The 57,671-nt window shown below is 60.5% G+C and carries 40 protein-coding genes (2 of these 40 running past the window's edge); 32 read left to right on the top strand and 8 right to left on the bottom strand.

What is annotated here, in order from left to right:
- The 8 genes from B3C38_RS05200 to B3C38_RS05165 form a co-directional block, all read left to right on the top strand.
- Positions 1–1,010, top strand: partial view of an alpha/beta hydrolase family protein gene (locus B3C38_RS05200; protein WP_286726026.1) — the 3' end only. Its footprint begins 1,117 nt before the window's first position; 1,010 of the gene's 2,127 nt are visible here — the last part of the coding sequence; the start codon falls outside the window, past its left edge; the stop codon is at positions 1,008–1,010.
- A gap of 396 nt (positions 1,011–1,406) precedes the next feature.
- The gene (locus B3C38_RS05195) at positions 1,407–3,791 is read left to right on the top strand and encodes a PCMD domain-containing protein (protein ID WP_286726023.1); all 2,385 of its coding nucleotides are present in this window, start codon (positions 1,407–1,409) and stop codon (positions 3,789–3,791) included.
- Between the two features lie 454 nt (positions 3,792–4,245).
- Positions 4,246–5,046, top strand: a complete 801-nt coding sequence (locus B3C38_RS05190; RefSeq protein WP_286726020.1) for a DUF4493 domain-containing protein — start codon at positions 4,246–4,248, stop codon at positions 5,044–5,046.
- Positions 5,047–5,060: 14 nt separating this feature from the next.
- Positions 5,061–6,782 (top strand): DUF4493 domain-containing protein, encoded by a 1,722-nt coding sequence (locus B3C38_RS05185; RefSeq protein ID WP_130065071.1) that lies wholly within the window; start codon positions 5,061–5,063, stop codon positions 6,780–6,782.
- Positions 6,783–6,794: 12 nt separating this feature from the next.
- Positions 6,795–8,948, top strand: a complete 2,154-nt coding sequence (locus B3C38_RS05180) for a DUF4493 domain-containing protein (protein ID WP_286726017.1) — start codon at positions 6,795–6,797, stop codon at positions 8,946–8,948.
- A 23-nt stretch (positions 8,949–8,971) separates the two neighbouring features.
- The gene (locus B3C38_RS05175) at positions 8,972–9,811 is read left to right on the top strand and encodes a hypothetical protein (protein ID WP_022333353.1); all 840 of its coding nucleotides are present in this window, start codon (positions 8,972–8,974) and stop codon (positions 9,809–9,811) included.
- A 13-nt stretch (positions 9,812–9,824) separates the two neighbouring features.
- A complete protein-coding gene (locus B3C38_RS05170) occupies positions 9,825–10,874 on the top strand; it encodes a hypothetical protein (RefSeq protein WP_022333352.1) in 1,050 nt (349 codons plus the stop codon).
- Between the two features lie 3 nt (positions 10,875–10,877).
- Positions 10,878–12,566, top strand: coding sequence for a PCMD domain-containing protein (locus tag B3C38_RS05165; protein ID WP_022333351.1), 1,689 nt, complete (start codon positions 10,878–10,880; stop codon positions 12,564–12,566).
- 110 nt (positions 12,567–12,676) lie between these two features.
- Here B3C38_RS05165 and B3C38_RS05160 read toward each other — a convergent pair whose 3' ends face one another.
- From B3C38_RS05160 to B3C38_RS05150, 3 genes are read right to left on the bottom strand one after another with little or no spacing between them, the layout of a single operon-like run.
- Positions 12,677–13,375: a transglycosylase SLT domain-containing protein gene (locus B3C38_RS05160; protein ID WP_018695149.1), complete on the bottom strand. Its 699-nt coding sequence runs from the start codon at positions 13,373–13,375 to the stop codon at positions 12,677–12,679.
- Positions 13,376–13,419: 44 nt separating this feature from the next.
- Positions 13,420–15,570, bottom strand: a complete 2,151-nt coding sequence (locus tag B3C38_RS05155) for a putative porin (RefSeq protein WP_055202555.1) — start codon at positions 15,568–15,570, stop codon at positions 13,420–13,422.
- A gap of 48 nt (positions 15,571–15,618) precedes the next feature.
- Positions 15,619–16,353, bottom strand: a complete 735-nt coding sequence (locus B3C38_RS05150) for a CDP-alcohol phosphatidyltransferase family protein (RefSeq protein WP_286726005.1) — start codon at positions 16,351–16,353, stop codon at positions 15,619–15,621.
- A gap of 88 nt (positions 16,354–16,441) precedes the next feature.
- Here B3C38_RS05150 and B3C38_RS05145 point away from each other — a divergent pair, with 88 nt between their 5' ends.
- From B3C38_RS05145 to B3C38_RS05125, 5 genes are all read left to right on the top strand, one after another.
- Entirely contained in the window at positions 16,442–17,515 is a 1,074-nt protein-coding gene (locus tag B3C38_RS05145; protein WP_286726004.1) for a mannose-1-phosphate guanylyltransferase, read from the top strand.
- 5 nt (positions 17,516–17,520) lie between these two features.
- Positions 17,521–18,582 (top strand): glycoside hydrolase family 43 protein, encoded by a 1,062-nt coding sequence (locus B3C38_RS05140; RefSeq protein WP_286726001.1) that lies wholly within the window; start codon positions 17,521–17,523, stop codon positions 18,580–18,582.
- Position 18,583: 1 nt separating this feature from the next.
- The gene (locus B3C38_RS05135; protein ID WP_286726000.1) at positions 18,584–19,828 is read left to right on the top strand and encodes a UDP-N-acetylmuramoyl-tripeptide--D-alanyl-D-alanine ligase; all 1,245 of its coding nucleotides are present in this window, start codon (positions 18,584–18,586) and stop codon (positions 19,826–19,828) included.
- Positions 19,829–19,965: 137 nt separating this feature from the next.
- On the top strand, positions 19,966–20,895 hold the full coding sequence (locus B3C38_RS05130; protein ID WP_022333345.1) for an alpha/beta hydrolase: 930 nt from the start codon (positions 19,966–19,968) through the stop codon (positions 20,893–20,895).
- An 82-nt stretch (positions 20,896–20,977) separates the two neighbouring features.
- Positions 20,978–23,578 carry a 4-alpha-glucanotransferase gene (locus B3C38_RS05125; protein WP_286725995.1) on the top strand — a complete coding sequence of 867 codons (2,601 nt, stop codon included), beginning with the start codon at positions 20,978–20,980 and terminating at the stop codon, positions 23,576–23,578.
- 92 nt (positions 23,579–23,670) lie between these two features.
- On the opposite strand, the gene B3C38_RS05120 is transcribed toward B3C38_RS05125, so the two are convergent.
- Together B3C38_RS05120 and B3C38_RS05115 are read right to left on the bottom strand one after the other, a co-directional pair.
- Positions 23,671–24,423 (bottom strand): LytR/AlgR family response regulator transcription factor, encoded by a 753-nt coding sequence (locus tag B3C38_RS05120; RefSeq protein WP_149873600.1) that lies wholly within the window; start codon positions 24,421–24,423, stop codon positions 23,671–23,673.
- Between the two features lies 1 nt (position 24,424).
- Positions 24,425–25,807, bottom strand: a complete 1,383-nt coding sequence (locus B3C38_RS05115) for a sensor histidine kinase (RefSeq protein WP_117506451.1) — start codon at positions 25,805–25,807, stop codon at positions 24,425–24,427.
- Between the two features lie 222 nt (positions 25,808–26,029).
- Between B3C38_RS05115 and B3C38_RS05110 the strand changes: the two genes are divergently transcribed.
- From B3C38_RS05110 to gdhA, 15 genes are all read left to right on the top strand, one after another.
- Positions 26,030–27,337 (top strand): MFS transporter, encoded by a 1,308-nt coding sequence (locus B3C38_RS05110; RefSeq protein WP_032136030.1) that lies wholly within the window; start codon positions 26,030–26,032, stop codon positions 27,335–27,337.
- An 84-nt stretch (positions 27,338–27,421) separates the two neighbouring features.
- Positions 27,422–30,421 carry a SusC/RagA family TonB-linked outer membrane protein gene (locus B3C38_RS05105; protein WP_286725988.1) on the top strand — a complete coding sequence of 1,000 codons (3,000 nt, stop codon included), beginning with the start codon at positions 27,422–27,424 and terminating at the stop codon, positions 30,419–30,421.
- 13 nt (positions 30,422–30,434) lie between these two features.
- Entirely contained in the window at positions 30,435–32,093 is a 1,659-nt protein-coding gene (locus B3C38_RS05100) for a RagB/SusD family nutrient uptake outer membrane protein (RefSeq protein ID WP_286725986.1), read from the top strand.
- A gap of 23 nt (positions 32,094–32,116) precedes the next feature.
- Positions 32,117–33,931 (top strand): SusE domain-containing protein, encoded by a 1,815-nt coding sequence (locus tag B3C38_RS05095; protein WP_286725984.1) that lies wholly within the window; start codon positions 32,117–32,119, stop codon positions 33,929–33,931.
- A gap of 107 nt (positions 33,932–34,038) precedes the next feature.
- Positions 34,039–36,357, top strand: a complete 2,319-nt coding sequence (locus B3C38_RS05090; RefSeq protein ID WP_286725982.1) for an alpha-amylase family glycosyl hydrolase — start codon at positions 34,039–34,041, stop codon at positions 36,355–36,357.
- A 40-nt stretch (positions 36,358–36,397) separates the two neighbouring features.
- The gene (locus B3C38_RS05085) at positions 36,398–37,705 is read left to right on the top strand and encodes an alpha-amylase family glycosyl hydrolase (protein ID WP_349677385.1); all 1,308 of its coding nucleotides are present in this window, start codon (positions 36,398–36,400) and stop codon (positions 37,703–37,705) included.
- A gap of 182 nt (positions 37,706–37,887) precedes the next feature.
- Positions 37,888–39,780, top strand: a complete 1,893-nt coding sequence (locus tag B3C38_RS05080) for a glycoside hydrolase family 13 protein (protein ID WP_276791100.1) — start codon at positions 37,888–37,890, stop codon at positions 39,778–39,780.
- 12 nt (positions 39,781–39,792) lie between these two features.
- Positions 39,793–41,988 carry a glycoside hydrolase family 97 protein gene (locus tag B3C38_RS05075; protein ID WP_022332457.1) on the top strand — a complete coding sequence of 732 codons (2,196 nt, stop codon included), beginning with the start codon at positions 39,793–39,795 and terminating at the stop codon, positions 41,986–41,988.
- A 293-nt stretch (positions 41,989–42,281) separates the two neighbouring features.
- Positions 42,282–42,608 (top strand): nucleoside triphosphate pyrophosphohydrolase family protein, encoded by a 327-nt coding sequence (locus B3C38_RS05070; RefSeq protein ID WP_022332459.1) that lies wholly within the window; start codon positions 42,282–42,284, stop codon positions 42,606–42,608.
- A gap of 4 nt (positions 42,609–42,612) precedes the next feature.
- Positions 42,613–43,017, top strand: coding sequence for a hypothetical protein (locus B3C38_RS05065; protein ID WP_022332460.1), 405 nt, complete (start codon positions 42,613–42,615; stop codon positions 43,015–43,017).
- Positions 43,018–43,020: 3 nt separating this feature from the next.
- A complete protein-coding gene (locus tag B3C38_RS05060; protein ID WP_286725953.1) occupies positions 43,021–45,027 on the top strand; it encodes an OPT family oligopeptide transporter in 2,007 nt (668 codons plus the stop codon).
- A 19-nt stretch (positions 45,028–45,046) separates the two neighbouring features.
- The gene (pepT, locus tag B3C38_RS05055; RefSeq protein ID WP_022332462.1) at positions 45,047–46,264 is read left to right on the top strand and encodes a peptidase T; all 1,218 of its coding nucleotides are present in this window, start codon (positions 45,047–45,049) and stop codon (positions 46,262–46,264) included.
- Positions 46,265–46,276: 12 nt separating this feature from the next.
- Positions 46,277–48,202 carry an NAD(+) synthase gene (locus B3C38_RS05050; RefSeq protein WP_022332463.1) on the top strand — a complete coding sequence of 642 codons (1,926 nt, stop codon included), beginning with the start codon at positions 46,277–46,279 and terminating at the stop codon, positions 48,200–48,202.
- A 23-nt stretch (positions 48,203–48,225) separates the two neighbouring features.
- Positions 48,226–48,861 (top strand): DUF4923 family protein, encoded by a 636-nt coding sequence (locus B3C38_RS05045; RefSeq protein ID WP_153918974.1) that lies wholly within the window; start codon positions 48,226–48,228, stop codon positions 48,859–48,861.
- Between the two features lie 240 nt (positions 48,862–49,101).
- On the top strand, positions 49,102–50,457 hold the full coding sequence (gene gdhA / locus B3C38_RS05040) for an NADP-specific glutamate dehydrogenase (RefSeq protein WP_286725949.1): 1,356 nt from the start codon (positions 49,102–49,104) through the stop codon (positions 50,455–50,457).
- Between the two features lie 164 nt (positions 50,458–50,621).
- On the opposite strand, the gene B3C38_RS05035 is transcribed toward gdhA, so the two are convergent.
- The 3 genes from B3C38_RS05035 to asnS all read right to left on the bottom strand — a co-directional run bounded on the left by B3C38_RS05035 (position 50,622) and on the right by asnS (position 54,348).
- Positions 50,622–51,230, bottom strand: a complete 609-nt coding sequence (locus B3C38_RS05035) for a hypothetical protein (protein WP_286725947.1) — start codon at positions 51,228–51,230, stop codon at positions 50,622–50,624.
- A gap of 125 nt (positions 51,231–51,355) precedes the next feature.
- Complete coding sequence (gene rpoN, locus B3C38_RS05030; protein ID WP_087401013.1) at positions 51,356–52,777, bottom strand: RNA polymerase factor sigma-54; 1,422 nt, start codon at positions 52,775–52,777, stop codon at positions 51,356–51,358.
- 182 nt (positions 52,778–52,959) lie between these two features.
- Entirely contained in the window at positions 52,960–54,348 is a 1,389-nt protein-coding gene (asnS, locus tag B3C38_RS05025) for an asparagine--tRNA ligase (protein ID WP_022332467.1), read from the bottom strand.
- A gap of 116 nt (positions 54,349–54,464) precedes the next feature.
- On the opposite strand from asnS, the gene B3C38_RS05020 reads away from it, so the two are divergent.
- The 4 genes from B3C38_RS05020 to B3C38_RS05005 form a co-directional block, all read left to right on the top strand.
- Positions 54,465–55,826 carry a glycoside hydrolase family 2 TIM barrel-domain containing protein gene (locus B3C38_RS05020; protein ID WP_286725945.1) on the top strand — a complete coding sequence of 454 codons (1,362 nt, stop codon included), beginning with the start codon at positions 54,465–54,467 and terminating at the stop codon, positions 55,824–55,826.
- Between the two features lie 3 nt (positions 55,827–55,829).
- On the top strand, positions 55,830–56,303 hold the full coding sequence (gene rlmH / locus B3C38_RS05015) for a 23S rRNA (pseudouridine(1915)-N(3))-methyltransferase RlmH (protein ID WP_055211372.1): 474 nt from the start codon (positions 55,830–55,832) through the stop codon (positions 56,301–56,303).
- A 4-nt stretch (positions 56,304–56,307) separates the two neighbouring features.
- Complete coding sequence (locus tag B3C38_RS05010; RefSeq protein ID WP_286725942.1) at positions 56,308–56,895, top strand: helix-turn-helix transcriptional regulator; 588 nt, start codon at positions 56,308–56,310, stop codon at positions 56,893–56,895.
- 74 nt (positions 56,896–56,969) lie between these two features.
- Positions 56,970–57,671, top strand: partial view of a TonB-dependent receptor gene (locus tag B3C38_RS05005; RefSeq protein WP_414630901.1) — the 5' portion only. It continues 1,728 nt past the right edge of the window; 702 of the gene's 2,430 nt are visible here — the first part of the coding sequence; its start codon is at positions 56,970–56,972; the stop codon falls past the right edge of the window.

Raw genomic sequence — 57,671 nt, 5'->3', positions numbered from 1 at the left:
CGACGCACCAGCTCTGCCGCATCTCCCCCTCGGTAGGCGAGGTCGAGGTGGTAACCCGCGGCGACCACGACATCAACGCCTTCTCGATGGCCGGCGATAGGATCGTCGCCGAAATGTGCACGATCTCGATGGCCACCGAGTTCTTCGGCGTCGACCCCGCCGACGGCACGCTGACGCAGCTTTCGGCCATCAACAAACCGATTTACGACAACATCAGGATGGGCGAGGTGCAGAAACGCTGGGTCAAGACCACCGACGGCAAGCAGATGCTGACGTGGGTGATCCTGCCGCCCGATTTCAACCCGGACAAGAAGTACCCCATCCTGCTTTACTGCCAGGGCGGCCCGCAAAGCGTCGTGTCGCAGTTCTGGAGCTACCGCTGGAATTTCCAGCTGATGGCCGCGCAGGGCTACGTCGTCGTGGCGCCCAACCGCCGCGGCCTGCCCTCGTTCGGGCAGGAGTGGCTCGACCAGATATCGGGCGACTACGCGGGGCAGAACATCCGCGACTACCTCTCGGCCATCGACGACGTGGCCGGGGAGCCGTGGGCCGACGAAACCCGCATGGGCTGCGTCGGGGCATCGTACGGCGGTTACTCGGTATTCTTCCTGGCCGGCTGCCACGAAAAGCGTTTCAAGGCGTTCATCGCCCACTGCGGCATCTTCAACTTCGAGTCGATGTACGGTGAGACCGAAGAGCTGTTCTTCATCAACAACGACTACGGAGGCCCCTACTGGGATCAGTCGAACCAGGTCGCACAGCGCTCCTACGCCAATTCGCCGCACAAATTCGTCGGCAAATGGGACACGCCGATCCTGATCTTCACGGGCGAGTACGATTTCCGCATCCCCTACACGCAGTCGCTCGAAGCCTTCACGGCAGCCCGCGTGCGCGGCATCCCGGCGCGGTTGGTGGAATTCGAAAACGAGGCGCACCAGGTCTTCAGACCCCAGAACTCGCTCGTCTGGACCCGCGAATTCTTCGGCTGGCTCGACAAATACGTGAAATAACAGACAGGGGCACCCTCGTCACAAGGCCATCCGGATTTCCCGGATGGCCTTTTTTGTCCACCGTACATACTTTTACGTTTTTCATCTTATCATTTCAGTCCGGCCGCCATCCCTCAAATCGGCTGATTCATTGGAAAAATCCTCCGGTTCATTGAATTTATTTTCATTTACGGCTACGCGAATCTACTTTTGTTACGTAACTTTAAACTATTGCATATCATGGGAATTGAATTAGCCAAACAAGGGGGGGGGAAGTACTCTGTCCCTACCATCGAAGTAATCGAGATTACGACTGAAAAGGGGTTTGCCACATCAAATCCAAGCGGGCCTGTTAGTCCGATGTCCTATGACGACAGCTTCATGAGCGAATCCGACGAAGCCTAACACCGCAGCGCCATGAAAAAAATTCTTAAACCGCTCTTCTGTGCAGCCGCCCTCGTATCGCTGGCCGGCTGCAACAAGTTCGACGAGGCGAATGCCACTCCGGAAACCAGCAACGGTTCGCTTATTAAAGTCTATGCCAATGTCGCCGAAAACGACGGCACCCGCGCCAACATCAATGTCGGCGAAAGCGTCTTCACGGCCGAATGGGAAGCCGGCGACGCCCTGGGCATCCTGCCGGTCAAAACCGGCGGCACGGCACCCGCCACAGCCGCTAAGTTCGACTACAACACCGCCTCGGCCGCATTCGAAGGTTCGCTCAACGATTTCGTAGCGGGCGGCGGCAATTACTATGCGTTCTTCCCCCACGCGCAGGTCACAGGTACCACGGCCAACCTCCCGTTCGGGAACCTGCGTACGCAGACGGGCAACGATTTCAACAGCGCCTACGACGCGCTGGTCGCTACTCCCCAGGCATACGGCGCAGCCGACGAGGCGGGCAAAGTGGACGGCAACCCCGTCGCTTTCACGCTGCACCGCCTCACGTCGATCCTCGATTTCTCCATCGCCACGCAGGCCGACAAGGTGAAATACCTGCTGCTGACCGCCGGCGGGGAAACCCAAAAGCTTTCGGCCTCGAGCCTCGATTTCGCCCTCGAGAACGGAGGTGCCGAAACGGCTGCCACCCTCAGCACAACCGACCAGTCGAACGTCATCGCACTGCAATACACGCCCGATGGGGCGAGCGCCGACAAGGTCGAAGCCTTCTTCAACGTCCCGGCCGACCTCTACCCCACGCTGACGCTCGACGTAATCGGCTCCGACAACCAGATGGCTACGGTCACGGTCAACCGCACCGAAGCCTTCAAAGCCGGAACGCTCTATACGAAAGCGGTCTCCGACCTGCAGTTCGCCCCCATCGACGCCCCGTCGCTCGTATGGCCGGAGGAAGACGGGAAAACAATCGACCAAGTGCATTACATTACCACCGATGAAAGTGGAATGAGCCTCAATTATTCTGCGGCCGTAACAATCAATGTCCCGGGAGGAATTGCCGGCCTTTCGGTAAATATAACGTCCGATTATCTCAACAATGATATGGGCATCACGACCCTTGACCTTTTCAACGAAACGTCTATTTTAGGAGCAATCGAATTCAAAGATCTTGGGCTGGCCTGCACATCAGAGATTCAATACAAAAAATCTACAATTTTTAATATTACCAACCTTGTCCCACTGGTAAAATTAGGCGCTGCACCTGGCAGTACGCATATCTTTGAAGTCCAAGTTACAGATTTGGCCGGGCAGAAAACCGTACAAAAACTGACGTTCCAAATTCCGACACCTATTACATACAATAACGACGCTGACTTATGGACTAATACGGCGACGTTTACTGTGACCGATGTCCCGTCGGATGCGACCAACGTCAAAGTGCAGTACCGCATAAAAGGCACAACGGATTGGAAAGATGCTTCGGACAGTGGAAATGGCATTTGGACGATTGAACCTGTATGGTCTGAGGGAACAGCCAATGCATCGGGCAAGATGACCTATACGGTTGACAATACGACAGGTGTTTTTGCCGGAAACGACTATGAATACCAACTTATATACACGGATGCCCAAAATACCCAGCAGGTAATATCGGGAGAATTCCAAAAAAAGTCAGGAAACACAATACCGACCCTTGCAGATAACTCGCTTGCATGCTACACTTCGGAAAATACCAGTACGACATTCTGGGGAAGCGGCAATAATGAAATGACCAATGGAACTAAAACTCTCTGCTCTTTCGCTACTCCCTATACGGTAATGACGGCCTCGGGACTCAACCTCGGTTTCATAAAGGTTCTGGCTCCTGGCAACTTGTTTACAGGGACATTTACATTCACCAAATCTGGAGTTTTAGGCGCGAGTTCTTACGGGACAGTCGGGTTCGGGCAGCCATACACCTACACAGCCCGACCTACCGCACTCGAATTGACATACAAAACCTCTTTCGGTTCCGACTTTTATACAAAGTGGAGTCATGCCAATGAACTTACGTCAGGACATGACCAGGCAAGCATTATGGTATGCATTGTCAATTGGGATGCAAGGCACAATGTAACATCAGGAAACAATGCATCACCGAGCGGAGTATGGAACCCTGAAACACTGGACGGATTGAGTGAAACCGAAAAAACAGGGTTAATTGCATACGGCGTTGTCTATCTCGAAGAGGATAAGAGTGCGGATCAATTATTGAGCATTCCTCTTACTTACTATGACAAAAATGCCCCGGCACCGAATGGGAAATACACGATTATCATATCCTGTTCAACAAGCCGTTATGGCGACTATCTGAATGGAACCGTAAATACCCTTTCAGTCAAAGATTTCCAGTGGGTATACTAACCCGCCGGAATATCCGGAAGGCCAAAGGCCTTTATCCCCGACCTCCCTGCAATCGCAGGGAGGTTTTTTCTTGCGGGGAGGGACTGCCACGGCAGGCCGTCGCGCAACCGACGGACAAGCGACACAGCGGCCATCGGGTGCATCGGGTGTTGTGAAAGGCGAAAACGAGATACGGGCATGCTCGCCGGACAGGGTGTTCGTGATGAAAAACCGCACGTTCGTTGAATTTATTTCCAAGATACGCGCCGCATGGCTATTTTTGCACATTGCCAATAAAAAACTCGTACCCATGCGCATAAAATCCCGGACATCCGGCCTCATGCAACCGCCTCGGGAGATTTCACATACCGGTAATCCGACCGGCGGTGCTGGGGCACATTCCGCCGTCCTCCCGGCAGCGCACGAGACAACCGACAATCCCAACAACATCTTTTACCGAACGATCCGGACTGTTATGAAAAAACAACTTATATGTCTATTGGCATCGGCGGGCCTGCTGGCCGCCGGATGCTCCACGGAAAACGACACGGAAGCGACGGGATACGGCACCCTGTCCGTCAACTGCACGGCCGACACGTCGATCGACACGGCTTCGGCCGAGGCTTCAGGCACGCCCGAAGCGCCCGCAGCCGGGGCTTTCTCGCTCACGGTAACGGGCGAAACGGGCACGCAGAAATGGGATACACTCACCGAGTTCGAGCAGAGCCAAACCGTCTTCCGGATGGGCGCCTACACCGTCGCGATCGCCCACGGCGACCCCGATGCGGAAGGAGCCGGCAAACCTTACTATTATGCCGAACAAAAGATCGAAGTGCTTCCCCGGCGCACGGTAAATGCAGACCTGACCGCCACGGTGGCCAATTCGCAGGTGGTAATCCGCGCCACGGAGCAGTTCCTCGCCTATTTCCACGACGCCAGGTTCACCGTGACGACGGCCTCGGGCAATGAATTCGCCTTCACGCCCGGCAGCGACCCTGCCGACGAACCGGTGTTCGTCAAGGGCGGCACGCGGCTCACGGTGACCGGCACGGCACGCCGCCAGAGCCCGACGGGCACGGGGGAAGGCCCCGAAGTGACTTTCTCCGCCCAGACGCTCGACGCCACGACGCCGCGCACCTGCCACATCATCACCTACGATGCAAAAAACGCGGGCAGCGCCACGCTGACCATCACACTCGGCGACAGTTACACTGATACCCGGACGCTCGACTGCGAGGTCAACGAGGGAGCCATCGACGATACCGAAAAGAAATAAAAACAGGGAAAGATATGAAAACATTTACCAAATTTCTCACGATGTTAGCGGTTGCGGCACTCTTCGCAACCGGCTGTGTAAACGAAGAGCCCCCGTACAAGGAGGATCCGAACCCCGAGCCCGCCGGGATGACCGGCTATCTGTCGATCGGCAACCTCTCGATGACGGTCGTCTACGACGAAACCGAAATCCGTCCCGACGACACGTCGGATGAGACGCAGGCCGCACGCACCGCATCCGGGACGCGCGCCACGGCTCCCGACGTGGACAGCTTTATCGTGGAGATCCTCGACGCCGACAACGCGCAGGTACTCGAAATGACCTATGCCGAGCTCAAGGAGCAGCTCAAGACGCCGATGGAACTGAAGGTGGGCGTCTACCGCATGGAAGTCCGTTCGGAAGACACGATGCCCGGCGCGGACTGGGAACACCCCGTCTACGGTGCGACGAGCGACTTTACGATCACCAAGGCACAGACGACCTCGCCCGAAGAGGTGGTCTGCACCCTGCAGAACATCAAGGTCTCGGTGGAATATTCGCCCGAGCTGGCCGACATGCTTGCCGACACCAGCAAGGCCACCGTATCGCTGGGCGATACCAGCCTGGATTTCTCCAAAACCGAGACCCGGGCGGCCTATTTCAAACCGCTGGCCCTGGAAAACACCCTGAACTTCGCATTCGACGGCACCTTCGCCGACACCGGTGTCCCCGCTAAATTCAGCAAGCAGATCACCGGGGTCAAGGCCGGGCAGTGGCGCAAGGTTTCGGTCGTAATCGGCTACGCCGACAAGGGCAACATCCTCTTCTCGGTCAAAGTCGACAACAGCATCCTCCAGGACAACAAGTTCGTCGTCGACGGTACGGAAAACCTCGGGGAAGAGCTCCTCGAAGACCCCAACGCCCCGGCGCTCACCTGGCCCGGGCACGACATGACGCAGCCCTTCACGCTGACCGACGCCATGTTCGACGCGGAAGGGAACTGCATCGAACCGTTCGCATTCGACCTCTCCTCGCCCAACGGCATCGAATCGCTGCAAGTGACCGTCGGCTCCACCAACAGCCAGTTCCTGGCGTCGATGTCCGCCATCCAGTTGCCCCAAACATTCGACCTCTGCGCCCTCGACGCATCTTCGGCGGCAGGGATTATCCTCAAGGGCTTCGGCTACCCCGTAGGCAGCGAGCTCAAAGGACAGACGGCCAAGAGTTTCAACATCGCAGGGCAGATCAGGGCGCTCTATGAATTCGACGGTACGCACACCTTCGCCTTCACGATGACCGATGCAAAAGGCGTCTCGTCCGAAGCCGTACTGACGCTCGTAGTCGATAAAAGCTCGGGGCAGACGGGCCCCCGGATCACGTGGCGCGGCTACGACATCGACCAGCAATACGAAGTGCAGAAGGACATGGTGATCGACATCGACATCGAGGCCGACAAAGGCATCAAGTCGTTCTTCGTGACGATCGACTCCGAAACGCTGAGGCCGCTGCTGCCGGTGATCAACCTGCCGGAGAAATTCGACATCTGCGACATCCCCGACGAACTGGTCGAAGTCCTGCACGGCGAATTCGGGTTCCCGATCAACGAGCAGGTAAAGAACCGAACGTCGGTGACCTTCTCGATCACCAAATTCGTCGAGATACTGCTGGAAATCCCGGGCGAGCATAATTTCGTCCTCGACGTGACGGACAACGATAATGTACTGACACACAAGACTGTCAAACTCATCGTCCACTAAAGCCGACCGATAATGAAACGATATATCTCATATTTTGCCGTACTGCTCGCGGTGCTCCTCGGCGCGGCCTGCTCGAAAGACGACTCCGCCGCGGGCAGCGACAATCGCACGGGCGTCATGGCGATGACGGTCTCGACCCGGCAGACAGCCGACACCGGCGAATACGACCCGTTGCAGCACCAGACCGTCTACATCTACAACGACGAGGGCGGCCTGCTGCGCAAATACACCTCGAAAGAAGCGCTCCCTGAACGGTTGGAACTGTTGGCCGGCACCTACCACGTAGCGGTCGAAGCCGGAGAGGAAGCCCCCGCCGATTTCACGAAACGGTTATACAAGGGCGAGGAGACGTTCACCGTCAAACCCGGCGAAACCACAAACGTTGCGGTCGTCTGCCAAATCGTGAACACCGTCGTAGAGGTGAAATTCGACGATTCGATCCTCCAGAACCTCGCCCCCGGCTATTCCGTATGGATCGCCGGCGGGGAAAAGGTCGACGAGCAAGCCGCCGAAGCGGGCAGCGTCCCGGCGCTCAGGTTCACGGCCGAAGGGACGGGTTATTACACCCTGCCCGCAGGCATGACGTCGTTGGCCTGGCTCTTCCGCGGAACGCATGTCGAGGGTAAGAACGTGGAAATGGAAGATTACATCCCCAATGTCAAAGCCGGCGGCAAGTATACCCTCACGTTCAAATATTCGCCCGATCTGCCCGGTTATATCGACTGTGTGCTGATCAGCGTCGACCCCGGTACCGACGACAAGGACGACGAAATCATCTTCAGCCCCGATCCGGCCGTCATCAGCGAAGGGTTCGACATCGCCGAAATCCAGAAATACGTTTCCGGGGAGAAGAAATACCGGATCCTGGCCTTCTCGGAACTGACCCGGTTCACGGTTTCGGTAGGCGACAAGAGCTACGACGCGCTCAACGGCACGACCGAGGGCATCTCCCTCGAACCGGTCGACAAATACAACGTCCGGCTGACGCTCTCCGATGCGTTCTTCGCTTCGTGCCAGGCCGGCGACCAGAAAGTGACGCTCCGCATCGAGGACGCCAACGGCGGTTCCTCGGAGGTCGCTACGACCTACCGCCTGGAGGGGCTGGTTCCCGTAACGGCGGACGACTACGACCTGTGGGCCAATACGGTCACGCTGCGCGTGGTTTCTTTCACGCCCGGCACCACCGTGCAATTCGGCCTGCGCAGCAGCGGCGGCGAGTGGCAGCCGATGGCAGGGACATCGCAGGGCAACGATTTCATCACGGCGACCTATGCGCCCCAGTGGGAAGAGAAAACCACGGCGGACTGGAGCACTCCGGCCACGGTACTGCCCTATTCGCGTCTCAAAAAGGGCACCGGCATATCGGCAGGCAATACGTACGACTACAAAGCGACGGTCGGCTCGAAGGAACTCAGCGGCCGGTTCACGGCCGACGAGGGCGCTCCCATGACCGACGGAAGCCTGGAATCGTGGAGAAGCGCCCAGCAATTCCCGGGCTCCGGCACCAACTATACCTTCTGGGGCAGCGGCTACAACCCGTTCGCCAAGGAACTCTGTACCCGTGACGAGGCCATGCCGGGACGCGTCGGGACATACTGTGCCAAATTGTCCGCGACATATAATACGCTGGCCAAGGTTCCCGCACCGGGCAACCTATTCACGGGAGACTTCGCCATCCAGGTTCTCGGCGGGATGGGCGGCAACGTCTCTTTCGGCAAAAAGTTCGCTTACAACGCCCGCCCGAGAGCCGTCAGGTTCAAATACCACGCTACGATCGGGGAAGTCAACTACAATCTCCATGGCGGGAAAATTCCCGTCGGCGAAATGGACAAGGCCCGGATATTCGTCTGCATCGTGGACTGGACGGCCCAACAGAAAGTATTTGCCGGGACAAAAGCCCCGACGGGCACCTGGGATCCGGAGACACAAACCGAAGCGGCCAACGGCCCCATCATCGGGTATGCCTCCAAATTCATCGAAGAAACGACCCAGGGCGATGAAATGGTAGAAGTTATATTGCCGATAAACTATTACCAGGACACGGCCGCCGCTCCCGATGGGAAGTACAATATCGTCGTATCCTGTTCCACCAGTGCATACGGGGATTACATGGATGCCTGCACCACCAACGTGATGTACGTCGACGATTTCGAATGGGTATATTAACGATTAAACGCAAACGCACGACAATGCGCAAGATAACCACCAGTACGCTCCTGGCACTCCTGCTTCTGGCAGGCACGGCGCCGGAGAGCCGTGCACAACAGACGGACGCCGCGGCGTCCCTCGCCCCGCAGGCCGACAGCACGAGCTGTATGCTGCACGAGGAGCATCCTCAGACCGTCAACGAAATGCGGCGCCAGCGCGGCCTTACAGACAAACACAACCTCTTCGTCCCGCGCGGGCAATGGATCTTCGGAGGAACGGCCTCCTACTCGACCCACTCGAACGATACGTACAGGTTCCTGGTCGTCGAGGGCATCGAATCGAAGGGCTACACGTTCAAGGTCAGCCCGATGATCGCCTATGCCTTCCGCGACAACATGGCGCTCGGAGGCCGTTTCATCTATTCGCGCTCGCTGCTCAAGCTGGACAAGGCCGACCTCAACTTGGGCGGCGAGGATTCCGACCTGAACTTCGAGCTGAACGACTGCTATTCGCTGCAACAGAGCTATTCGGTGGCCATGATCTGGCGCCAGTACATCCCGCTGGGCCGCAACAAGCGTTTCGCGCTCTTCAACGAGATGCAGCTCTCGGGCGGCGGCACACAGGCACGCTTTGCCAAGGACTCCCCGGTGAAGGGCACCTACCAGACGGGCTATACCTTCTCGCTGGGTATCTCGCCGGGTATCATCGCCTTCGCCACGAACAACATGGCCGTCGAGGTCAACGTCGGCGTGATGGGCATCAGTTACAGCCACACCAAACAGGTACACAACCAGGTGACGGTCGGCAAGCGCGACGCCAGCATGATGAACTTCAAAGTCAATATCTTCTCGATAGGGCTCGGCATGGCATTCTATCTCTAAACACGGCACGCACATGAAACGAATCATACTTTCCATTTTATCGGTATTCATCACGCTCGGCGCCGCAGCGGAGACGGGACAAGCCCTCCCCGCGGTGCAGCGGGCCGCTACGGCCGCAGTCGAAGAAACCCCCTCCGGCAACGAGGACACCGTGCCCCCGGAAACTTCGGACACCCCCGGAACGGGCACCGAAGCCACGGCGGAAACAACTTCGGGACTCGCCGCAGAAACGGACACCGCAGCCGCAGCGGGTACCCTCGGTGCCCTGGCGGCCTCCCCGGCGACGATGCCCGCAGCCATGCCGGCCGAAAAGCACAAGCGCCCCCAGGTGGAGCGTTTCCTGCCCACGCGCCGCCGCATCGACCGCGAGATCAACAAACTCAAATTCGCCTACAAGGGAGAAGTGATGATGGGTCTTACGGCCTCCTACGGTACGGTTTCGAGCGACGACACCGACCTCATGCTCATCTTCGACAACATCGATGCGGATGCCACGATCGCAACGGTAAAACCCTTCGTCGGTTATTTCTACCGCGATAACAACTGTATCGGCATCCGTTTCGGATACAGCCACATGGGCGGCACGCTCGACAACACCTATTTCGATGCGGGCGAGGGCAACGACCTCTCGGGGCAGCTCCCCTACGTCGATCTTTCGAGCGACGAATACTCATTCGGCATTTTCCACCGTTCTTATGCGGGGCTCGACCCCAAAGGACGCTTCGGGCTCTTCGCCGAGTTCGAGCTGGCGCTCTCGACGGGACATTCGAGCTTCGCATACGACCCGGATCATAACGAAGGAGGCGCACCCAACCGCACCTACAACGACAAAACGCAGGTAAAGCTGGCGTTCAACCCGGGAGCTGCCGTATACATCTTCCCCAACGTCTGTGCGACGATTTCGTTCGGGCTGGGCGGCATACAGTATACGAGCATCACCCAGAAGGATGCCGACGGCAACAAGATCGGTTCGCGCAAGGCTTCGAACATGCGTTTCCGGCTCAATATCGCGGCCATCAACTTCGGTATGACGATACATTTGTGGGACAAGAAAAAGCAGTAAACTATGAAATACCTACGCATACTCTTTTCGGCGGCGGCGCTCCTGCTGGCAGCGTCGTGCATCGAGAACGACATACCGTACCCCACCATCGAGCTCAACATCCGCAGCATCGAGGGCGAGGGGTTCACGGTGGCCGGCATCAGCCTCGTGAACCGTACCGTGACGCTCACGCTGGACGAGAAGACCGATATCCGCAAGGTCACCATCGACAAGGCGGAATTCGACGTCGCCACATCCAACCCGATGATGACCGACAAAGAGAAATTCATCAGCCAGATCAGGACTTCGCAGCCGCTGAGCGGGGAGTTCGACCTGCGGGCGCCGCTCTATGTCACGCTCTCGCTCTACCAGGACTACGAGTGGACGATCGTGGCCGAGCAGCCCATAGCCCGGTCGTTCACCGTCGCCGGGCAGATCGGATCGACACTGATCGACACGCAGGCGCGTACGGCCACGGCCTATGTCGCCGAAGGCACCGACCTGAAGGCCGTCACGGTCACCAGCCTCAAGCTGGGGCCTGCCGACATCACCGCCTACTCGCCCACGGCCGAGGAACTTTCCGCCACGGGCTTCGAAACGGTTCGTCTGGTCGACGTCACCTGCCACGGCCGCACGGAGCGGTGGATGCTCCATGTCCAGCCCACCAACGTGAAGATCGGTGTCCGCGAGATCGACCTCTGGAACAACACGGCCGTCGTAACCACGATGGTTACGCCCGAAGATTACGCCACCGCCGAAATCCAGTACCGTCTGAAGGGTACCGCCGACTGGCAGACGACGCAGAAGGGCGCACAGGACGAAAGCGGCATCTTTACGAGCTCGATCGCACCCGAATGGACAAGCCTCACCAACGATGCGGGCATCCCCGTAAAACGCCTCGTCACGACCAAGGGCGTCTACGCCGGGCAAACGTATGAATTCCGGCTTCTCGTCGGCGGGCAGCAGACCGAAACCGCCGAATACACGGCACCCGCGGGCGACACGATTCCCGACGGGAACATGGAAAACCCGGGCTTGTCGTGCTTCACGAGCGAAAATACGAATGCGGAGTTCTGGGCCAGCGGTAACAACACATTTGCGGATAAGCTCTGTAGGCAGGGGACTTTCAACGGAATGGGCGGCAGCTATTGCGCGAAACTGGCCGCGGCAGCCCCTCCCCTCGTCAACATCGCAGCCGGCAACCTGATGTCCGGCATCTTCTACAAAGACGGCCTGTGGACGGGCGTAGTAGAATTCGGACAGCCCTACAACTGGACGGCGCGCCCTTCGGGCATGAAGGTGAAATACCACGCGACACTGGGCACGATCGACGCAAGCAAACATTCCGGGGCCCCGGTCGGCATAGGCGACCCGGACAAAGCCCGCATTTTCGTCGCCATCATCGACTGGAACGCCCGGCACCGGGTCGCTTCGGGCACCAAAGACCCCACGGGCATTTGGGATCCGGCGGAAACCACCCAGACCGCAGAAGGGAAACTCATCGCCTACGGGTCGCTGTTCGTCGACAAGTCGACCGAAGGCGAGCAAATGGTAGAGGCCACCCTGCCGCTCAACTTCTACGACCCGGCTGCGGGACGCCCCACCGGCAAGTACAGCATCATCATCTCCTGCTCCACGAGTGCCTACGGCGATTACATGGTGGGCTGCACGACGAATGTAATGTACGTCGACGATTTCCAGTGGGTCTATTGACCCGGCGCCGGACAAGTCCGCCGGCAACTCAGAAGATATAAAGAGAAAAGGCTGAACCCCTGGGTTCAGCCTTTTTGCTGTAGATTCAGACTTTTCAATTCCTGCCGGAGTTATCTCCGAGCAATCCGGCAGTATTTGTCATAGCGTCCTATCACGTCGTTCACGTAGGCCAGCGTCTGCCGGCTGCCGGTGAAACGTCCGCACTTGACCGCCTCGCTCTCGTAATACTCGGGCTGCGCCTTGAGTTGCAGGTAGCGGGCCACGACCTCCCACGAATTGGGATCCTCGCCGTTGAGCCGTGCCAGGCGCCTCGCATCGTTCACATGGCCGATCCCGCTGTTGTACGAGGCCAGGATGATGCTCATCCGATCCTTCTCGGGAGTCCCCTCGGGGAAACGGAGCGTGTTCATAATCTTCGACATCAGCTTGTTGGCCAACCATATGTTGGTCTCGGGATTGGAGACCTGCTCGGTCGGGACGTCGAACTGGCGTGCCACCGAGGGCATGATCTGCATCAGCCCGCGGGCCCCGCTGCGCGAGGTGATGTCGGGCGTGAACCGCGATTCATGGTAGGCGATGGCGCTCATCAGGCGCCAGTCGTGGCCCTCTTTTTCGCTGATGTTGCGAATGACATTGTCATAAGCCGAGATCACATAGTCGCCCTCACCGAGCAGCGAATTGCCGAAATCGGCCGCATCGTCGTTCAGCAGCATGTCGTCCGTCACGGGTGTGCTGAACTGGGCGTTAAAGCCGTAAAAAGTCGTCAGGATTGTTAAGAACGCAAAAGTTAAAACTGTCTTTTTTAACATAAAATGTTGTTTTGCGGGCAGTTCATACCGCGCAGAACAATACGCTAATCATAGAAACCCCATGAGATACCGATTTTAAACATGCCCGGATTGAGCGGGTAACCCGCCGCGGAGAAATACTCCCCGTTTCCGAACAGTCCCTTGTTCACATGCTGATATTTGAGGAATATCCGCATTCTCTTCCACTTTCCCATGACGAAGGCGTCCATGTAGGGGTAATTGCCTACTTCGACGTCCCGTTGGTTGTAATAGGCCGACAGCGCAGGGTTGTAACTGGGCGCATAATAACGCGTGTTATAGCGTCCGTCCAAACCGATCTGAAGGCGTAATACGTTGCGCACGACCCAGAACTCGTAATAATACGAAAGGAACGCGCTCAAAAGCGGAACGGGTGCAACTTCTTGATTCGTACTCCACTGCAACAATACCCTGTTGTCCAAATGAAGTCCGCCTAAGCGGAAATCTTTGCGAGCGTACACACTCGTGAGGCTTACGTTGTCACTGCTTTGGGCGATCTGGCTCTCCTTGTCGTAAAAGATCTTGTTGCCGACGACGCCCTGCCATGCCCCCGCTTCAAACGCATAATCGGGGACTGAAAACTTCACCTCGAACCGAGTTTCATTCTCCTTATTCAAAGGAGTGGACCACACGTAGTGGTTCGAGAACAGATTCTCCTGCCAGTAGTTGGGCGAACGCCGATCCATCGTGAACCGGCCTTCGAGAATCAGGGGGTGTCCGCGGAGATATCCCGTCAGCGCCAGGTGGGCGCCGATGGTGAGGTCTCCGCCTCTGTATCCCGACGGGTAGAACTTGAGGTTCGCGTCCCAGTCGACATATTTCTTTATCTTTCCTCCGACGGAACCGTATGCGAAATAGCTGGTCTTGTTGACCTTCGTATACTTTCCCGTCTGGTAATCCCTCATTTCGAATTGCGAGTAGGTATGCATGTCGATACCGATGCCTGCATCAATCGTGCCTACCACGCCGTTACGATCCCAGGGCTGCGCCTGCACGAAGAAGCGGTTCGAAATCACCCGCTCGTAGATCGAGTCGCGCGTCTGGTCGGGGTTGATATACCAGTTCTGGTAGTAGTCCAGCGTATCGGGCACGAAATTGCCCTGTTCGTCCCGATGCGCCCTTTCGTCGATATACCGCGCATATTTGTCCGAATAGACCTTGCTCCACGAACTGTACTGGAACGAATGGCCGATATAGACCGCCGACAGGTCGGCGAGCGAAAAGTCATTCTCCGTCACGCGCTGCAACGGCAGGGCATAGGACTGCGTGATGAAGAAGGCATTGTTGCGGTAGGTGTTCTGCGCCTCGGCATCCGACAGCTTCATGGGCACGCCCGAAGGCATCTGGAACGTCGTATCGGCGATGGCCCACGTCCCGACCACGCCGCCGTTCTCCTGCTGCTCGATGTGGTTGTTGTAATAGGCCGCATGCACCGAATAGCGCTTGCCCGTATGGCTGAAGGCGACCGACAGGTTGTGGTTCTTCGTCCGTGACCAGACATATTGTCCGCGCGTTCCCCGTGCCTTGTAGTCGACGTTGAACCCGGTCGTGGGCGAAATATTCTGCGCGTGCATGATATTGAAGTTCTCCTCCCGGAAACGCTTCTGCCCCGACTCGAGGTACGTCATGCGGATGATGGGCTTCTTCGTATTGTAGAACGGAACGTTCTCCATGTCGTACGTATACGCATAGTAGGGGCTCGCAAAACTGAAATCAAAGAACTGCGGCCGCCGGAAATAGTTCATCGGCAGCGATGTCTGCCCGAGGGCGCCCTGCGCGATGTCGCCCACCTCTTCGCGGAAGAAGGGGTAGTCGATCCGCCAGTCGGTGAGCGTCGTGTCGAGCGGGCTTATCTCCACGCGGTTGTAGTCGCGCTTGACGCTCCAGCGAAAATTGTTCAGGGCGCGGATCGAATCGCTGAAAAAATACGATTCGAGCGGCTTGCGGATCCGGCGTTCCTTCTTGGTCGTATCCTGCGGCTGGCCGTCCTGGCCCTCCTCTCCCTCCTCGCCGGTCTGCTCGTAAGGGTTTGTACCGTAAAGGTTCCCCGTCTCCCCGCGCTGCTGGGCACGCTGCAGCGTCCTGGCGTTGAAACCCTGCGAACGTACGATGCCGGGCGCTGTAAGGAACAGACCGAGCAAAGCTGCCAGCAATATTCTATTCGTCAACCTCGACATGGAACGTAAATCCGGGGTAAATATAATTAAAAAATTTTAAATATACAACTATTTCTCAGAGCTAGCCGCTGAGCCAGACTTCTTTAGCGACAGACCCCACCCCACGGCCGATATGGCGATGTAGAGCAGAATGACAATGGGGACAGCCGGGATACCCAAGGCGACCAACAGAACAACGGCCAGGGCAATAAAGATATAACGGATCTCGTTGCCTTTAAAAGCAAAACTCTGAAACTTGAAGGCGAACATCCGAACAGGCGAAATGAGCAGCCACGACATGGCCGGCACCATCAGCAGCACCCAGCCCCCTTGGTTGAAACCCGTCTTGGCGTCCATCCAGCCCAGCGCAACGAAAAACAGCGCATTGGCAGGGGTCGGAAGGCCGCAGAACTCGGTATGCTGCGTCTCGTCGATATTGAATTTCGCCAGCCGCAGCGCCGAGAAGGCCGCCACCGCGAAGCAAAGTGCGCTGCCGCCGTAGCGCAGCCATGCTTCGGCATCCGCAGGCAGGGAATTGTTCCACAAGACGAAAAGCACGGCCGACGGGGCGAAGCCGAACGAGACCATGTCGGACAACGAGTCCAGTTGTACGCCGATGGCGGAAGGGCATTTGAGCAGCCGGGCCACGAAACCGTCGGAATAGTCGAAAACACCGGCGGCGATCGTGAGCCAGAAAGCCAGCGCCAGATCGCCGTAAACCAGTGCCGAAACCACCGCGAACGAGCCGCAAAGCAGGCTCGCAAGGGTCAGCAGGTTGGGTATGGTGAACAGTCTTATCTTCATCGGGAGTACAAAAATATTATTCCTGCAATAGGCGGCAAAGTTACAAAATATTTTTATCTTTGTCTCACTTAATTCCATATTATAACTTATGGCAAGCAATAAATATTGTGTCATCATGGCCGGCGGCATCGGATCACGTTTCTGGCCCAAGAGCCGGCAGTCGATGCCAAAACAGTTCCTCGACATCCTCGGAACCGGGAAATCGTTTATCCGCCACACCTACGAGCGCTTTGCAAAAATCGTCCCCGCCGGGAATTTCCTCGTCGTGACGAACCACAAATACAAGGATCTGGTATTGCAGCACATCCCCGAAATCGGGGAGAAACAGGTGCTCTGCGAGCCGATCGGCCGCAATACGGCCCCCTGCATCGCCTATGCGGCCTATACGCTGCTCAGGGAGAACCCCGACGCCGAGATGATCGTCACGCCGTCGGATCACCTGATCCTCAACGAGGACGATTTCCGCACGATCATCGGCGAGTGCCTCGAGTTCGCCGACCGGCACGACGCCCTGCTGACCGTGGGCATCAAACCCACGCGCCCCGATACGGGTTACGGCTACATCCAGGTCTCGGACGACCACGCCATCAGCAAGGTCAAGTGCTTCACCGAAAAGCCCGATCTCGAGCTGGCGCAGACCTTCCTCCAGACCGGCGAGTTCTACTGGAATTCGGGTATCTTCATCTGGAAGGTGCAGGCCATCGTCGAGGCCTTCCGCAAATACCTGCCCGAGCACCATGCCATGTTCAGCGGCGTGATGAAGGCGCTGGGCACCGATGCCGAGAAGACCACCGTGGAGATCGTCTTCTCGGAGTGCCGCGCCATCTCGATCGACTACGGCATCATGGAAAAGGCCGACAACGTCTATGTCCGCTGCGGCGACTTCGGGTGGAGCGACGTCGGCACATGGGGCTCGGTCTACCAGCACGCCCGCAAAGACCGCTACGCCAACGCCGTCCCCGAAGAGGGGTGCTATGTCTACGACACGCGCAGCAGCATCGTCTCGCTGCCCAAGGGCAAGGTAGCGGTCATCAGCGGCCTGAAGGAATACATCGTCGTGGACACCGACGACGTATTGATGATATGCCCCCGCGCCGAAGAACAGAACATCAAGAAATTCATCGACGAAGTAAAGTTCCACAACGGGGACAAACATATCTGACACCTATGAAACGCATGCCGTTCCATACCACAGCCTTGCTGCGACGATTCGCTGCGGGCTTTTTTTTAGTGGCGGGGATGCTCTCGTGCTCCGCGCCGCAGGCCACCTTCACCAACCCGCTGCGCGACGGCGCCGACCCGTGGATCACCAAATACGACGGGCACTATTACACCTGCTTCAAATCGGGACGCGGCATCGCCGTGACCGAATCGGACGACATGACGCGCTTCGAACGCGAGCGTGTTGTCTGGCAGCCCGCCGACAGCGGGGCGTGGAACAGCTTCAACATCTGGGCGCCCGAGCTACACCGCCTCCGCGGCAAATGGTACATCTACTACGCCGCGGCACCCGTCCCCGGCAGCCCCTTCACGGGGCAGCGCACCGGCGTGCTGGAGTGCGACACGCCGCTGGGCGACTACCGCGACTGCGGCATGCTCTACACCGGCGACAATCCCGACGGCAAGACGGACAACATCTGGGCCATCGACATGACGCTCTTCGAACACCGGGGTGAGCTCTATGCCGTATGGTCCGGCTGGGAACGCCAGCGCGACACCGACGCCACCGACCAGCTGCTCTACATCGCCCGCATGGAATCGCCGACCCGGATCGGGCCGCGCATCCTGCTCTCGCGCCCCGACCAGCCGTGGGAACAGGGCGACCACATCGCCCTGCAGGAAGGCCCGTCGGCATTGCGGCACGGCGACGACCTCTTCATCGTCTACTCCACGCGCGGCTCGTGGTCGCGCCACTACAAGCTCGGGCAACTGCGCCTGCGCACCCCCGACAGCGACCCGCTGAATCCCGCATCATGGATCAAGAGCGGCCCCGTCTTCACCGGCAACGACCGCATACACGGCGTCGGCCACGCCAGTTTCACCACCTCGCCCGACGGGCGCGAACACTGGATCTATTACCACTCGAAAAAAGATACGGTACACAACTGGGGGCGCGACGTGCGCCTGCAACGCTTCGACTTCGACGCCGCGGGCAACCCCCGCTTCGGGCAACCCGCAGAGCCGGGGCCCTACCCCATGCCCTCGGGAACCCCCATACACGCGAACTGACATGTCCGAACTATACGATATTTTCCGGGAACACCCGCACATCTCCACCGACACGCGCGACATCGGGGCTGATTCCATCTTTTTTGCCCTGCGCGGCGCGACGTTCGACGGCAACCGCTTCGCGGCGGAGGCGCTGGACAAAGGCGCGGCCTATGCCGTCGTGGACGACCCGGCAGCCGTCACCGACGAGCGTATGGTGCTGGTCGGCGACACGCTCGGGGCGTTGCAGGAGCTGGCACGCGAACACCGCCGCCGGCTGGCGATCCCGATACTCGCCATATCGGGCAGCAACGGCAAGACCACGACCAAGGAACTGGTGAGCCGCGTGCTGGCCGAACGCTTCGAGGTCTACGCCACGCGCGGCAACCTCAACAACCACATCGGCGTGCCGCTCACGCTGCTCGCCATGACCCGCGACACGCAGTTCGGCGTGGTCGAAATGGGAGCCAGCGCCTGCGGCGAAATCGCCCTGCTGGCCTCGATCGCCGAGCCCAACTACGGCATCCTGACCAACATCGGCCGTGCACACCTCGCAGGCTTCGGCGGCCCGGAGGGGGTGCGCCGCGGCAAGGGCGAACTGTTCGACTACCTGGCCGCGAACGGCGGCCGCGCCTTCGTCCCCCGCGAGGACGAGACGCTGACGAACATGGCAGCCGAACGCGACGGGCTGGCCGCGGAGTATTACAGCGTCACACTGGCCGACGGCCTCGAAAACCACCTCGAAGGGCATTACAACCGGTTCAACATCGCCGCAGCCGTGGCCGTCGGACGTTATTTCGACGTCGCCGACGAGCGTATCCGCCATGCTGTCGGCAGCTATGTCCCCGACAACAACCGCTCGCAGCGCACCGAGACGGGGCGCAACACGCTCATCGTGGACTGTTACAACGCCAACCCGTCGAGCATGCGGGCATCGGTCGCGAATTTCCTTGCCGAGCCGCCCGGCACACGCACCCGCCGCCTGCTGATCCTAGGCGACATGCTCGAACTGGGCGCCTGGTCGGCGGAGGAGCACGCCGCTGTCATCCGCCTCGCAGCACAGGCTCCGCAGACGGAGGTGATGCTCGTCGGACAGGAATTCGCCAAGGCCCGTGCCGACATGGAGCCGCAACCCGCCCGGATCACGCTCTTCGCCGATCGGGAACACCTCATCGCGGCGCTCCGCACACACCCCGTGGACAACGCGCTGGTGCTGATCAAGGGTTCGCGCGGCATCGGACTGGAAAAAGCGGTCGGGGAGCTGTAGCCCCGCCGCCACGACCCGCCGGGCACCAACCCGGTACAGGCACGATACGCAGGAACAAAACGCCGGTAAACGAACCGGAAGGGCACGCCGCACAGGCAAAAAAACACCGACTGAGAACAACCTGAAATCCATAAGCCATGAAACACCTGCTGACAGCCATCCTCCTGCTGGCCTTCGCGCATACCGCCGCAGGCGAAAGGAACGTCTCGCTCGAACGCGATTTCGGAACGCTTTACGGCACACTGCTCACCCCCGATGCAGGTGCGGAAACCGTGGCTGTCATCATCGCCGGTTCGGGCCCCATCCCGCGTAACGGGAGCGTCAACAATTATCTTTACCTGGCGCAGGCGCTCGAAAAGGCAGGCATCGCCTCGCTGCGCTACGACAAACGCGGCATCGGTGCGAGCCGGTTCACGGAACCGGAAAAAATGGCCGACGCCGTACTGGGGGATTTCATCGGCGACGCCGCGGCATGGGCCGACTACCTCGCCGGCGAGGGTTTCCGCCGCGTCGTACTGATCGGCCACAGCGAAGGGGCGCTGATCGCCTTCTGCGCGGCGCAGCAAACCCCGAAAGTCGCCGCCGTCGTTTCGCTGGCCGGCGCCGGCTACCCGCTCGACGAGATACTCCAGTTGCAATTGGCCTCACAACTCCTGCCCGACAACATGGATCTGCTCTTGCAGGCCAACGCGATCACCGCCGCCCTCAAACGGGGCGAACGGGTCGAATCCTGCCCGCCGCAGCTCGAAGCGCTGTTCCACCCTTCGGTACAGACATTCTGGATCTCCAGCCTGCGCTACGACCCGCGCGAGGAGATCCGCAAGGTGCGGGTTCCGATACTCGTCGTGGGCGGGGACAACGACCTGCAGGTGCCGCCCGACAATGCCGAGGCGCTGGCAAAGGCACAGCCCCGGGCCCGGAAGGCAATCATCGCAGGGATGACCCACCCGCTCAAAAAATGCACGGGACGCATGCGCATCGACCAGACGGGAGCCTACGGCGACAGCACGCTACCGATCGACCCCGACCTCGTGGCCGTCGTTACGCAATTCATCCGGGGGCTCTGATTTTTCCCTGCCGGAAAGACAAAACCGGATTATTTTTTTAATTTTGTATAAACCGATTCCGAACCAAACGACATACCGAACCATGAAACTCCTGATCAGCATCGAATACCGTACCCGCTGGGGCGAACAGCTCGTCATGCGGATCGGCAAACGGCGCATTGCGCTGCAATACGCCGACGGAGGCGTCTGGACAGGCGCCATCGAACGCTATACCCAGAGTGAAGATACCGAATACCGCTATGAAATCGAACGCGACGGCGCGTGCATCCGCAGCGAATGGAGGCCGCACACGCTGCGGCTCCCCGCCCGGGAGGGGGTGCGCACGCTGCGCATCCGCGACCGCTGGCAGGAGATGCCCTCCGACACGCCGTTCTACTCCTCGGCATTCACCCGGGGCATCTTCGGCCGCGGGAAAACCGGCAGTCCGAAGAAGGCTACAGGCAACATCACGCTGCGCGTCGTGCTGCCCACCCTGCGGCCGGACGAAACGCTCGCCGTCGCCGGCAGCGGCCGTGAGCTGGGCGACTGGAAACGGATCGTCCCGATGGACGACAGCCGCTTCCCGGAATGGGAACTCACGCTGCATACCGCGCACCGGTTCGAATACAAATTCCTGATCGCCGACCGCAAGACCCTCACCCCCATCCTGTGGGAGGAGGGTGCCAACCGCACCTGGGGCGAGTTGCCCGGCGCTGGCGAACACGCCCTCGACGCCGCGGCATCCCCGCGTTTCCCCGAGCGCAGGTGGCGGGGCGCCGGGACGGCGATCCCGGTCTTCTCGCTCCGTACGGAAGAGGATTTCGGCGTCGGCGAGTTCTACGACCTGAAACGGCTCATCGACTGGGCGGCCGCCACCGGGCAGCGCGTCATCCAAGTACTGCCAATCAACGACACCACCATGACCGGCACCTGGGAAGACTCCTACCCCTACAACGCCAATTCGACCTTCGCCCTGCACCCGCAGTTCATCCGGCTGCCCGCCGCGGGCGTCGTGGAGGACGACGAGTACCGCACCCTGCGCAGCGAACTGAACGCCCTCCCCGAAATAGACTACGAACGGGTCAACCGGCACAAACTGCGGCTGCTCCGCCGGGCGTTCGAACGCCACGGCGCCCGCACCGCGGCACGCCGCGACTACAAGGCCTTCATCGCCGCCAACAGACACTGGCTCATCCCCTATGCCGCCTTCTGCACGCTGCGCGACGAAACGGGCACGCCCGACTTCACCCGCTGGGGCGGTTTCGCCCGCTATGACCGCAAAGCCGTCGACGCCTATTGCCGCAGCCACAGCCGCGACATCGCATTCCACTGCTATGTCCAATACCACCTGCATACGCAACTGTCCGAGGTCTGCGCCTACGCCCACGACCACGGCATCGTCCTCAAGGGCGACCTGCCCATCGGCATCAGCCGCACGAGCGTCGACGCATGGCTCTACCCGCACCTGTTCCACATGGACTCACAGGCCGGGGCTCCGCCCGACGCATTCTCGGCCGTCGGCCAGAACTGGGGATTCCCGACTTACAACTGGGAACGTATGGCACGCGACGGCTACGCCTGGTGGCGGGCACGCATGGCCAAGATGGCCGAATACTTCGACGCCTTCCGCATCGACCACATCCTCGGGTTCTTCCGCATCTGGGAGATTCCCACGCATGCCGTACACGGGTTGCTGGGCTATTTCAACCCCGCCCTGCCCTATTCCGCAGATGAACTGCGCGGCATGGGCTTCGACACGCAGGGCGGACGCTACACCACTCCGGCGCCCGACGAGCACACGCTCGGGGAACTGTTCGGCGACCTGGCCGGCGAAGTCCGCGCCACCTGCATGAAGGAGGGGCGGTTACTGCCCGCCTATGCCACCCAGCGCAAGGTCGCAGCCCGCTTCCCGGGCGACGACGAACGCCAGACCCGGCTGCGGGAAGGGCTTATGGCATTGCTCGACGACGTGCTCTTCATCGAAGACCCGCGCCGCAAGGGCTATTTCCACCCCCGCATCGCCCCCCACTCGACGCACGCCTACCGCCGGCTCGACGGAGAGCGCCGTGCAGCTTTCGACCGGCTCTATACCAACTTCTTCTACCACCGGCACAACCGCTTCTGGCAGGAATCCGCCCTGCGCAAGCTCCCGGTGCTCCTCTCGGCGACCGAGATGCTGACCTGCGGCGAAGACCTGGGTATGATCCCCGACAGCGTCCCCGAAACGATGCACGAACTGCAAATCCTCTCGCTCGAAATCCAGCGCATGCCCAAGACGCCGGGGGAACTCTTCGCCGACCCGGCGCACTACCCCTATTTCTCGGTCTGCACCACTTCGACGCACGACATGAACCCGCTGCGGGCATGGTGGGAGGAAGACCGCGAACTCACGGCGCGCTTCTACCACGAAGCCCTCGGCATCGGGGGCGACGTCCCCTATTTCTGCGAGCCGTGGATATGCCGGCGCATCCTCGACATGCACCTCAACTCCCCGGCGATGCTCACCATCCTGCCGTTGCAGGACTGGCTTTCGACCGACGGGGAACTGCGCTACCCCGACCCGGCCAAGGAACGCATCAACGTCCCGGCCGTTCCCCGATACTACTGGCGTTACCGGATGCACCTCCCGCTCGAAGAACTGCTGCACAAGGAGACCTTCAACGAGTCGCTGCACGACATGATCGCCTGCAGCGGGCGCCGCTGACGGGCGTACTGCGGCACCGTAGCTCCCGGCCACAAAAAAGGGGTACTCCGCTGAGCAGGGTACCCCTTTTATCATGCCGTCACGACCAAGGCTCAGCCATTCCCCTCCAACCACTTCAGGAAGTCGTCGACCCGCGACCGGCTCACCACCATCTCGAACTCCGGACGCGGTCGGGCCGTGATTTTCAGCCGGTTGCCCAGGTATTTCACGATGCTGACGATCGCCGGCATGGCGATGATGCAGCCGCGCGATATGCGGAAAAACCGCCCGGGATCCAGCTCGTCCGAAAGGACGTCGAGCGACTGATCCACAATATAGCGGTTATTGTCGTTCGTGACGAGGTAGGTGTTTTTCTCTTCCGAGTAGAAATAGGCGATATCGGCGATCTGCACCGGGACGATCCGGTCGTTGAAACGCACGACATAACGCTGTTTGTATTCGCGCGGGCCGCGGATCGCGTTCAGCAATACGTCGGGGTCGATGCCCCCGCTCCGCACCCGGCAACGCTCCACGGCACGCCGCAGCGCTGCGGGGTCGATCGGTTTGAGCAGATAGTCGATGCTGTTGACCTCGAACGCCCGCACGGCGTAATTGTCATATGCGGTGGTCATGATGACCCGCGCCGTCACGTCCGCCTGGCGGAATATCTCGAAGCAATCCCCGTCGGAGAGCTCCACGTCCATGAAAATCACATCGGCACTGTTCCCCGGCGTGCGCAGCCAGAGCACCGTCTCCCTGACCGAGCCGGTCGTCCCGACGATCCGTACGTCGGGAAAATGCTGGGTCAGCGCTCGCGCCAGGTTTGCCTGGGCCATCATTTCGTCTTCTACGATCAGTACGTTCATATTACAGCAACGGTAAGGTGACACAATATTCGGTATCGGTACGGCGTATCCCGATCGGGATGCCCGACAGGTCGAGGTATTGCTGGCGGATGTAGTTCAGCCCCACACGGGTCGAGGTAGTGCCGGATACCTTCAGCTGAAGGTTGTTCGACACCGTCACGGCTCCGGCCCCGGCGACGATGCGGATCACCAGCGGCCGGTCGGCCCCCACCGAGTTATGCTTGATGGCGTTTTCGATCAGCAGCTGCACCGAGCAGGGCAGGACATGGCGGTTCATGGCCTCGTCCGGAATGTCGGTCTCCACGCGAAACCCCTCGGGGAAACGCACCTGCAACAAGTCGACGTACATCCCCACGAAAGCCATCTCCTCGCGCAGGCGCACGAGCGTCTCCTCCTCGTTCTGGAGCATGTAACGGTAGATGCCCGCCAGTTTATGGATGTAGGCGCTGGCCTGCTCCGTGCGCTGCTCGCAGACCAGGCAGTCGAGGATATTGAGCGAGTTGAACAGGAAATGGGGGTTGACCTGCTGTTTGAGTTTCATGTAACGGAACTGCGCCTGGTGCGCCTTACCGCGCTCGGCACGCAGCACGGCACGCGCGACCAGGGCGTAATCGACCATAAATACGACCGAATAGAGGGTTACCTCGACCAGCAGGGTGACGATCCACAGTTGCAGGAACTCCCGTGCGGAGAACGAGCGGTCGAAGGCGAACGGCAGGTGCAGCCCCGTAATGAGCGCCACGCAGGCCGACGTGAACAGCACGAACAGGAGGAACGCCGCGATTTCGGCGATCAGACCGTGCCGGGTTTCACGCCTGCGCGTATACCGGACATAGATGATATTGACACACAGCAGGATAATCAGTGCCGCGGAATTCGAAGCCAGCAAGTCGGCCATGTGGTAAAGGCGGTCTGTGGAGAAGGAAGGCGATGAGAAGAGCTCGACATAGGCCAGCCTCAGCACGAAAATCACCCCCACGGCCAGCAGCAGCAACCCGATGCGGGGCGTCCAGGCCGAGGAGCGGCTCGCCGTGTCGTCGCCGCGGCGGAACAACTTGGTGAACCACACGATGCTCCAGCCCAGAATCTCGGTGGTTATGAAGGTCGAGACGGCATGCACCACAGGCGGGGCGTGCAATAACAGCTCGATCAACTGCGCACCGCCCGTACCCAGCAGGTAGCCGATCACGTTGACGACGATCACGCTGGCAGCGGTGAACTCCACGTTCAGGCCGCGTTTGAGGCAGATCAGCACGATCAGCACGATCGTCAGCAGCGTCAGCACCAACTCGTCGTTGATCCCCGCCAGATGGCATGAAAGGGCGACCACGGCATGGAGCACGGCGAACAGGTGGATAATTCCGGACACTTTGAGCGATCGCATATAGGCTGACTGAGGCTGTATTAAGTATATACGGGTTTCGTTTATTTATGAATAAAGGTAGTGTTTTTCCGCGTAAATTCCAAATCGTCCCCCTCGGGCTACCGTTCGTCGTAAAAATCCGCCCGTTCATCCGGCTGATCCCCCCGTTCGTCGCCCGGCGGTTCGCCATCCGGATTTTTTTATTAAAATTTGTATAACCTGAAAACCAACCGAAAAACCGAAATGACCAAACCTAAACTCTCATTTTGGCAGATTTGGAACCTCAGCTTCGGCTTCCTCGGCGTGCAGATCGGATATTCGCTCCAGAATTCCAACACGTCGAGCATCTTCGAATCGCTGGGGGCAGATGTCAGCCACCTGAGCTACTTCTGGCTGGCGGCACCGCTGGCCGGCATGATCGTCCAGCCCATCGTGGGGCTCTTTTCCGACGGCACCTGGACGCGCTGGGGCCGCCGCATCCCCTACATCCTGGGCGGGTCGCTGATCTCGGCGCTGGCGCTGGTGCTCATGCCCAACTGCCCCAAACTGCTCGCCTTCGCCCCGCTCGCCATGGGGGCTTTCATCCTGCTGTTCATGGATCTGTCGTTCAACGTCACGATGCAGCCTTTCCGGGCGCTGGTGGCCGACATGCTCGACGATTCGCAAAAGACGCAGGGCTACGTGGTACAAACCTTCCTGATAAACCTCGGTGCGGTCGTCGGCGCTATCCTGCCGCTCGTCATGACATGGCTCGGCGTGTCGGACGAGGCCGCTCCGGGGCATGTTTCGCCGCACATCGCCTACTCCTACTACGCCGGGGGCGCGATCCTGCTGCTCACGGTGCTCGTCACCTCGTTCAAGACGCGGGAATACCCGCCCGCGGAGTTCGCCCGCTACAACAACCTCTCCGGGGAGGATGCCAAGCCGATGAGCTTCGCCGGCCTCATGCGCAACGTCCCCGGCGTGATGGTGCGGCTGGGCGTCACGCAGTTCTTCTCGTGGGCGGCGCTCTTCCTGATGTGGACTTACCTCAAACCTGCCATCACGGGTGTGGTCACCGACCATGCCACGGGCGAAGTACTCTCGGCCGGTGCCACGCAGACCTGGGTCGGCGTGCTCAACGGCACCTACCCCATCCCCGCCTGCATCGCCGCATTGTTTCTCGCACGCGTCGCCGCGCGCTACGGCAACAAGCCCGTCTATGCCGTCTGCCTGCTCGCCGGGGCGCTGGGCTTCGCGGGGTTGTGCCTGCTGCACGACCAATACGCGCTGATGCTCCCGATGGTGGGGATCGGCATCGCCTGGGCGGGCATCCTCGCCATGCCCTACGCCATCTTGTCGCGCGCGGTCGAACCGCGCCGCATGGGCGTATACATGGGTATCTTCAATTTCACGATCACCGTCCCCCAGATCGTCATCGGACTGACCGGCGGTGCCATCGTCAAGTACTGCTTCGCCTCCGACGCGGCCGACATGCTGGCGCTCGCCGGGGTCTTCATGCTGCTGGCCGCCGTGTCGGTCTTCCTGGTCAAAGAACACAAGGCCGAATGACCTACAATCCATAAAATCAACTTATAAACTAACCAAAATTCTTATGAAACGATTTTTAACTATGTGTGCGGGTATCTTGCTCATATGTCAATTTACCCCCCCCTCACGCTGGCGCAAAACGCTGGTTATGAGGTTAAAGGCGTAGTTGTCGACAAGTCCGGGATGCCGATCCTGGGCGCTACTGTCGTCGAAAAGGGCACGACCAACGGCGTCTCGACGGGCATCGACGGCGACTATGCCATCCGCGCCGCCGGCCCCGAATCGGTCATCGAGGTCAGCTATGTCGGTTACAAGACCGTCAGCCTGGTGGCCAGTTCGTCGCTGCTGGCGCACCTCACGCTCGAAGAGGATGCCATGGGCATCGACGACGTGGTGGTGATCGGCTACGGTACGGTCAAGAAGAACGACATGACCGGTTCGGTCGTGGCGATCAAGGCCGAAGAGTTCAACCGCGGCGCCGTGGTCTCCACACAGGACATGCTCAAGGGTAAGGTTCCGGGCGTGCATATCATCCCCGGCGACGGAGGCCCCGGATCGAGCGCCACCATCCGCGTGCGCGGTGCGGCTTCGCTCAACGCCTCGAACGACCCGCTGATCGTGATCGACGGGGTGCCCATCGCAGTCGACGGCGGCAAGGGTATGGCCAACCCGCTGGAGACGATCAACCCCAACGACATCGAATCCTTCACCGTGCTCAAGGACGCTTCGGCGGCGGCCATCTACGGTTCGCGCGCCTCGAACGGCGTCATCCTCGTCACCACCAAGAAGGGGCGCGGCAACACGCCCCGCGTATCGTACAGCGGCAGCGTGAGCGTCCAGACCAACTCCGACGAGCTGCCCGTGATGTCGCCCGGCGAGTTCCGCACCTACATCGACCAGGTATACCCCGCAGGTACGACCACGGGCGACAAGGTGCAGTCGATGCTCGGCGACAAGAACACCAACTGGCAGGATCTGGTCTTCCGCACCGCCATTTCGCATGACCACAACGTCAGCCTGATCGGCAACATCAACGACCGCATGCCCTACCGCGCATCGGTGGGCTATACCAACCAGCAGGGTACGCTCGAAACGTCGAAATACGAACGCGGGACGCTCGACCTGAGCCTCTCGCCCAACTTCTTCGACAAGCACCTCACGGTCAACCTCAACGCCAAGGGCGTCGTCACGTCGCAGCGCTACGCTTCGGGCGGCGTGGTGGGTTCGGCTGCCTTCTTCAACCCCACGATCGACCCCTACTTCCGCAACGACGACGGCTCGATCGACTACACGACCACCAACGGATACTGGAACTACGGATCGGGCCGTGGCGAGGACTTCACGCCCAACACCCTGCTGGGTGCGGGCCCGCTCTCGCAGCTCTACGACCGCGACAATACGGCGCGTGCCAAGCGTTTCATCGGCAACGCCCAGATCGACTATAAGGTTCACGGCTTCGAAGCGCTGCGTTTCAACCTCAACCTCGGCCTCGACGTATCGAGCGCCAAGACCTACGACGGCGTGAACCCCGGCTCGTTCCAGGCATACACCGACACCGAGGCCCGCGGCTGGGGACAGTATTCGTGGACGACGAACTTCCGCCGCAACCAGCTGCTCGAATTCTACGCCAACTTCAACAAGGAGTGGGGCATCCACCACCTCGACGTGATGGCCGGTTATTCGTGGCAGCATTTCTACAGCTCCGACCACTCGGTATCCTATTTCAACGAGACGCACGAGCAGAAGGGCGAGGATTCGCGCTACCCGTTCAACCGCCAGGAAAACTACCTGCTCTCGTTCTACGGACGCCTGAACTATTCGATCGCCTCGAAATACCTCTTCACCTTCACGCTGCGTGACGACGCCTCATCGCGTTTCTCGAAGGATACCCGCTGGGGCCTCTTCCCTTCGGGCGCCTTTGCGTGGAACATCGCCGAGGAGAATTTCCTGAAGGATTCGCGTGCCGTCTCGGCCCTCAAGCTGCGCGTCGGCGTGGGGCAGACCGGGCAGCAGGAGATCGGCTCCAATTATCCCTACCTGGCGCGTTACTACATGTCGACCGACGTCTATAAGACCTATTACATGGGCAGCGCCGGGCACATGTTCTACCTCACGCCGGGCGCCTACGACCCCAACATCAAATGGGAGACCACGACGACCTACAACGTCGGACTCGACTTCGGGTTCCTCGGCGGCCGCATCAACGGTAGCGTCGACTGGTACCTGCGCCAGACGGACGACCTTCTGAACAGCGTCATCACCCCCATGGGCTCGAACTTCGGCAACACGGTGCTCACCAACATCGGCTCGATGGAGAACAAGGGCGTGGAATTCAACCTGAATTTCATCCCCGTGCAGACCAAGGACTGGAACCTCACGGTCGGCTTCAACGGCACGTTCCAGCACACCGAGTTCACCAAGCTCAACAACACCGACGACCCCGACTACAACATCCAGACGGGAAGCATCACCAAGGGCACGGGCAACCTGCTCCAGATCCACAAGGTAGGCTATGCGCCCTACACTTTCTACTGTTTCCAGCAGGTATACGACCAGGACGGCAATCCGATCCAGAACGCGCTGGTCGACCGTGACAAGGACGGCAAGATCACACAGGCCGACCGTTACGTGACCGACAAGAGCCCCAACCCCGACTTCTTCTACGGCATCAGCCTCAAGCTGAGCTACAAGAACTGGGACTTCGGCTTCAACGGCCACGGTTCGGCGGGCAACTGGGTCTTCAACGACTTCGCCTCGGCCAACTCGACGTCCAACATCGACATCAACGCCGGCAACCTGCCCAACTTCGCACGGCTGGTCAAAAAGACCGGCTTTACGAAGGCCAACAGCGGCGAGCAGTGGTATTCGGACATGTTCCTCGAAAACGCCTCGTTCTTCCGCATGGACGACATCAACCTCGGGTACACGTTCAACAAGATCGGCAACTGGAAGGGTTCGATGCGCGTCGCCTTCGGCGTGCAGAACGTATTCGTCATCACCGATTACAGCGGCGTAGACCCCGAAATACCGGGTGTCAACGGCATCGACGGCTCGATCTGGCCGCGCCCGCGCACCTATTCGCTGCGTCTGAATGTAAACTTCTAAAAACGAACGAACCATGAAAATCGACATAAAACATTTCGCTATGGCGGCGGCAGGTGCAGCGATGCTGCTCACTTCGTGCATCGGAGACCTCGACACCCTGCCCCTCAACCCGTCCGACTCGACCTCGGAAACCGCCTACGGGAAGGACGAGAACGGCTACCTGGCCGGGCTCACCAAACTCTATTTCAACTTCGTCTCGAACGACACCACCGACCTGCAGGTCAGCGACGGCGGCGCCTCGGAGCTCATCCGCGCATTCTGGACGATCCAGGAGGTTACGGCCGACGCCTGCAAATGCGCCTGGGAGAACGACGCCTGGGTACGCGCCATGAATACCAACACGTGGTCCGACGCCGACAACGACGCGACCTACGCCGTCTACGTACGTACGTTGCAGGGCATCGCCTACGTGAACGAATACCTGCGCCAGACCGCCTCGGACAAACTCTCCGACCGCGGCGTGAGCAGCGAACTGTCCGCCAAGATCCAGAGTTTCCGTGCCGAAGCCCGTTTCCTGCGCGCCTATTTCTACTGGATCGCCCTCGACGTGTTTGGCGACGTGCCCTTCACGACCGAGACCTCGCCCTTCGGCGGCGGCGTGAACCCCAAACAGGCCTCGCGCAAAGATGTCTTCGACTACTGCATCTCGGAGCTGACCGACCTGGCGTCGGACGAAAGCGCGATGCCCGCCGCACGCTCGAACTACCCGCGTGCCGACAAGGGTGCGGTCAACGGCCTGCTGGCCCGCATGTACCTCAATGCCGAGGTTTACACCGGCACCCCGATGTGGACGGAGGCCAAATCCGCCTGCGAAGCGATCTTCGGCATGGGCTACTCGCTCTGCCCGGAGTATTCCGACCTCTTCCGCGGCGACAACGGCGAGAACGCCGACGCCCTGAAGGAGATCATCTTCGGCGTGGCCTACGACGCCGAGCAGACACAGTCCTACGGCGGCACGTCGTACCTGACGCTGGCTGCCATCGCCGCCACCGACGTGACGGCCGAACAGAAGATCAACGGCGTGAACAACGGCTGGGCCGGCATCCGCGTACCCTACGAATACGTGCAGAAATATTTCAACGCCCGCAACGCGGACTATACGACGGGCGAATATACGGTCAACGACAAACGCGGCGGGATGTTCTACATCAAAGGCCGCCAGGAGTCGATGAACGATGCGCTCTATGTCTTCCTCAACGGGTGGACTTGCCTCAAGTTCAACAATATCCCCCACAACATGACCAACGACGAATTCCTTGCCACGGCTGCATCGAAGGCATACAGCGACATCGACTTCCCGATGATCCGCCTGGGCGAGATTTACCTGATCTACGCCGAGGCCTGCATGAACCTGGGGCAGGCCAACACCGCGCTGCCGAAGCTCAAGGAGCTGACCGACCGCGCCGGGGTATCGGCCCCCTCGTCGGTCACGGCCGACTTCCTGCTCGAGGAGCGTGCCCGCGAGCTGATGTGGGAGGGGCACCGCCGCACCGACCTGATCCGCTACGGCAAGTTCACCACCCCGTCGTTCCTCTGGACATACAAGGGCGGCACCTTCACCGGACAGGGGTTCGATGATTACATGAAAATCTTTGCCATCCCTTCGTCGGAGCTCGCTTCCAACCCCGAACTGCACCAGAATCCCGGCTACGGAAACGCAACCGATAAATAACCAACCCTAAAAATCGTACGACTATGAAAATTACACGATATGCGATGATGCTGGCGGCCGCGACGGGGCTCCTCTCCGCCTGCCAGAAGCTCGACGAGGTAAAGGCCTACGACCCCGACAAGGTCGTGGCGCCCGTGCTGCATGCGCTGCCCGGTGAGATCGTCATCACGCCCGACAACATGGGCTCGACGCAGACCTTCACCTGGGACGCCGCCGACTTCGGCGTCCGCACCCAGATCAACTACTCGATCGAGGCCTCGTACAACGACGGTGCGAAGCTGGTGCTCTTCACGGGGATGGACGGCACCTCGTCCGAGCAAACCTATGAAAGCCTCAACAACATCCTTGCGCTGTCCGTGGAAGACGGCGGCCTGGGAGTACCCTCGGGCGAACCTACGGACGTGGATTTCTACATCAGCGCCACGATCGGCACCGACTTCGAAAAATTCTACTCCGCCCCTGTCACCGTCCGTATGACCGTAACCACGGCCGAGCGCACCTACCCCCGGATCTGGGTAATCGGCGACTACTGCGGCTGGAACTTCGACAACGCCCAGGGCCTGTTCTGTTTCTCCGGTGACGAGGTCACCTACGAAGCCATCGTAGACTTCGGCGAAAAGGCCGCCAACGGCTTCAAGCTGAGCGGCGAGGCCGGTTGGAACGATGCCTGCAACTGGGGCACCGACGGCGATGCTGCGGCTCCGGAAACGGAAGCCCCGTCGATCACGCTGATCTCCAGCGGCGGTTCCGGAAACATCATGGTCTATTCCAAGCGCTTCTACCGCTTCGTATTCGACCGTTCGACATTGACGTTAAGCAACAAGCTGTCGTTCAACTCGATGGGTATTATCGGCGATGCCACCCCGGGCGGCTGGGACACCGATACGGAGATGAATTTCGACACCCAAAAACAGCGTTTCTGGGTCGACGTCACACTGAGCGCCGGGGAGTTCAAATTCCGTGCGGACAACGACTGGACGATAAACTTCGGCGGGGCGGACGGACGCCTTTCGCAGAACGGCGACAACATCAAGGCCACGGCGGGCAATTACCGCGTATACGCCACCCTGAACAACTCTGCGGAGATCACCTACGAACTCAATGCCGGCGACTACGGCGCGGGCGGCGGCGAAGAACCCGACCCGGGGCCGGAAAAGGCCGACTGGTACATCCACGGCCAGACCGTCGCAACCCCCGACTGGGGCCCGACGGCCATGGAGAGCGCCAGCTCGAACATCGTGGCCTACAAGGCCGCAGGAATCGAGGTAGCCGCCAACTCGGAATTCCTCTTCAAGAGCGGCGACGAGTCGCAGTGGATCGGGGCCGACGCCGCATTCGCCGGCAGCAACCCCTACACCTGCACGATCGGCTCGGCCTTCAAGGTTTCGGCCGACAAGGTCAATGCCGTGATCGCCGAAGCCGGCACCTACGACTACTGGCTGCTGCCCGAGGCAGGACGCGCCTACGTGATGGCCGCAGGCGCCAAGCCCGAGCTGGTCGCCGACACATGGGGACTGGTCGGCAACATCACCGGATGGGGTGACCTGGGCGATTTCTCGATGAGCGAGGAGGGCGCCTACCTCGTTCGCAAAGGCGTAGCCCTGACCACCGCCAGCGAGTTCAAGATCCGCTTCAACAATGCCTGGGACGACTCCAAGAACTACGGCACGGCGTCGGGCGGTGCGGTCGACATCAACAAGGCGGTCGCCATCATCTCCAGCGGCGGTTCGCAGAACATGAAAGTCCAGCTCGACGGCACCTACGACATCTATTTCGACCTCGCGAATTCGCAGATATACATCATGTCCGAGGGCAAGACCCCGGCAGAGGCCGAATAACGGCCACCCTTTCACGGGACGGCACACAGAGGTTGCCGTCCCGTTTCTGGCCTGCCGTCCCTGACCGGACGGCAGGCCCCGAAACGAACTTTAACCGAGATTCCGCTATGAAAAAATTTCTTTTCCTGCTGCTGGCACTCGTACTTTCCGTATCCGTGTCGTGCAGCGACGACAAGACCGGCGATACCGGCGGCAGTATGCTCTCCGTGACCCCCACGGAGATAGAATTCGAAGCCGCAGGCGGCAGCCGGCTGCTCGACCTGCGCACCGATGCGGGCGCGTGGTCGCTGACGCAGAGCGACAATACCGCATGGTGCACACCGGCCCTCACATCGGGCAAAACCTCCACGTCGTTCGCGGTCACGGCGATCGCAAACGAGTCGTCGAAACGCTCCGCGACGCTTACCTTCACCGCCCCGGGCTGCGATCCGGTCGTCGTCACCGTGACACAGAGCGGCGATGCCTCCCAGGATTTCGAGGGTGAGCAGGTCATCGCCCAGCCCGATGCGTGGGACAACCGCAAACGCGCCGACATAAGCTACCAGCTGCTGGTATACAGCTTCGCCGACGGCAACGGCGACAAGGTGGGCGACCTGCCGGGGCTGACCCGGCGGCTCGACTACATCGACGCACTCGGCGCCTCGGCCGTGTGGCTCTCACCGATCCATCCGGCGGCTTCGTACCACGGTTACGACGTGCTCGACTACGAGGCGGTCAACCCCGCCTTCGGGTCGGACGCCGACCTGAGGGCATTCATCGACGCGGCCCATGCCCGCGGCATCCGGGTCTACCTGGATTACGTGCTCAACCATACGGGCAAAGACCACCCGTGGTTCAAATCGGCCGCCGCGTCCGAAGGGAGCCCTTACCGTGACCGCTATATCTTCTCCGAAGACCCGCAGGCCGACATCGCGGCCGGGCGGATCGACCAGATCGCCACGGAAGGCGCCGCAGGCTACGATGCCGGACAATGGTTCTCGACCGACACGGGGGCGGGTGCCGCCGGGCGCTTCAAGTTCGTACTCGACTGGACAAATGCCGACAGCCCGACGGTGACCGTTACCGAAACGACCGACGCCGCGGACGCGGACAACACGCAGGGCGGCCCGGACGACAAGTACCTCTATTTCGGCAACGGCACGAGCAAACGCTTCTACACCAGGGGCGGCAACAGCTACGAACTGACGCTCGACTTCGATTCCGACTGGGGATTCCTCGTCCGCACCTCGACCACGTCGTGGGCCGCAGGCACCAAATACGGCGCCCCGGACAACCGGACGATCATCCGGTTCGGGGAGCCCTTCACCCTGACATCGAACCGCTCGGCCGACCCGGCCAACGTGCAGTTCTCGCTGCCGACGATGTACCATTCGCACTTCTGGACGGCGGCATTCGCCGACCTCAACTACGGCAAAGCCGCCGAGGCGGAGCAGTCCGGGGCGTTCAAGGCCGTCGCCGAAGCGGCTGACAAGTGGGTACGCATGGGCGTGGACGGGTTCCGCCTCGATGCCGTGAAGCACATCTACCACAACGCCTACAACGACGAGAACCCCACGTTCCTCAAGAAATTCTACGACCGCATGAACGAGACCTACAAGGCCGCCGGCGGAGAGGGCGATTTCTACATGGTGGGCGAGATGCTCGACGAAGCGGACAAGGCGGCACCCTATTACCGGGGGCTGCCGGCACTGTTCGAATTCACGTTCTGGTACAAGCTCAAATGGGCGCTGCAAAACGGCATCGGATGCTATTTCGTCAAGGACATCCTCGACGTGCAGCCCCTCTACGCACAGTACCGCAGCGATTACATCGAAGCCACGAAACTTTCGAACCACGACGAGGATCGCACGGGCTCCGACCTGGGGCAGTCCGTCGAAAAGATGAAGGTGGCGGCCGCCGTACTGCTCACGGCGCAGGGCGCACCCTACATTTACCAGGGCGAAGAGCTCGGGTACTGGGGCACCAAATCCAACGGCGACGAATATGTCCGCGCCCCGATCCTGTGGGACAAGGCGGGCAACGAACTGGCTTCGGGAAGCCTCTCAGGCAAGATCGACATGCAGATGCTGACCGCAGCGATCTCGGTCGAGGCGCAGGCCGACGACGACGGTTCGCTGCTCAACCTCTACCGCACGTTCGCCCGGCTGCGCAACACCTACCCCGTGCTGGCGCAGGGCAAGATGGTCAAACACCCGGTCTACAACGACGGCAACACCTCGCAGCAATCCATCGCGGCCTGGTACCGCGAGCTGGACGGCGAACGGATGCTCGTCGTGCACAACTTCGGCCGGGAGGAGCAGATACTGACCCTTACCGACCAACCGGACAAGGCAGTAGGCGTCTCAGGTGAAGTGAAACTTCAGCGCGGCGACGCTTCGTCGAAACTGCTCATGGGTGCCTGGTCGTCGGTAGTGTTCGCGCTCTAAACGACTCGCCATGAAACGGTTGCCCGCATTACTTCTCGCAATGGTACTGGTTGCCTGCGGCACACGGCCGCAGCAACCGGCCGCCCACCCCGACTGGAGTTACAACTCGGTCGTCTACGAAATGAACGTGCGCCAGTACACCCCCGAAGGGACGCTGGCGGAGGCCGCACGCCACCTGCCCCGGCTCCAAGAGATGGGCGTGGACGTCGTCTGGCTGATGCCCGTCTACCCCATCGGCGTCAAGGAGCGCAAGGGAACCCTCGGCTCGTACTACGCCATCTCCGACTACGAAGCCGTCAACCCCGAATTCGGCACGCTGGAGGATTTCGACCGGTTCCTGGCCGAAGCCCACAGACTCGGGCTGCGCGTGATCCTGGACTGGGTGGCCAACCACACCTCGCCCGATGCCCGCTGGATCGAGGAGCGTCCGGCCGACTGGTATGTGCGCGACTCGCTGGGCAACACCATCGTGCAGTACGACTGGACGGACATCGCCAAGCTCGACTACGGCAACACGGACATGCGTGCCGCAATGGCGGCCGCCATGCGTTTCTGGCTCGACCGCGGCATCGACGGATTCCGCTGCGACATGGCGTGCGAGGTACCCATCGACTTCTGGCAGCAGACGCTGCCCGCACTGCGGAAGGAGTACCCCGGCATCTACCTGCTCGCCGAAGGCAAAGCCCCCGCATTGCACGACGGGGCGTTCGACGCCTCATATGCGTGGGAACTGCACCACCTGCTGAACGACATCGCACAGGGACGGAAAAGCGCCGCAGACCTGCGTGCCTACGTCGCCAGAGACTCCGCTGCCATGCCGCGCGAGGCGTTCCGCCTGATGTTCACCTCGAACCACGACGAAAACTCGTGGGCCGGGACGGAATTCGAGCGCATGGGCGACGCAGCACGCGTGATGGCGTTGCTGACCTTCACGCTGCCCAACGGGCAGCCGCTCGTCTATACCGGACAGGAGATGGGGTTCGACCACCGCTTCGAGTTCTTCGAGAAAGACCCCGTACCCGCGTGGGAACATAACGGGTTTACGGATTTCTACACCGCACTGATCCGGCTGCGCCACGAGAACCCGGCGCTCGCGGCCGGAGAACGCGGCGGGCAGGCCGCATACCCGCTCGGAGAACGAACACCCGACGGCCTGATGCTGTTTTCCCGCACGGCCGGCGGCAACGAGGTGACAGTCGCTGCGAACCTCAGCGCGGAGGAGGTCGCATTCGACCTGCCGTTCGAGGGCTCGCGCCGCGAGTTCTTCACCGGGAAGGAATACACGGGCGGCACCCGCACCGTGCTTCCCGCATGGCAGTGGCTGGTCTTCGCACAAGACAGGAGATAAGGGTTGCGGACATGCGCCGGGGATGCGCGGAAACAGCGCCGGGAACCCGATAGCACCCGACGGGAATAGACAGTAAACCATCCGAGAAGCACGGGGATGCGCATGAGAAGCACAAGGATGCCCCGGGCGAAACGGGAATCGCTGGAAACCGATTTTTTGCTAACTTTACAAACGACGATATTTTGAACCGATTTTTCATGACACTCGCAGCAGCCGGACTGCTCTCCTGCACAGGGACAGGACAGTCCGCATTCGACCCCGCCTCGGTGGCAGACGCCTCGGGCGAGGTTACCCGCGTCGAACCCCTCTCGTGGTGGACGGGAATGCAGACCCCGCTCCAGTTGCTCGTCAACGGGGCCGGCATCGCGGCATACGACGTCCGCATCGAAGGCGGACAGGGCGTCGGGGTGAAGGCCCGCCACAAGGCCGACAGTCCCAATTACCTATTCGTGGACGTGGAGGTGAAACCCGACGCGGAGCCGGGCACCTACTACCTCGTATTCTCGCAGGGGGAACGGCAGTTCAAGGTTCCCTATGAGATCGCGGCACGCGCCGAAGGCTCGGCCGCACGCAAGAGTTTCACCACGGCCGACATGATCTACCTCCTGATGCCCGACCGCTTCGCCAACGGCGATGCGTCGAACGACTCGACGCCCCACACGCGGGAGCGCGCCGACCGCAGCGCCTTCTTCGGCCGCCACGGGGGCGACCTGCAGGGGATGATCGACCACCTGGATTACATCGCAGGGCTGGGCGCCACGGCCGTATGGCCCACGCCGCTGCTGCTGGACGACGAACCCGAAGGTTCGTACCACGGCTACGCCTGCGGCGACTACTACCGCATAGACCCCCGGTTCGGCTCGAACGAACTGTATCGGGAGTTCGTCGGCAAAGCCCACGAGCACGGGCTGAAGGTGATTATGGACATCGTCACCAACCACTGCGGCACGGGCCACTGGTGGATGAAAGACCTACCTTTCAGGGACTGGATACACCAGTTCCCCGAATACACCGGGACGAACGTCTGCTTCTCGACGAACATGGATCCCAACGCTTCGCGCTACGACCTCGACCTGCAGGAGAGCGGCTGGTTCGTGCCGTCGATGCCCGACATGAACCTCGACAATCCCTACGTGCTGCAATATTTCAAGCAATGGGCCGTGTGGTGGATCGAGTATGCCGGCCTGGACGGGTTCCGCGTCGACACCTACCCCTACAACGAGAAGGTGCCGATGAGCGAGTGGTGCGCGGCCGTACGCAGGGAATACCCTGATTTCAACATCGTGGGCGAATGCTGGACGTCGTCGATCCCGCAACTGGCATACTGGCAGGGCGGCAATCCCAACAAGGACGGCTTCGACTCGCACCTGCCGTCGATCATGGATTTCCCGCTGCAGGAGGCCATCTGCCGGGCGCTGCCCACCGACTCGCTCCGCTGGGGCGAGGGCATGACGCGCGTCTACGACTGCCTGTCGCACGATTTCGTCTACCATGACCTGTCGAAAATGATGATCTTCGTCGCCAACCACGACACCGACCGCATCGGCGACATCGTACGCAGAAACCCCGACCGGCTGAAACTCTCGATGGCGATGCTGGCCACGATGCGCGGCATCCCGCAGATATTCTCGGGCGACGAGATGATGTTCACCTCGAAAGACCTCTCGCAGGGACACGGCGGGCTGCGCGTGGATTTCCCCGGCGGCTGGGAGGGCGACGCGGTGAACCTGTTCGACCCCGCGCAGCGCGATGCGGTACAGGCGGGGCTCTTCGACTACACGCAGCGGCTCTTCCAATGGCGCAAGTCGAAGCCCGTGATCCACAACGGCCGCACGATGCACTTCCTCTCGCGCGACAACACCTACGCCTATTTCCGTTATGACGACACCGACGCGGTATTCGTCTTCATCAACAACTCGCGGGGCAAGAAACAGGTGCCGTGGTCGCACTATGCCGAGATCGCCTCGGGGCTAAGCGACGGGCGCAACGTCCTGACGGGCGAAGCCACGGAGGTGGACGATGCCACCACGGTCGGCCCGCGGCAGGCGCTGATCGTAGAATTCAAACGTAAATAACAAGACCGAACCATGAAGAAAATATTTTTATATATCTCCGCGCTGCTGGCCGGTGCAGCCTGCACGGCACAGGAGACGCTCCTCTCGCCCGACGGCCGCCTCCGCCTGGAATTCAGCCTGGCGGATGGAGGCCGCCCCACCTATACGCTCGATTACAAGGAGCGCCCCGTGATCCTGCCCAGCGGCATGGGGCTCGAACTGCGCGGCGAAGCCCCGAAGCTGGAATTCGGAGCTGAAATCCGCAAGGGCGAACCGGGGCGCCCGGTATCGCTCTACGACGGGTTCACCCTCGGGCAGGTGGCCCGCAGCGAGTCCGACCAGACATGGCGTCCCGTATGGGGCGAGCAGGCCGAGATCCGCGACCGCTATAACGAAATGGCCGTCACGCTGCGGCAGGCCGCGACAGGCCGCGACATGACGATCCGCTTCCGGCTCTACGACGACGGGCTCGGATTCCGCTACGAATTCCCCGAACAGGAGTCGCTGACCTATTTCGTCATCGGCGAGGAGAAAACACAGTTCGCCATGACGGGCGACCACACGGCGTTCTGGATCCCGGGCGACTACGACACGCAGGAGTACGACTACACGGAGTCGAAGCTCTCGCAGATACGGGAGCTGATGCCCGGCGCCATCACGCCCAACTCGTCGCAGACGCCCTTCTCGCCCACGGGCGTACAGACGGCCCTGCAGATGAAGAGCGACGACGGGCTCTACATCAACATCCACGAAGCGGCGCTGGTCGACTATGCGTGCATGCACCTCGACCTGGACGACCGGAATTTCATCTTCACCTCGCACCTTACGCCCGACGCACAGGGGTGGAAAGGCTACATGCAGGCGCCCTGCCATACCCCGTGGCGCACGGTGACGGTCTCGGACGACGCCCGCGACATCCTCGCCTCGCATTTGATCCTGAACCTCAACGAGCCGTGCGCCTATGACGACACCTCGTGGATCAAGCCCGTGAAATACATGGGCGTATGGTGGGAAATGATCACCGGCAAGAGCGACTGGGCCTATACGCGCGACGTGCCGTCGGTACAGCTCGGCGTGACGGATTACGCCCGATGCAGGCCCAGCGGCCGCCACGGCGCCAACAACGAGAACGTGAAGCGGTACATCGACTTCGCGGCGGCACACGGGTTCGACCAGCTGCTCGTCGAAGGCTGGAACGTCGGCTGGGAGGACTGGTTCGGGCACACGAAGGATTACGTCTTCGATTTCGTGACCCCCTACCCCGATTTCGACATCGCCGCACTGAACGAATATGCGCACGGGAAAGGCATCCGGCTGATGATGCACCATGAAACGTCGGCTTCGGTGCGCAACTACGAACGCCACCTGGAAGCGGCCTACCGCCTGATGAACAAATACGGGTACAACTCGGTCAAGAGCGGGTACGTGGGCGACATCCTGCCCCGCGGCGAGCACCATTACGGGCAGTGGATGAACAACCACTACCTCTATGCCGTCCGCCGGGCCGCCGACCACAAGATCATGGTCAACGCCCACGAGGCGGTGCGCCCAACGGGCCTCTGCCGCACCTACCCCAACCTGATCGGCAACGAGTCGGCACGCGGCACGGAGTACCAGGCGTTCGGCGGCTCGAAGCCCCACCATGTGACGATCCTGCCCTTCACGCGCCTGCAGGGCGGCCCGATGGACTACACACCCGGCATCTTCGTGATGGACGTCGCGGAGGTCAACCCCGGCAACCACTCGCACGTCAACGCGACGCTCGCCAACCAGCTGGCGTTGTACGTGACGATGTACTCGCCGCTGCAGATGGCGGCAGACCTGCCCGAACACTATGAAAAATACATGGACGCGTTCCAATTCATCAAGGACGTGGCCATCGATTGGGACGAGAGCCGCTACCTGCTGGCCGAGCCGGGCGACTACATCGTCGTGGCGCGCAAGGCCAAAGGCACGGGCGAGTGGTTCGTGGGCGGCGTGACGGACGAGAACCGCCGTACGGTGACGCTCCCGTTCGACTACCTCGCCCCCGGCAAGGAGTATGTGGCGACGCTCTACGCCGATGCCCCCGATGCCGATTACCAGACCAATCCGCAGGCGTATGTCATCCGCACCGGGAAGGTCGGACAACGCACGGAACTCGACGTGGAGATGGCGCGCGGCGGAGGCTTTGCAATCTCCATACGCGAGGCAACCGACGCAGACCGCAAACTCCGCAGGCTGAAATAACGGAATTTGCCGTTCGCACGGCGATCATGCCGGGAGCCCGCACAGCCGGCGCCGGTGCAGAACCCGTCCCCCGGCACGGCCGCGGACGGCAGCAGACCGCCCGGCCTCCACTGCCAGTAGGCACGCGACACTCGGCAATGTCCGGCAGCGGCAACGGAATGCCCGCACAGCCCCCTCAAAAAATCCTTTGCCCCTTGTTCCATAGGAACAGGGGCTTTTTTATGCGTATTTTTAAATTATTTTGCTATTTTTGCCCTCGGTACCACCCAATATTCACGCTCAAAATCAAAACCATGACACTCAACGAATACCAGCAGCACGCACTCGAAACGGCAATCTATCCCGAAAATCGTCGCATCATCTACCCCACGCTCGGGCTTACGGGCGAGGCGGGCGAAGTGGCCGACAAGGTCAAAAAGGTCATCCGCGACGCCCACGAGGAGTTCTCGGACGAGAAGCGGCTGGAGATCGTCAAGGAGATCGGCGACGTATTGTGGTACTGCGCGACGCTCGCCCGCGACCTGGGGTACGAACTGGACGACGTGGCGCAGATGAACGTCGACAAACTCCGCTCGCGCATGCAACGCCACATCATCTCGGGCAGCGGCGACAACCGCTAAGGACATGGAAGATTATATCTTACGGGAGATCAACAGGATCGGGGAGCTGATCGCCGCCCTGATGGCCAAAATCGGGCTGATGAGACAATCAGCCTCCCCGGAGCAGATACGGACGACGGCCAAGACGGAGCTGGCCGAGAAACTGGACATCGACATCGACACGTTGCTGGATGAGGCGGATTTCATCGGCCGGCTTACGGACGAATACGGGTTCGGCGACCAGGAACTGGACAAGTTCGCCGAACTGCTCTTCGACATGGCGGCCGCATCGGAGCAGCACGCGGAACGGCTGCGCCTCGCGGCTGCCGTCGGCGCGATATACAGTTATCTCGACGCAAAGAAAGCCCCGGCGTCGCTGAACCGCTACTACATTCTCAAAGACCTGGACAAGTACATCAAAGAACCTTAATAAATGGAACAGGAAAAACAACTTACGTCATTGCCCGAGAACGCCTACCGGGAACTCAAACCGGGCGAAGAGTACACGCCCATCATGCCCGCCTCATCGTCGCCCAGGGAGGTGACGCCCTACTCGGTCACGATGGGTATCGTCATGGCCATCGTCTTCTCGGCCGCCGCGGCCTTCCTCGGCCTGAAGGTCGGGCAGGTATTCGAAGCGGCGATCCCGATCGCCATCATCGCCGTCGGCATGGGCAACGTGATGGGTAAGAGGAACATGCTGGGACAGAACGTCATCATCCAGTCGATCGGCGCCTCGTCGGGTGTGATCGTCGCGGGTGCCATCTTCACCCTCCCGGCGCTCTACATCCTCGGGCTCGACGCGGCATTTTACCAGGTGTTCCTCTCGTCGCTCTTCGGCGGGCTGCTGGGCATCGTGCTGCTGATCCCGTTCCGCAAATATTTCGTCAAGGAGATGCACGGGAAATACCCCTTCCCCGAGGCTACGGCCACGACCGAGGTGCTGATCTCGGGCGAGAAGGGCGGCAACCAGGCCAAACTGCTGGCCGTGGCAGGTCTCATAGGCGGCCTCTACGACTTCGCGGTAGGCACGTTCGGCATGTGGACGGAGTCGGTATCGACGCGCATCTGTGCGTGGGGACAGGTGGCAGCCGACAAGTTCAAGGTGGTATTCTCGCTCAACACGTCGGCCGCCGTATTGGGCCTGGGCTACATCATCGGATTGAAATACGCCATGATCATCACGGCGGGTTCGTGCCTGGTGTGGTTCCTCGTCGTACCGCTCGTCGGGTCGCTGGCCGACACGATCGACCCGGCGGCCATGGCCTCGCTGCTGGGCGTGACGCGCGCCGACATCCTCGCCGACCCCGCCAGCATCTTCACGGCAGAAAACCTCTTCGCCTTCATCGGCAAACCGCTCGGCATCGGAGGCATCGCCATGGCGGGCATCATCGGCATCGTCAAGCAGTCGAAGATCATCCGCCAGGCCGTAGGGCTGGCCGTATCGGAACTGGGGGGGGGCAACAAAACCGCCCCGGCTGCGGTAGAACGCACGCAGCGCGACCTGACGATGAAGCGGATCCTCACGATCCTGATCGCCACGCTCATCTCGGTCTTCGTATTCTTCCACTTCGGCCTGCTGGACGGCTGGATACAATCCGTCACGGCCATCCTGATCGTCTTCGTCATCGCGTTCCTCTTCACGACCGTGGCGGCCAACGCCATCGCCATTGTCGGCACGAACCCCGTGTCGGGCATGACGCTGATGACGCTGATCCTCTCGTCGCTGGTATTGGTGAGCGTCGGGCTGAACGGCACGACGGGCATGACGGCGGCGCTGATCATCGGCGGCGTGGTCTGCACGGCGCTCTCGATGGCCGGAGGGTTCATCACCGACCTGAAGATCGGTTACTGGCTCGGCACGACGCCCCGCAAGCAGGAGGCCTGGAAATTCCTCGGCACGTTCGTTGCTGCGGCGACCGTGGCGGGCGTGATGATCATCCTCAACAAATCGTACGGGTTCGTGGACGAAGGCGCCCTCGTAGCCCCGCAGGCCAACGCCATGGCAGCGGTAATTCAGCCCCTGATGACGGGCGGGCAGACCCCGTGGATGCTCTACTTCTGCGGCGCGGCACTGGCGCTGGTGCTGACCTCGATCGGTGTTCCGGCCCTCGCATTCGCGCTGGGCATGTTCATCCCGATGGAGCTGAACGCACCGCTGGTCGTGGGCGGCCTGGTGGCATGGTTCGTATCGAACCGTTCGAAGGACGAGGGGCTCAACAAGGCGCGTTTCGACCGCGGAACGCTCATCGCCTCGGGCTTCATCGCCGGCGGCGCGCTGATGGGCGTGGTGAGCGCCCTGCTCAAGTTCGCCGAGGTGGACTGGTTCCTGAGCGGCTGGGCGGACTCGAACGCCGCCGAGTGGACGGGGCTGGCGATGTACCTCGTACTGATCGGCTATTTCGCATGGCACACGCTCCGGGCAAAAAAAGAGGAATAAACCATAAACAGATATTGTCATGGATTTAAAAGAAAGATTCCTGAAATACGTCTCCTACGACACCCAGTCGTCGGAGGAGAGCACGACGTTCCCTTCGACCGAAAAACAGAAAGTACTGCTGGCCGCCCTGCGCGACGAAATGGAGGCATTGGGCATGACCGAGGTCTCGATGGATCAGTACGGTTACGTGATGGGCACCGTCCCTGCGACGCCGGGTTGCGAGAATGCCCCGGTGATCGGGTTCATCGCCCATGTGGACACCTCGCCCGACATGAGCGGCAAGGACGTCAAACCCCGCGTCATCGAGGAGTACGACGGCTGCGACATCGCACTGAACGGCCAGCTGACGATGCGGGTCGCGGATTTCCCCGAGCTGGAGTTCTTCAAGGGGCACACGCTGATCCATACCGACGGCACGACGCTGCTGGGTGCCGACGACAAGGCGGGCGTGGCGGAAATCATGACCGCCGCCGAGTACCTGCTCGCACACCCGGAGGTGAAACACGGCAAAATCCGCATCGGCTTCACGCCCGACGAGGAGGTGGGCCGCGGGGTCGATTTCTTCGACGTCAGGGCCTTCGGCGCCGACTTCGCCTACACGGTAGACGGCGGTATGGAGGGTGAGCTGGAGTACGAGAACTTCAACGCCGCGAGCGCCAAAATCGACATCCAGGGGCGCAACGTCCACCCGGGATACGCCAAGAACAAGATGGTCAATGCGCTCGACGTGGCGTGCGAACTGCAAGGGCTGCTGCCGGCCGCCGAACGTCCGCAGTACACCGAAGGATACGAAGGGTTCTACCACTGCGTAGGGCTGAACGGCACGGTCGAGAAAGCCTCGGTCAGCTATATCATCCGCGACCACGATGCGGAGAAATTCGAGCAGAAAAAGGTATTCATGTGGGCCTGCGTCGACCTTTTGAAGAAGAAATACGGCGACGGGGTGCTGACCCTGACGCTCAAAGACCAGTATTTCAACATGCGCAAGATGGTCGAGCCGCACCCGCAGGTGATCGACAAGGCGCTCAGGGCCATGGAAATGGCCGGCGTGAACCCGATCGTACGCCCCATACGCGGCGGTACGGACGGCGCACGCCTGTCGTTCATGGGGCTGCCCTGCCCCAACCTCTTCACGGGGGGCATGAACTTCCACGGCAAATTCGAATATTGCTCGCTCACCACTATGCACAAGGCAGTGCAGGTGATCCTGAACCTGGCGCAGTTGTGGGCGGAATAACATAACGTATATATGGATAGCTTCGGTTTTCTGAAAGTGGCGGCAGCCGTGCCGCACGTACGGGTCGGCGACTGCGATTTCAATGCGGAGCGCATGGCCGCTATGGCCGACGAAGCGGCACAGCGGGGCGTGGAGATCGTCGCGTTCCCCGAGTTGGCCCTGACGGCCTACACCTGCGGCGACCTGCTGCTGCAACCCGCACTGCTCGACGCGGCCGACGAGGCGTTAGCAAGACTGGTACGCGACACGCGCAAGCTGCCGCTGACGATGATCGCGGGGGCACCGCTGCGCCACGCTCAGACGCTCTACAACTGCGCCGTGGTCTTCACGCAGGGGCGCATACTGGGCGTCGTCCCCAAAACCTATATCCCCGACTATACGGAATTCTACGAGAACCGCTGGTTCGCATCGGGCGCAGGCATCTCCGAAGAGACGATCCCCGTCGCGGGGCAGGCTGCGGATTTCGGCGCAGGCCTCACGTTCGAGGTCAACGGCACGGAGTTCGGCGTGGAGCTGTGCGAAGACCTCTGGACGGCAGTGCCGCCCTCGTCGCACATGGCACTCAGCGGCGCGAAGGTGATCTTCAACCTCTCGGCATCGCCCGAGGCCGTCGGCAAGCACGCCTACCTGCGGCAGCTCGTAGCGCAACAGTCGGCACGCACGATAGGGGGTTATGTCTACTGCTCGGCCGGCTTCGGCGAATCATCGACTGACCTGGTATTCGCCGGGAACGGCATCATCGCCGAAAACGGAAAGATCCTGCGCGAAGCGAAGCGTTTCGTGCTCGAAGAGCAGTTGGTGGTGGCCGACCTCGACATCGAGCGGCTGGAATTCGAACGCCTCAGGAACACCTCGTTCCGCGTGAATGAAGGCGCGGCGGAGAACACCGTGATCGAAATGGAAATCCCCGAAGGGCTGCGCGCGGCGGCGCTCGACCGCGAAATCGACCCGATGCCGTTCGTGCCGCAGGACGAAGCGCACCGCAGCCAGCGCTGCGAGGAGATCTTCCAGATACAGTCGCACGGGCTGGCCAAGCGGCTGGTACACACGCGCTGCGAGAAGGCCGTGGTCGGCATCTCGGGCGGGCTCGACTCGACGCTGGCGCTGCTCGTGGCGGTACGCACGTTCGACAAGCTGCAACTCGACCGCACGGGAATCATCGGCATCACGATGCCCGGGTTCGGCACCACGGATCGCACTTACAACAATGCGCTGGAACTGATGCGCAGCCTGGGCGTCACCGTGCGCGAAATCCCGATCCGCGACGCCTGCCTGCAACACTTCAGGGACATCGGGCTCGACCCCGAAGACCGCTCGGCGGCCTACGAGAACAGCCAGGCACGCGAACGCACGCAGATACTGATGGACGTCGCCAACATGGAGGGCGGGCTGGTAGTCGGCACGGGCGACCTGAGCGAACTGGCCCTGGGATGGGCGACTTACAACGGCGACCAGATGTCGATGTACGGCGTGAACGCCTCGGTGCCCAAGACGCTGGTGCGCCATCTGGTAAAATGGGTGGCCGACACCGAATCGGATGCGGGGGCCCGCGCCACGCTGCTCGACATCATCGACACGCCGGTCAGCCCGGAATTGCTGCCGGCGGACAAGGACGGCAGGATCAGCCAGAAGACCGAAGACCTGGTAGGCCCTTACGAACTGCACGATTTCTTCCTCTACAACTTCATCCGCGGAGGTTACCGCCCGGCAAAGATCCTGTTCCTGGCCGAACAGGCATTCCGCGGCAGCTACGACCACGCTACGATCCGGAAATGGCTGGAGGTATTCTTCCGCCGCTTCTTCTCGCAGCAGTTCAAGCGCTCGGCAATGCCCGACGGCCCGAAGGTCGGTTCGGTGGCTCTGTCGCCCCGGGGCGACTGGCGTATGCCTTCGGACGCCTCGGCAGCCGTATGGCTCAAGGAACTCGAAACACTGTAAACCGTAAATACGAATAAATAAAAATGAAGAAAACCCTTTTGTCCATCGCCGCGTCACTGCTGCTCGCAGGCGGCACCGCGTCGGCACAGGACTGGCAGGAAGCACTGAAAAAGGCCGCGACGGAGGCCGCAGACAAGGCGACAGACGGCAAACTGACCCAATATGCGCTGGTCGGGACATGGAACTACTCCGCTCCGGGCGTAAAATTCGAAGGCAACGACCTGCTGAGCCAGCTCGGGGGATCGGCGCTCGAAGGTACCGTCAAAAGCCAGCTCGACAAGGTCTACCAAACGGTGGGCATCAAGTCCGGCGCAGGTTCGGTCACATTCGGCAAAGACGGCGCATTCAGTACCCAAATGGGCAATTACAAATTGTCGGGCACCTATACGTTCGACCCTTCGACCCATGTGGCCGCGATGAAATTCGCCAAGGAGAAACTCGGCAAGGAAAAGCTCGACTTGGGCGAGGTTCCGGGACACGTATCCCTCAGCGGGACGAAAATGATACTGGTCTTCCCGGTCAGCAAGCTCATCGAGATCATCAAATCCTACGGCAGCAAAATCTCGTCGATGGAGACTATCGTCGCCCTGCTCGAACAGTACAAGAACGTATACATCGGATTCGAATTCAGCAAGGAAACGGGAGAAAATGCGAAATAGTTGAAAAAAATTCATATTTTTTTCAAAATGACAGATTCACGGCGGATCTGTCATTTTTTATTACGGATATTTACCGATCGCTCCCCGCACTCCCCCGGACAGTAAGCAGATGGGGTGCAGAAGTCGCAAACGGCATAAGTAAAATATTTTAGCAATTTCTTAAAGAACTTGCAAAACTCGAACAGATACATTATTTTTACCACCGAACAGATTCCACAAACCCTTAAACACAGATTGACTATGAACGAGCAAGCACATCAGTACGTCGAAGATTTCATGGCGCAACTAATCCTCCGCAATCCCAATGAGCCGGAATTCCACCAGGCCGTCCGCGAGGTCGCCGAATCGCTGGCTCCCCACATCGTGGCGAGCCCCGTATTGCAGAAAATGAAAGTTCTGGAACGCATTGCGGAACCCGAGCGCGTCATCATTTTCCGTGTGCCCTGGCTCAACGACAAAGGCGAGATCGAGATCAACCGCGGCTACCGCGTGCAGATGAACAGTGCCATCGGCCCCTACAAGGGCGGCATCCGCTTCCACCCTTCGGTCAACCTGTCGATCCTGAAGTTCCTCGCCTTCGAACAGACCTTCAAGAACAGCCTCACGACGCTGCCGATGGGCGGCGGCAAGGGCGGCTCGGATTTCAACCCCAAGGGGCGCTCGGACAACGAGGTGATGAAATTCTGCCAGTCGTTCATGACCGAATTGCAGCGCCACATCGGACAGGACACCGACGTCCCGGCAGGCGACATCGGCGTCGGCGGCCGTGAAATCGGCTTCATGTTCGGACAGTACAAGCGCCTGCGCGACGAATTTACGGGAACGCTCACCGGCAAGGGACGCGACTGGGGCGGCAGCCCGCTGCGCCCCGAAGCGACGGGCTACGGCACCTGCTACTTCGCACAGGAGATGCTCGCCACGCGCAAGGAGTCGTTCAAAGGCAAGACCGTCTGCATCTCGGGATCGGGCAACGTGGCACAGTATGCCTGCCAGAAGGCGACGCAACTCGGTGCGAAGGTCGTGACGCTCTCCGATTCGTCGGGTTACATCCACGACCCCGAAGGCATCGACAAGGCAAAACTGGAATATGTAATGGAATTGAAAAATATCTTCCGCGGACGTATCAAGGAGTACGCCGACCGCTATCCGTCGGCCAAGTACTACCCCGGCGAGCGCCCGTGGGGCGTGAAGTGCGACATCGCCATGCCGTGCGCCACGCAGAACGAGCTGAACGGAGACCAGGCGCAGGCGCTCGTGGACAACGGCTGCATCTGCGTAGCCGAAGGGGCGAACATGCCCTCGACCCCCGATGCCATCCGCATCTTCCAGCAGCACAAGCTGCTCTTCGCCCCGGGCAAGGCTGCCAATGCCGGCGGCGTTGCGACCTCGGGGCTCGAAATGACGCAGAACTCGATGCGTATCACCTGGTCGCCCGAAGAGGTCGACGCAAAACTCCGCTCGATCATGGTGAACATCCACTCGGTATGCGTGCAGTACGGCACCCAGCCCGACGGCTACATCAACTACGTAGTCGGAGCCAACATCGGAGGCTTCATGAAGGTCGCCAACGCCATGCTGGCGCAGGGTTGCGTATAAACCGGCAGCCAAAGTATCAAGTATTGGAAAATCCCGGGCTTCCTTGCCAGAAGCCCGGGATTTTTTATTGTCCGTGCGCGAATTATCCGTGTGCGAAGGGTATCGTGCCGAGGAGGGATTCGTGCGGAGACCCGCACCGGAAGCATATCCGGCCCGAAAACGGATTACAGGAACAGCACAGCCAGCGTCGCGACGGCAAAGCCGCCGCAGAAACCCGCAAGCACCTGTTGTCCGTTATGGCAGCCGAGGTAAAGGCGTGCAGAAGCCAGCGCGCCCGCACAGAGGATGGCCACCATCAGCGGCACCATCATGTTGCCTACGCCCGCAACGTTCATCACCACCAGCAGCGCCACGGCAGCGCCCATGGCCGTAAGGTGCAGGCTGATCTTCCAGTAGAACGACACGACGAGGCAGAGCACTTCGCAGCACGCCGCGGCGATCATGAACTTGCGCAGGAAAATGGCCGACGGGATCTTGGCGATGGTGATGGCGCAAAGCACGTAGCAGACGGCCCCGACCAGCAGCGGCAGCAGCCGCTCGCGCCGGTTGTCGATCTTGAAGTCGGAAATGCGTCCCAGCGAGCGCAGCACACCCAAGGCCAGCAGGGGGATGATCATCGCATAGAGTACGACCACCCACAGCAGGTAGAACTTCACATTGGCGGGATAATGCGCGAAAACGGTGAGCGTCAGCAGCACGACGATCAGGTAAAGGGGCAGCAGGAACGGGTGCAAGACCCACGATATTGCGTTCGAAAGTTTCTTATACATCATTCAAATTTGTCACGGTTTCCTCCCCCCAGCCGTCCGGCAATTGTCCATCCGGCGGGAAGGCATATTTCCGGCAGTACGGCCGCCCGGTAAAAGGGCGTACGCGAAGCCGCCGGGTCGAAATTTCGCTATATCTGTTTGCGGAGCCGGGCGACGGGAATGCCCAGCATCTCGCGGTATTTGGCCACCGTGCGCCGGGCGATGCGGTAACCCTTGCCGTTGAGGATGTCCATCAGCGTCTCGTCCGTCAGCGGATGGCGCTTATCCTCGTCGTCGATACACTCCTGCAGGATATTCTTGATCTCGTAACTCGACACTTCCTCGCCGCTGTCGGTCTGCATCGCCTCCGAGAAGAGCGACTTCAGCAGGATGATGCCGAACTGCGTCTGCACGTACTTGCTGTTCACCACGCGCGAGATGGTCGACACATCCAGCCCCGTGCGGTCGGCGATGTCCTTGAGGATCATCGGCCGCAGTTTCGACTTGTCGCCGTCCTTGAAATATTCCTGCTGGTAGTCCAGAATGGTCTGCATCGTACGCATAAGCGTATCGTGGCGCTGCTTGATGGCCGAAATGAACCACTTGGCCGAGTCGATCTTGTTCTTCACGAACTGGATCGCCTCCTTGTCCTTCTCGCGGACAAGGCCGTCGGCACCTACCATTTCGCGGATCATGTCCATATAGCGGCGGTTGACGCGCACCTCGGGGACATTATACGAATTGAGCGACAGCTGGAAATGCCCGTCCTGATAGTCGAGGATGAAGTCGGGGATGATGTAGGGCGTCGTGTCGGTTCCGCCCTCGGCATAGAGGTTGCCGGGCTTGGGCGACAGGTGCCTGATCTCGGCGATGGCCTCGCGGAAATCGTCCTCGGAAACCTGCAGGCGCGACATCAGTTTTTCGTAATGCTTCTTGACGAACTCGTCGAAATAGGCAGTCAGTATCTTGCGCGCCAGCCGGCGGGGCCGCGAATTGATAGGGATCTGCGCCATTTGCAGCAACAGGCACTCCTGGAGATTGCGGGCGCCTATGCCGGCGGGTTCCAGTTCATGGATGATGCCGAGCAGTTTCTCCAGCTCCTCGGCCGAGGTCTCGATCCCGACCGTGAAGGCGATGTCGTCGGCCACGGACTCCAGGTCGCGGCGCAGGTAACCGTCCTCGTCGATGCTCCCGACCAGGTATACGGCCAGTTTCATCTCGCGCTCGGAAAGGTTGCGGAACCCCAGCTGCTCGATCAGGTACTCCTGCAACGAGCGGCCCTCGGTCAGGAAGACCGGGCGCTGCTTGTCGTCCTTCGAGTAGTTATTGATACGGCTTTTATAGGAAGGGGTGTCGTCTTCACGCAAATATTCGTCGACCGAAATCTGCTGGGGCTGTTCCTCGTCCTCGGCAGCACGATCCTCTTCCTCCAGCACGATATTGTCTTCGATCTCCTGTTTGATGCGCTGTTCGAGCTGCACGGTGGGCAACTCCAAGAGCTTGATCATCTGAATCTGCTGGGGCGAAAGCTTCTGCTGAAGCGACAGTACCTGTTTCTGATTAATAGCCATACTTTTTCCAAATTAAGAATTAAAGGATTCTGAATTTGGTTTCTTCTTCGGGGTTAATATACAACACAAACGGCCGCAACCGGAAAATCGTATGGGGAAGAGCGATTTCGGGGGTTCGCCGCACGGCCCGGACAGGTAAATATCCGGGTTATGCGCCGGTACGAAACAGCCTTCCCGGGCGGTTAAAATTCGGCGTTCTTCGGCGTGCGCGGGAAAGGCTGCACGTCACGGATGTTGGTCATGCCCGTCACGAAAAGCAGCAACCGGTCGAAGCCCAGGCCGAAGCCCGAGTGCGGGGCCGAACCCCAGCGGCGGGTATCGAGATACCACCAGAGTTCCCGTTCGTTCATACCGAGCTCCCGCACCCTTGCACGAAGCTTGCCATAATCGGCCTCGCGCTCCGAACCGCCGATGATTTCGCCGATTCCGGGGAATAATACGTCCATGGCGCGTACCGTCTTGCCGTCGTCGTTCTGCTTCATGTAGAAGGCCTTGATATCCTTGGGGTAGTTGATCAGGATGACCGGGCGCTTGAAATGCTCCTCCACGAGGTAACGCTCGTGCTCGGACTGCAGGTCGCACCCCCAGTCGCAGGGGAATTCGAACTTGCGGCCCGAAGCCTTCAGGATCTCTACGCCTTCGGTGTAGTCGAGGCGCTTGAAATCGTTGTGCAGCACGAAGTTCAAACGCTCCAGCAATCCCTTGTCCCACATCTTGTTCATGAACTCGAGGTCTTCGGCACAGTTGTCCAGCGCATATTGGATCAGATACTTGAGGAAATCCTCGGCCAGTTCCATGTTGTCCTCCAGTTCGTAGAAGGCAGCCTCGGGCTCGATCATCCAGAACTCCGACGCATGGCGCGGGGTGTTCGAGTTCTCGGCGCGGAACGTGGGGCCGAACGTATAGATACGTCCCAGCGAGAGGGCTCCCAGTTCGCCTTCGAGCTGGCCCGAGACGGTCAGGTTGCACGACTTGCCGAAGAAATCCTGCGCATAGTCGACCTTGCCCTCATCGGTCTTGGGGACATCGTTCAGGTCGAGGGTCGTCACCTGGAACATGGCGCCTGCGCCCTCGCAGTCCGAAGCCGTGATGAGCGGCGTATGGAAATAATAGAAGCCCTGTTTGTTGAAATACTCGTGGATGGCATACGCCATGGCGTGGCGTATGCGCAACACGGCACCGAAGGTATTGGTTCGCGGGCGCAGGTAGGCGATCTCGCGCAGGAACTCCAGCGAGTGCCCCTTCTTCTGGAGGGGATAGGTTTCGGGGTCGGCCGTGCCGTACACCTCGATCTTCGCGGCCTGCACCTCGACCCGCTGCCCCGACCCGAGCGATTCGACGAGCCGTCCGTCGACGCGGATGCAGGCACCCGTGGTAATAGGCTTGAGCTGCTCCTCGTCGAATTTCGAAAGGTCGACGACCACCTGTATGTTCGCAACGCACGATCCGTCGTTCAGGGCGATGAACGCCACGTTCTTGTTTCCGCGCTTGGTGCGCACCCATCCCTTGACGACAATGTCGGTGTCCACGACACCCGACTTCAGAATTTCTACGATTCTCTGCGTTTTCATATGATCAATTTTATCTATGCCTTTAACGGCTCTTTTTCGAACTTACAAAGATACCCATTATTTGCGATTTGGCAAAAAAAAAGTACCTTTGCCTAATCTATATTAAGAACACACGCATGAAACGTACGATACTGCTGACGGCGGCCATCCTCTGCGCCGCAGGCACCCGGGCGCAGGAGGCATACGACCTGCTGATCCCCGAGCCCGAAACCCCGGTAGCGCTCCGCCCCGTCGAAGGGGGCCGCATTTACCGCACGGAGGTCATTCCCTACGACAAGCGCCATGACGCCGATGCCCGCAACTTAGCGGGCGCCGACGCATATATGGCCTACACGCCCGAACCGTTCGCCGCATCGGGCGACGCGGTTGCCGTCGGGCAGGTGGTCGAAATACCCTACGTGTGGACGGACGGGGTCGTCTACCTGCATCTGGAAAACATAGGCACGGCCTACACCCTCACGGTCAACGACAGCAAGGTGGCCGAAGTCGAAGACCCTTCGACGCCCGCCGAATTCGCATTGACGCCCTACATCCGCGAAGGCAAGAACGCCATCGCGCTGACGCTGCGCCGCAGTGCCGCCGACCGGATCAACGCTGCCCCCGCTTCGCGCAAGGCGTTCGAGAACTGCTACCTTTACACGCAGACCAAACGTTCGATCCGCGATTTCGAGATCGCGCTCGTGCCCGACTCGACACGCAAATTCGGCGTGCTGGAGCTGGCGATCGTCGCGCAGAACGGGTTCAACTACGACGAACCCGTGACCGTAGGCTACGACATCTACTCGCCGCAGGGCAAGCTGCTCGAGTTCAACATGCAGGAGGTCATGATTCCCGGACGTTCGACCGACACCGTGCGCTTCACGCCCTTCATCTACGGCACCAACGCCAACAAGTGGGAGCCGGGCGCCAAGAACCCGCCGCTCTACAAGGTGATGCTCTTCACGCGCCGCGACGGGGCTTACCGCGAATACATGCCGCTGAAGATCGGCTTCGGCAAGACGGAGCTCGTCGACGGGCGCCTCACGCGCTTCGACAAGGAGCTGAAACTGGTCAAGGCCGGGTACAACGCCGCTGCCGACCGCAAGACGACCCTCGCGGAGCTGAAAACGCTCAAGGCCAAGGGCAACAACACGATATGCCCCGACTATCCGCAGCCGGGGTGGTTCTATGACCTGTGCGACGAGCTGGGGCTCTATGTCATCGACTGCGCCAACATCAACGCACCCGAAAAGCGTGACGACCGGAAGGTCGGCGGCACGCCGTCGAACGACCCGTCGCTGGCGGACGAATACCTCGAACGCGTGAAGGCGATGTACTACCGTTCGCGCAACCATTCGTGCGTCATCGCATTCGCGCTGGGCGGCGAATCGGGCAACGGATACAACATGTACAAAGCCTATGAGTGGCTCAAGTCGGTGGAGAAGTCGCGCCCGGTGATCTGTGCGGATGCCGACGGCGAGTGGAATTCGGATTTGTAGGCAATGACCGTCGAACTGATCGTCATAGGTAAAACCGATTCGAAGGAGGTCGCAGCGCTGGTCGAGATGTACGCCCGGCGTGTGAATTTTTACTGCAAGTTCGCGGTCACGGCCCTGCCCGACGTCCGAAACACCAGGAACCTCACGGTAAAACAACAGCGTACGGCCGAAGGCGAGGCCATCCTGCGCCAGACAACGGACGGCGACTACGTCGTACTGCTCGACGAGCGGGGCGAGGAGATGCGCTCGGTGGAATTCGCCTACTGGCTTCAGAAACGGATGAACAGCGGCGTGAAACGCCTGGTACTGGTGATCGGCGGCCCCTACGGATTCTCGGACGAGGTTTACAGGCGCGCCGATGCGAAACTGTCGCTCTCGCGCATGACCTTCTCGCACCAGATCGTGCGGGCGATCTTCGCCGAACAGATATACCGGGCCTTCACCATCCTCAACAACGAACCCTACCACCACGAATAGACCGATGCAGCAGCGCCCCGCCATAGCCGTCGTAGCCCCCAACGTCCTGATGGGCGTCGGGCTGAAAGCCATCCTGGAAAAGATCATCCCGATGGCCGACGTGGAGCTTTTCGGCGATTTCGAAACATTCGCGCAAGCAACCCCGGAACGGTTCTTCCACTTCTTCGTCGCGGCACAGCTGTTCGTCACGCACAGTTCGTATTTCCGCCCGCTGCGCCACAAGACGATCCTGCTTTGCAACGGGCAGCCGCAGCCGGCCTATGCGGACATGCACAGAATCGACGTCTGCACCAGCGAAGAGACCGTCGTACGCGATATCCTGCGTATGCACCGCGGGGCGCACCACCACGAACACGACATCGGGGGCGCCGCTTACCCCGCCGGCGTACAGCTCACGGGACGCGAGGCCGAGGTACTGGCCCTCATCGCCCGGGGCTATATGAACAAGGAGATCGCCGACCGCCTGCAAATCGGGCTGACGACGGTCATCTCCCACCGCCGCAACATCATGGAAAAGCTGGGCATTCGCTCGGTGGCCGGGCTGGCGATCTACGCCATGACGGCCGGATATGTCGCGGTCGACGAGCTCTGAACGCCTCCTCACAAATTAGGATTGCAGCTTCCGAAATAATTCCGTTACTTTGCAGCTGAATTAAACGTCTTATCGTGCACCGCAAACAACTGTTCATAGCACTCCTGCTGCTGCCGCTCCTGTCGGCTGCTGCGGGAAGGCATTCGTCTGCGCCACTCCCGGCAGCGGGAACCGCGGCGGGACATGCGGCCGCCGGAGAACGGACGCAGACCGGAGAAATCACTGCGGCCGCAAGGCTGAACGGGAACGGCGGACAGGCGGAAACGGAAGGGGGCACAGCAACCGGGGAGTTTGCGAAGGCAGGCGAGGCCGACCCCGCGGGCGTCGACACGGTGATCGTGGTGGACAAGGTACAGGTAACGGCCATCAAACAGGGCATGGTGCTGCGCTCGCAGCCCGTGGCGGCAGCCATCGTCGGCAGCCGCGCCATCGAACGGGGGCATGTCGACGCCCTGAAAAACCTCTCGCAGAACGTCCCCAACTTCTACGTCCCCGACTACGGGTCGCGCATGACCTCGTCGATCTACGTCCGCGGGCTCGGGGCGCGGATCGACCAGCCTGTCATGGGGCTCAACATCGACAACGTCCCGGTGCTGAATAAGGACAATTACGACATGGAGCTGGCCGACGCCGAGCGCATCGAAGTGCTGCGGGGGCCGCAGTCGACGCTCTACGGACGCAACACGATGGGCGGGGTCATCAACGTCTACACGCTCTCGCCGCTCGCGTACGAGGGTATCCGCCTGAGCGCCGAATACGGCAGCGGCGACAGCTAC

Source organism: Alistipes sp. UBA1686, from assembly GCF_002320215.1.
GTDB lineage: Bacteria > Bacteroidota > Bacteroidia > Bacteroidales > Rikenellaceae > Alistipes > Alistipes onderdonkii.
The sequence above is the reverse complement of the archived record's forward strand: the minus strand, read 5'-3'. Positions and strand labels throughout refer to the sequence as shown.

Coding starts and splice junctions, on each gene's coding strand:
- B3C38_RS05195 (WP_286726023.1), top strand. CDS start 1,407: ATGAAAAAAATTCTTAAACCGCTCTTCTGTGCAGCCGCCCTCGTATCG.
- B3C38_RS05190 (WP_286726020.1), top strand. CDS start 4,246: ATGAAAAAACAACTTATATGTCTATTGGCATCGGCGGGCCTGCTGGCC.
- B3C38_RS05185 (WP_130065071.1), top strand. CDS start 5,061: ATGAAAACATTTACCAAATTTCTCACGATGTTAGCGGTTGCGGCACTC.
- B3C38_RS05180 (WP_286726017.1), top strand. CDS start 6,795: ATGAAACGATATATCTCATATTTTGCCGTACTGCTCGCGGTGCTCCTC.
- B3C38_RS05175 (WP_022333353.1), top strand. CDS start 8,972: ATGCGCAAGATAACCACCAGTACGCTCCTGGCACTCCTGCTTCTGGCA.
- B3C38_RS05170 (WP_022333352.1), top strand. CDS start 9,825: ATGAAACGAATCATACTTTCCATTTTATCGGTATTCATCACGCTCGGC.
- B3C38_RS05165 (WP_022333351.1), top strand. CDS start 10,878: ATGAAATACCTACGCATACTCTTTTCGGCGGCGGCGCTCCTGCTGGCA.
- B3C38_RS05160 (WP_018695149.1), bottom strand. CDS start 13,375: ATGTTAAAAAAGACAGTTTTAACTTTTGCGTTCTTAACAATCCTGACG.
- B3C38_RS05155 (WP_055202555.1), bottom strand. CDS start 15,570: ATGTCGAGGTTGACGAATAGAATATTGCTGGCAGCTTTGCTCGGTCTG.
- B3C38_RS05150 (WP_286726005.1), bottom strand. CDS start 16,353: ATGAAGATAAGACTGTTCACCATACCCAACCTGCTGACCCTTGCGAGC.
- B3C38_RS05145 (WP_286726004.1), top strand. CDS start 16,442: ATGGCAAGCAATAAATATTGTGTCATCATGGCCGGCGGCATCGGATCA.
- B3C38_RS05140 (WP_286726001.1), top strand. CDS start 17,521: ATGAAACGCATGCCGTTCCATACCACAGCCTTGCTGCGACGATTCGCT.
- B3C38_RS05135 (WP_286726000.1), top strand. CDS start 18,584: ATGTCCGAACTATACGATATTTTCCGGGAACACCCGCACATCTCCACC.
- B3C38_RS05130 (WP_022333345.1), top strand. CDS start 19,966: ATGAAACACCTGCTGACAGCCATCCTCCTGCTGGCCTTCGCGCATACC.
- B3C38_RS05125 (WP_286725995.1), top strand. CDS start 20,978: ATGAAACTCCTGATCAGCATCGAATACCGTACCCGCTGGGGCGAACAG.
- B3C38_RS05120 (WP_149873600.1), bottom strand. CDS start 24,423: ATGAACGTACTGATCGTAGAAGACGAAATGATGGCCCAGGCAAACCTG.
- B3C38_RS05115 (WP_117506451.1), bottom strand. CDS start 25,807: ATGCGATCGCTCAAAGTGTCCGGAATTATCCACCTGTTCGCCGTGCTC.
- B3C38_RS05110 (WP_032136030.1), top strand. CDS start 26,030: ATGACCAAACCTAAACTCTCATTTTGGCAGATTTGGAACCTCAGCTTC.
- B3C38_RS05105 (WP_286725988.1), top strand. CDS start 27,422: ATGTCAATTTACCCCCCCCTCACGCTGGCGCAAAACGCTGGTTATGAG.
- B3C38_RS05100 (WP_286725986.1), top strand. CDS start 30,435: ATGAAAATCGACATAAAACATTTCGCTATGGCGGCGGCAGGTGCAGCG.
- B3C38_RS05095 (WP_286725984.1), top strand. CDS start 32,117: ATGAAAATTACACGATATGCGATGATGCTGGCGGCCGCGACGGGGCTC.
- B3C38_RS05090 (WP_286725982.1), top strand. CDS start 34,039: ATGAAAAAATTTCTTTTCCTGCTGCTGGCACTCGTACTTTCCGTATCC.
- B3C38_RS05085 (WP_349677385.1), top strand. CDS start 36,398: ATGGTACTGGTTGCCTGCGGCACACGGCCGCAGCAACCGGCCGCCCAC.
- B3C38_RS05075 (WP_022332457.1), top strand. CDS start 39,793: ATGAAGAAAATATTTTTATATATCTCCGCGCTGCTGGCCGGTGCAGCC.
- B3C38_RS05070 (WP_022332459.1), top strand. CDS start 42,282: ATGACACTCAACGAATACCAGCAGCACGCACTCGAAACGGCAATCTAT.
- B3C38_RS05065 (WP_022332460.1), top strand. CDS start 42,613: ATGGAAGATTATATCTTACGGGAGATCAACAGGATCGGGGAGCTGATC.
- B3C38_RS05060 (WP_286725953.1), top strand. CDS start 43,021: ATGGAACAGGAAAAACAACTTACGTCATTGCCCGAGAACGCCTACCGG.
- pepT (WP_022332462.1), top strand. CDS start 45,047: ATGGATTTAAAAGAAAGATTCCTGAAATACGTCTCCTACGACACCCAG.
- B3C38_RS05050 (WP_022332463.1), top strand. CDS start 46,277: ATGGATAGCTTCGGTTTTCTGAAAGTGGCGGCAGCCGTGCCGCACGTA.
- B3C38_RS05045 (WP_153918974.1), top strand. CDS start 48,226: ATGAAGAAAACCCTTTTGTCCATCGCCGCGTCACTGCTGCTCGCAGGC.
- gdhA (WP_286725949.1), top strand. CDS start 49,102: ATGAACGAGCAAGCACATCAGTACGTCGAAGATTTCATGGCGCAACTA.
- B3C38_RS05035 (WP_286725947.1), bottom strand. CDS start 51,230: ATGATGTATAAGAAACTTTCGAACGCAATATCGTGGGTCTTGCACCCG.
- rpoN (WP_087401013.1), bottom strand. CDS start 52,777: ATGGCTATTAATCAGAAACAGGTACTGTCGCTTCAGCAGAAGCTTTCG.
- asnS (WP_022332467.1), bottom strand. CDS start 54,348: ATGAAAACGCAGAGAATCGTAGAAATTCTGAAGTCGGGTGTCGTGGAC.
- B3C38_RS05020 (WP_286725945.1), top strand. CDS start 54,465: ATGAAACGTACGATACTGCTGACGGCGGCCATCCTCTGCGCCGCAGGC.
- rlmH (WP_055211372.1), top strand. CDS start 55,830: ATGACCGTCGAACTGATCGTCATAGGTAAAACCGATTCGAAGGAGGTC.
- B3C38_RS05010 (WP_286725942.1), top strand. CDS start 56,308: ATGCAGCAGCGCCCCGCCATAGCCGTCGTAGCCCCCAACGTCCTGATG.